Annotated in this window: 39 protein-coding genes (1 of these 39 running past the window's edge); 27 read left to right on the top strand and 12 right to left on the bottom strand. The window is 58.0% G+C overall.

From position 1 onward, the window contains the following. The 4 genes from tnpC to uvrA all read right to left on the bottom strand — a co-directional run. Positions 1-914: IS66 family transposase (gene tnpC, locus B9Q17_RS12975; RefSeq protein WP_154707622.1), on the bottom strand; the 914-nt coding region annotated here is incomplete at its 3' end. A gap of 75 nt (positions 915-989) precedes the next feature. After that, positions 990-1,325 carry an IS66 family insertion sequence element accessory protein TnpB gene (gene tnpB, locus B9Q17_RS12970; RefSeq protein ID WP_022990718.1) on the bottom strand — a complete coding sequence of 112 codons (336 nt, stop codon included), beginning with the start codon at positions 1,323-1,325 and terminating at the stop codon, positions 990-992. Next, positions 1,322-1,696, bottom strand: coding sequence for an IS66-like element accessory protein TnpA (gene tnpA, locus B9Q17_RS12965; RefSeq protein WP_094624791.1), 375 nt, complete (start codon positions 1,694-1,696; stop codon positions 1,322-1,324). The genes tnpB and tnpA overlap by 4 nt, the downstream gene beginning before the upstream one ends. A 319-nt stretch (positions 1,697-2,015) precedes the next feature. Then, positions 2,016-4,835 carry an excinuclease ABC subunit UvrA gene (gene uvrA / locus B9Q17_RS12960; protein WP_094625531.1) on the bottom strand — a complete coding sequence of 940 codons (2,820 nt, stop codon included), beginning with the start codon at positions 4,833-4,835 and terminating at the stop codon, positions 2,016-2,018. A gap of 202 nt (positions 4,836-5,037) precedes the next feature. Here uvrA and B9Q17_RS12955 point away from each other — a divergent pair, with 202 nt between their 5' ends. From B9Q17_RS12955 to B9Q17_RS12865, 19 genes are all read left to right on the top strand, one after another. Next, positions 5,038-6,408 carry an MFS transporter gene (locus B9Q17_RS12955; protein ID WP_094625530.1) on the top strand — a complete coding sequence of 457 codons (1,371 nt, stop codon included), beginning with the start codon at positions 5,038-5,040 and terminating at the stop codon, positions 6,406-6,408. A 57-nt stretch (positions 6,409-6,465) separates the two neighbouring features. Further along, complete coding sequence (ssb, locus tag B9Q17_RS12950) at positions 6,466-7,008, top strand: single-stranded DNA-binding protein (protein WP_022989938.1); 543 nt, start codon at positions 6,466-6,468, stop codon at positions 7,006-7,008. 198 nt (positions 7,009-7,206) lie between these two features. Beyond that, positions 7,207-8,136, top strand: coding sequence for a type IV pilus biogenesis protein PilM (locus tag B9Q17_RS12945; RefSeq protein ID WP_094625529.1), 930 nt, complete (start codon positions 7,207-7,209; stop codon positions 8,134-8,136). Then, positions 8,133-8,750 (top strand): PilN domain-containing protein, encoded by a 618-nt coding sequence (locus B9Q17_RS12940; protein ID WP_094625528.1) that lies wholly within the window; start codon positions 8,133-8,135, stop codon positions 8,748-8,750. Before B9Q17_RS12945 ends, B9Q17_RS12940 begins: the two co-directional genes overlap by 4 nt. Next, entirely contained in the window at positions 8,743-9,426 is a 684-nt protein-coding gene (locus B9Q17_RS12935; protein WP_094625527.1) for a coiled-coil domain-containing protein, read from the top strand. The genes B9Q17_RS12940 and B9Q17_RS12935 overlap by 8 nt, the downstream gene beginning before the upstream one ends. Position 9,427: 1 nt before the next feature. Further along, positions 9,428-9,754: a hypothetical protein gene (locus B9Q17_RS12930; RefSeq protein ID WP_058341466.1), complete on the top strand. Its 327-nt coding sequence runs from the start codon at positions 9,428-9,430 to the stop codon at positions 9,752-9,754. 17 nt (positions 9,755-9,771) lie between these two features. Then, a complete protein-coding gene (mshL, locus tag B9Q17_RS12925; protein ID WP_094625526.1) occupies positions 9,772-11,472 on the top strand; it encodes a pilus (MSHA type) biogenesis protein MshL in 1,701 nt (566 codons plus the stop codon). After that, positions 11,472-12,311 (top strand): ExeA family protein, encoded by an 840-nt coding sequence (locus tag B9Q17_RS12920; RefSeq protein WP_058341468.1) that lies wholly within the window; start codon positions 11,472-11,474, stop codon positions 12,309-12,311. Before mshL ends, B9Q17_RS12920 begins: the two co-directional genes overlap by 1 nt. After that, entirely contained in the window at positions 12,308-13,387 is a 1,080-nt protein-coding gene (locus tag B9Q17_RS12915; RefSeq protein ID WP_094625525.1) for an MSHA biogenesis protein MshN, read from the top strand. The genes B9Q17_RS12920 and B9Q17_RS12915 overlap by 4 nt, the downstream gene beginning before the upstream one ends. Then, positions 13,384-15,102: a GspE/PulE family protein gene (locus tag B9Q17_RS12910; protein WP_094625524.1), complete on the top strand. Its 1,719-nt coding sequence runs from the start codon at positions 13,384-13,386 to the stop codon at positions 15,100-15,102. Before B9Q17_RS12915 ends, B9Q17_RS12910 begins: the two co-directional genes overlap by 4 nt. Then, positions 15,102-16,331 (top strand): type II secretion system F family protein, encoded by a 1,230-nt coding sequence (locus B9Q17_RS12905; protein WP_094625523.1) that lies wholly within the window; start codon positions 15,102-15,104, stop codon positions 16,329-16,331. The genes B9Q17_RS12910 and B9Q17_RS12905 overlap by 1 nt, the downstream gene beginning before the upstream one ends. A gap of 3 nt (positions 16,332-16,334) precedes the next feature. Continuing rightward, a complete protein-coding gene (locus B9Q17_RS12900) occupies positions 16,335-16,868 on the top strand; it encodes a hypothetical protein (protein ID WP_094625522.1) in 534 nt (177 codons plus the stop codon). Positions 16,869-16,931: 63 nt separating this feature from the next. Next, positions 16,932-17,453, top strand: a complete 522-nt coding sequence (locus B9Q17_RS12895; RefSeq protein WP_094625521.1) for a prepilin-type N-terminal cleavage/methylation domain-containing protein — start codon at positions 16,932-16,934, stop codon at positions 17,451-17,453. A 25-nt stretch (positions 17,454-17,478) separates the two neighbouring features. Beyond that, the gene (locus B9Q17_RS18495) at positions 17,479-17,967 is read left to right on the top strand and encodes a type II secretion system protein (protein WP_094625520.1); all 489 of its coding nucleotides are present in this window, start codon (positions 17,479-17,481) and stop codon (positions 17,965-17,967) included. A 45-nt stretch (positions 17,968-18,012) separates the two neighbouring features. After that, positions 18,013-18,477, top strand: coding sequence for a prepilin-type N-terminal cleavage/methylation domain-containing protein (locus B9Q17_RS12885; protein WP_279627996.1), 465 nt, complete (start codon positions 18,013-18,015; stop codon positions 18,475-18,477). Next, the gene (locus B9Q17_RS12880; protein ID WP_094625518.1) at positions 18,474-19,007 is read left to right on the top strand and encodes a type IV pilus modification PilV family protein; all 534 of its coding nucleotides are present in this window, start codon (positions 18,474-18,476) and stop codon (positions 19,005-19,007) included. Before B9Q17_RS12885 ends, B9Q17_RS12880 begins: the two co-directional genes overlap by 4 nt. Further along, positions 19,007-19,780 carry a type II secretion system protein gene (locus tag B9Q17_RS12875; RefSeq protein WP_094625517.1) on the top strand — a complete coding sequence of 258 codons (774 nt, stop codon included), beginning with the start codon at positions 19,007-19,009 and terminating at the stop codon, positions 19,778-19,780. Before B9Q17_RS12880 ends, B9Q17_RS12875 begins: the two co-directional genes overlap by 1 nt. Then, a complete protein-coding gene (locus tag B9Q17_RS12870; protein ID WP_094625516.1) occupies positions 19,770-20,186 on the top strand; it encodes a hypothetical protein in 417 nt (138 codons plus the stop codon). Before B9Q17_RS12875 ends, B9Q17_RS12870 begins: the two co-directional genes overlap by 11 nt. Next, positions 20,186-23,161: a DUF6701 domain-containing protein gene (locus B9Q17_RS12865; protein WP_094625515.1), complete on the top strand. Its 2,976-nt coding sequence runs from the start codon at positions 20,186-20,188 to the stop codon at positions 23,159-23,161. Before B9Q17_RS12870 ends, B9Q17_RS12865 begins: the two co-directional genes overlap by 1 nt. Before the next feature lie 24 nt (positions 23,162-23,185). Here B9Q17_RS12865 and glnG read toward each other — a convergent pair whose 3' ends face one another. The 4 genes from glnG to glnA form a co-directional block, all read right to left on the bottom strand. Continuing rightward, positions 23,186-24,619 carry a nitrogen regulation protein NR(I) gene (gene glnG, locus B9Q17_RS12860; protein WP_094625514.1) on the bottom strand — a complete coding sequence of 478 codons (1,434 nt, stop codon included), beginning with the start codon at positions 24,617-24,619 and terminating at the stop codon, positions 23,186-23,188. Continuing rightward, on the bottom strand, positions 24,616-25,716 hold the full coding sequence (gene glnL / locus B9Q17_RS12855) for a nitrogen regulation protein NR(II) (RefSeq protein ID WP_425268623.1): 1,101 nt from the start codon (positions 25,714-25,716) through the stop codon (positions 24,616-24,618). The genes glnG and glnL overlap by 4 nt, the downstream gene beginning before the upstream one ends. Positions 25,717-25,977: 261 nt before the next feature. After that, positions 25,978-26,505 (bottom strand): DUF4124 domain-containing protein, encoded by a 528-nt coding sequence (locus tag B9Q17_RS12845; protein WP_022989934.1) that lies wholly within the window; start codon positions 26,503-26,505, stop codon positions 25,978-25,980. A 177-nt stretch (positions 26,506-26,682) separates the two neighbouring features. Further along, the gene (glnA, locus tag B9Q17_RS12840) at positions 26,683-28,086 is read right to left on the bottom strand and encodes a glutamate--ammonia ligase (RefSeq protein ID WP_022989933.1); all 1,404 of its coding nucleotides are present in this window, start codon (positions 28,084-28,086) and stop codon (positions 26,683-26,685) included. 392 nt (positions 28,087-28,478) lie between these two features. On the opposite strand from glnA, the gene typA reads away from it, so the two are divergent. The 5 genes from typA to B9Q17_RS12815 all read left to right on the top strand — a co-directional run bounded on the left by typA (position 28,479) and on the right by B9Q17_RS12815 (position 34,496). Further along, positions 28,479-30,290: a translational GTPase TypA gene (gene typA, locus B9Q17_RS12835; protein ID WP_094625513.1), complete on the top strand. Its 1,812-nt coding sequence runs from the start codon at positions 28,479-28,481 to the stop codon at positions 30,288-30,290. A 154-nt stretch (positions 30,291-30,444) separates the two neighbouring features. Then, entirely contained in the window at positions 30,445-31,407 is a 963-nt protein-coding gene (gene pip / locus B9Q17_RS12830) for a prolyl aminopeptidase (RefSeq protein ID WP_094625512.1), read from the top strand. Positions 31,408-31,515: 108 nt separating this feature from the next. Next, positions 31,516-31,971, top strand: a complete 456-nt coding sequence (gene dtd / locus B9Q17_RS12825) for a D-aminoacyl-tRNA deacylase (RefSeq protein WP_094625511.1) — start codon at positions 31,516-31,518, stop codon at positions 31,969-31,971. Between the two features lie 487 nt (positions 31,972-32,458). Further along, positions 32,459-33,535 (top strand): porin, encoded by a 1,077-nt coding sequence (locus B9Q17_RS12820; protein WP_094625510.1) that lies wholly within the window; start codon positions 32,459-32,461, stop codon positions 33,533-33,535. A 100-nt stretch (positions 33,536-33,635) separates the two neighbouring features. Then, a complete protein-coding gene (locus B9Q17_RS12815; protein ID WP_094625509.1) occupies positions 33,636-34,496 on the top strand; it encodes a CYTH domain-containing protein in 861 nt (286 codons plus the stop codon). Between the two features lie 5 nt (positions 34,497-34,501). Here the strand turns inward: B9Q17_RS12815 and B9Q17_RS12810 are convergent, their stop codons facing one another. Next, positions 34,502-35,686: a potassium channel family protein gene (locus tag B9Q17_RS12810; protein ID WP_094625508.1), complete on the bottom strand. Its 1,185-nt coding sequence runs from the start codon at positions 35,684-35,686 to the stop codon at positions 34,502-34,504. A gap of 80 nt (positions 35,687-35,766) precedes the next feature. On the opposite strand from B9Q17_RS12810, the gene glnE reads away from it, so the two are divergent. From glnE to B9Q17_RS12795, 3 genes are all read left to right on the top strand, one after another. Beyond that, positions 35,767-38,592 (top strand): bifunctional [glutamate--ammonia ligase]-adenylyl-L-tyrosine phosphorylase/[glutamate--ammonia-ligase] adenylyltransferase, encoded by a 2,826-nt coding sequence (gene glnE, locus B9Q17_RS12805; protein WP_094625507.1) that lies wholly within the window; start codon positions 35,767-35,769, stop codon positions 38,590-38,592. Between the two features lie 80 nt (positions 38,593-38,672). After that, on the top strand, positions 38,673-39,596 hold the full coding sequence (locus B9Q17_RS12800) for a branched-chain amino acid transaminase (protein WP_094625506.1): 924 nt from the start codon (positions 38,673-38,675) through the stop codon (positions 39,594-39,596). A 75-nt stretch (positions 39,597-39,671) separates the two neighbouring features. Further along, positions 39,672-40,415 carry a 3-deoxy-D-manno-octulosonic acid kinase gene (locus B9Q17_RS12795; protein ID WP_244177389.1) on the top strand — a complete coding sequence of 248 codons (744 nt, stop codon included), beginning with the start codon at positions 39,672-39,674 and terminating at the stop codon, positions 40,413-40,415. Here B9Q17_RS12795 and B9Q17_RS12790 read toward each other — a convergent pair. The 3 genes in view from B9Q17_RS12790 to B9Q17_RS12780 are tightly spaced (each overlapping or abutting the next) and all read right to left on the bottom strand, a layout consistent with a single transcriptional unit that may run on beyond the window. After that, positions 40,405-41,511, bottom strand: a complete 1,107-nt coding sequence (locus B9Q17_RS12790; RefSeq protein ID WP_094625505.1) for a glycosyltransferase family 4 protein — start codon at positions 41,509-41,511, stop codon at positions 40,405-40,407. The two genes, B9Q17_RS12795 and B9Q17_RS12790, sit on opposite strands and share 11 nt — an antisense overlap. Beyond that, positions 41,508-42,755 carry an O-antigen ligase family protein gene (locus B9Q17_RS12785; RefSeq protein WP_094625504.1) on the bottom strand — a complete coding sequence of 416 codons (1,248 nt, stop codon included), beginning with the start codon at positions 42,753-42,755 and terminating at the stop codon, positions 41,508-41,510. The genes B9Q17_RS12790 and B9Q17_RS12785 overlap by 4 nt, the downstream gene beginning before the upstream one ends. After that, a protein-coding gene (locus tag B9Q17_RS12780; RefSeq protein ID WP_232901511.1) for a WavE lipopolysaccharide synthesis family protein crosses the window boundary here: on the bottom strand, positions 42,752-42,876 show its 3' portion. 883 nt of this gene lie beyond the right edge of the window; only the last 125 of its 1,008 coding nucleotides appear in the window; its start codon lies beyond the right edge, outside the window; it ends in the stop codon at positions 42,752-42,754. Before B9Q17_RS12780 ends, B9Q17_RS12785 begins: the two co-directional genes overlap by 4 nt.

Below are 42,876 nucleotides of genomic sequence, written 5' to 3'. Positions count from 1 at the left end.
CGGGCGTGTTCACCCGCCCGGCTTGGGGCGAAGTCGTAAACGGTGGCTTTCAGGTCCGAGAACGGTGTGGTGCAGTAAGCCCAGACGTAGGCCTTGTGGGTTTTCTTCTTACCCGGAGCCAACATGCTGACCGGCGTTTCATCGGCGTGCAGAACGTTGTGTTCCAGCAAGGCGTTTCTCAACGCATCTGCCAGGGGCTGCAACTGCACACCGCAGGCACCGACCCATTCGGCGAGTGTTGAACGGGGTATTTCCAGGCCGGCACGGCCGAAGATGCGTTCCTGACGGTACAGTGGCAGGTGGTCCGCGTACTTGGCCACCAACACCTGAGCCAGCAGGCCGGCGGTGGGGATGCCCTTGTCGATCACCTGCGGTGGTACCGGTGCCTGGACCAAGGTCTCGCACTGGTTGCAGGCCCACTTGCCCCGGATGTGGCGCTCCACCGTGAACTCGCCCGGGACGTAATCCAGCTTCTCGCTGATGTCTTCGCCAATACGCTTGAGCTGGCAGCCACACTGGCACCGGGTATTGTCCGGTTCGTGGTGGATCAGGGTACGGGGCAGCTCCGGTGGCAGCGGGGTGCGCTTGGGCTTCTGCTTGGGTCGAGCGGCCTTCTGCTCCTCAGTCATCGCCTGGTCCAGCTCGGCTTCGATGGCGGCCAGGTCGCTGTCGATCAGCTCGTCCAGGAGCTTGCCCTGAACGGCATCGAGTTGCTCACTGCGGCGGGCGAACTTGTGACGTTTGAGGACGGCGACTTCGTGGGTCAGCTTCTCGATGATGGCATTGCGGCGCACCAACTCCCGCTCCTTCCGGCCCAAGGCTTGATCCTTGGCGTCCAGAGAGTCCATCAGTTCCGTCGCCAGAGCGCGGAGCTGATCGGCTGAGAGTTGGTTGATATCGGGGCGCTGAGTCATGCCGCCTAGTATGCCAAGTCCCTGTTCGGCAGGCGATTCGCGGTTCTGGCTATAGCGGCATCACAGCACTTGTGATTACAGGATGCAGATGACGCCCTCCGCGCCAATGCGCTGCCAGGGCAGGCCCTGAACCAAGGCAGACAACTGTTCCTCGGTCAGGCGCAGTTGGTCACCGCGCCAGGTTTCGCCCCAGTGGAATTTACCCCGGTTCAGCCGGCGGGCGCACAACCAGATGCCCAGGCCATCATGGATCAGCACCTTCATCCGATTGCCTCGCTTGTTGGCGAACAGGTAGGCGCAATGGGGTTTAGCCGAACCGAATACCTGAATAACCCGCGCCAGGGCCTTGTCGGGTCCGGCCCGCATATCCAGCGGTTCGGTGGCCAGCCAGATCTCATCAATGCGGATCATCCCAACAGATCCCGAAGCAAAGCCGCACACTGATGGGCTTGCTCCGCAGGCCACTCCACCACAACCGCACCACCGGCGCGGGGAATCTTGATGCGGATGGTGCTACATTGATTCGAGACTGACAGGGTGTCCGGCACAGGCGCTACGGCTGGCAGACGGACCGGAACGAATCCAGGTGCTTCCGGAGTTTTAGCCGCCCTTCGCGCTTCGCTCATCCAGCGCCGGACCATGTTGGCGTTGAGACCGTTATCCAGCGAAATCCGGGAAACAGACGCCCCGGGCTTCAGACATTCGGCGACGATACGAGCCTTCAGCTCTTTGGAGTAACGACGACGTTTTTGGTAGGGCTTGGTTACGCTTATGTTGGTCATGTTAAGTGTCCACTTAAAAATAAGTGGACACTATCCTGACGGCCGCAGCGCCTGGCTCAAGATGGGTTTACCGGACGGTTACGTATCGGGGGCTGGTCAGGGTGGTGTGGGTGAATTTTCTTTGGAAAAACAACTCGCTTCGCTCAGACATCTTTTTCCGGCAGAAAATTCACCCACACCACCCTGACCGTCCGGTCTTCCGGGGCATACCTTTTGTAAAACAGAGGCCTTATTTTTTAGTGTCCTTTCGTGGTTTTCGTGGCAAAAACGTCCTTGTCTTTATTTTTCGGTGTCTTTCAGTGGATTCCGTGGCTAAAAGTCATTCCAGCATAGGCTTCAAATAACGCCCGGTATGCGACGCCGGATTGTCCGCCACCTCCTCCGGAGTTCCCTCGGCAATAATCTGCCCGCCACCTGAACCACCCTCCGGGCCCAGATCTACAATCCAGTCCGCCGTTTTAATCACATCCAGGTTGTGCTCGATCACCACAATGGTGTTGCCATGGTCGCGCAACCGTTCCAGTACGGTCAGCAACTGCTGGATGTCGTAGAAATGCAGGCCGGTAGTCGGTTCATCCAGTATGTACAGGGTTTTACCGGTATCGCGCTTGGACAGTTCCTTGGCCAGTTTTACCCGCTGGGCTTCGCCGCCGGACAATGTGACGGCGCTTTGGCCGAGGCGGATGTACGACAAGCCCACGTCGATCAGGGTTTGCAGTTTTCGGGCGATGAAAGGCACGGCGTCGAAGAATTCGCGGCCTTCTTCAACGGTCATTTCCAGCACTTCGTTGATGTTTTTGCCTTTGTAGCGTACTTCGAGGGTTTCTCGGTTGTAGCGTTTGCCTTTGCAGATGTCGCAGGGCACGTACACGTCGGGCAGGAAGTGCATCTCTACCTTAATTACGCCATCGCCCTGACAGGCTTCGCAACGGCCGCCTTTGACGTTGAAGGAGAACCGGCCGGGTTTGTAGCCTCGGGACCGGGCCTCCTGGGTGCCGGCGAAGAGTTCACGGATGGGGGTGAACAGGCCGGTGTAGGTGGCCGGGTTGGATCTGGGGGTTCGGCCGATGGGGCTCTGGTCTATGTCGATGACCTTGTCCAGGTGGTCCAGGCCCTTGAGGTTTTTGTAGGGGGCGTGGCTCAGGCTGGTGGCTTTGTTCAGCTTGGCTGCCGCCACCGGATAAAGGGTGGCGTTGATCAGGGTGGATTTGCCGGAGCCGGATACACCGGTGATGCAGGTCATCACGCCCAGTGGCAGGTTCAGGGTGACGTTCTGCAGGTTGTTTCCGGAGGCGCCGGATAGCACCAGTTTTTTGCCGTTGCCTTTATTTCGGGCTTTGGGAACGGCAATTTCCTTTTCGCCACTGAGATACTGGCCGGTCATGGACGCCGGGTTGGCGATGATCTCGGCCGGGGTACCGCGGGCGACGATTTCGCCGCCGTGTACGCCGGCGCCCGGGCCGATGTCGATCACGTAGTCGGCGGCGCGGATGGCGTCTTCGTCGTGCTCCACCACGATCACGGTGTTGCCCAGGTCCCGCAGGTGGGTGAGGGTGGCCAGCAGGCGATCATTGTCCCGCTGGTGCAGGCCTATGGATGGCTCATCGAGAATGTACATGACGCCCACCAGGCCCGCGCCGATCTGGCTGGCTAACCGGATGCGTTGGGCTTCACCGCCGGACAGTGTGTCGGCGCTGCGTTCCAGGGTTAGGTATTCCAGCCCGACGTTAACCAGGAATTGCAGGCGTTCGCGCACTTCCTTGAGGATTTTCTCGGCGATTTCGCCTTTGCGGCCGGGCAGGGCCAGTTCGCTCACGTAGCGATGGGCGTCGCCGACAGGCAGCCGGGTGATTTCCGGCAGGGTACGCTCTTCGATAAACACATGGCGGGCGCTGCGGCGCAAGCGTGAGCCGCCGCAATCCTTACAGGGCTGGGTGCTGAGGTTGCGGGCGAGTTCTTCGCGCATGCTCTGGGAGTCAGTTTCCCGGTAGCGGCGTTCCAGGTTGGGCAGTATGCCCTCGAACGGGTGTGCCTTTTCCATGATATGGCCGCGGGAATTTACATACCGGAAGGTGATGTCTTCATCGCCGGAACCATACAGCAGGGCCTGCTGGAAGTTTTCCGGCAGCTCTTCCCAGGGTGTTTCCAGGTCAACGCCGTAGTGCTCCGCCACGCTGGTGAGCATCTGGAAATAGTACACGGCGCGGCGGTCCCAGCCTTTGATGGCGCCGGAGGCCAGGGTGGCTTCCGGGCTCTGGATAACCTTTTCGGCGTCGAAAAACTGGCGCACGCCCAGGCCGTCACATGTGGGGCAGGCGCCGGCCGGGTTGTTGAAAGAAAACAGCTTGGGTTCCAGTTCGCTCAGGGCGTAGCCGCATTGGGTACAGGCGTAGCGGGCTGAGAAGGTGTGTTCCTCGCCTTCGCCGGTCATGGGGGCAACCAGGGCAATGCCGTCGGCAAGCTCCAGAGCGGTTTCAAAGCTCTCGGCAAGCCGCTGCTCCAGGCCTTCCTTCACCTTGAACCGGTCGACCACCACATCAATCTGGTGTTTGCGCTTTTTATCCAGCGCCGGTACATCGTCGATATCGTAAACGGTACCGTCGACCCGCAAGCGAATGAAGCCCTGGCTGCGCATGGTGTCGATCACCTGCAGGTGTTCGCCTTTACGATCCCGGATGACCGGGGCCAGGATCATCAGTTTGCTGCCTTCCGGCATGGCCATCACCTGGTCGACCATCTGGCTTACGGTCTGGGCTTCCAGCGGCTGGCCGTGGTCCGGGCAGCGGGGTTCGCCGGCGCGGGCGAACAGCAGGCGCAGGTAGTCGTATATCTCGGTAATGGTACCCACAGTAGAACGCGGGTTGTGGGAGGTGGATTTCTGCTCGATGGAAATGGCCGGGGAAAGGCCTTCGATGTGGTCCACATCGGGTTTTTCCATCATCGACAGGAACTGGCGGGCATAGGTGGACAACGATTCCACGTACCGGCGCTGGCCTTCGGCATACAGCGTATCGAACGCCAGGGAAGATTTACCGGAACCGGAAAGGCCTGTGATGACAATCAGCTTGTCCCGCGGCATATCCAGGTCGATGTTCTTCAGGTTGTGGGTGCGTGCACCCTTGATCTGGATATGGTCCATAACACCTCGCTTGGGTAAAAACGTCGATTATATCGTTTTCGGGTGGCGCCGGCTAAACCGTGTACAGACGCGCCTGGCCACTCTCAGCCGCCGTTAGCCACCCCGTTGTGAGTAGTCCCGTCTGCATAGCGCTTCTGGTACAATGCGCCGCTCGCAGTGACAGGCTGCGCCTATACATTCAACCAGTCCGGCACGGGTTAGCATGAACGCGCTTGAAAAACGCTCAGTAGTAGCTCTGGCATCGGTATACGCCATGCGTATGCTGGGCCTGTTCATGGTAATGCCGGTCTTCGTTTTGCTGGGCAGCGACCTCGAAGGCGCTACGCCCGCGCTGATCGGTTTCGCAATTGGTGCCTACGGCCTGAGTCAGGCACTGCTGCAGATTCCGTTCGGCTTGCTGTCAGACCGGGTTGGCCGCAAGCGGATGATCTACATCGGCCTGGTTCTGTTCGCAGCCGGTAGTGTGCTGGCTGGCGCTACCGATTCCATATACGTAGTTATTGCCGGGCGGATTCTTCAGGGCGCCGGCGCGATTGCCAGCGTGCTGATGGCGTTGCTCAGTGATCTCACCCGGGAGGAGCAGCGCACCAAGGCCATGGCCACCGTGGGCATTTCCATTGGCCTGTCGTTTTCGGTCTCCCTGGTTGTGGGCCCGCTGCTGGGAGCTGCCTGGGGGCTGTCCGGGATTTTCTATACCACCGCGGTACTGGCGGTTCTGGCGTTGGTGGTGGTTGCCCGGGTTGTGCCCACACCGCACCAGCACAAGGTCAGTGCCGACACCCATCCGGCCCGGGAAATGGTCAGCCGTGTCCTGGCGGATGGCCGGCTGCTGCGGCTCGATTTCGGCATTTTCATCCTGCATTTTGTACTGACCGCACTGTTCCTGGTGTTCCCCACCATGTTGCAGGATCAGCTGGGGCTGAAGGCCAGTTCCCACTGGTGGTTCTACCTCAGCGTTATGATTACCTCGTTCTTCGCCATGGTGCCGTTCATCATCGTTGGCGAGAAGAAGCGTAAAATGAAGCCGGTGCTGTGCGGTGCCATCGCCTTGCTGGCGCTGGCGGCCGCGTCGATGACCGGTGTCGGCCAGAGCCTGTGGCTGGCGTGGGCTGTGCTATTCTTCTTCTTTATGGCGTTCAATCTGCTGGAAGCCAGCTTGCCGTCGCTGATCAGCAAAGAAGCCCCGGCTGCGGCCAAGGGCACCGCCATGGGCGTGTATTCCACTTCCCAGTTCTTCGGCGCGTTTCTGGGCGGTGCACTGGGTGGCTGGCTGTTGCAGACCGCTGGCCTGGAAGGTGTGCTCTGGCTGATGGCCGCAGCGCTGGTGGTATGGTTGCTGGTGGCTTTAACCATGCCTGCACCGGGTTACACCACCAGTTTTGTGGTACAGCTGAAAAACGCCGTGAGTATCAGTTTTGACGAGATCGACCAGAACCTGCGAAAACTGCCGGGCGTGGAAGACGTGGTGATCGTGGAAGAGGCCGCCATGGCTTACCTGAAGGTAGACCGTCAGCATTTTCGGGAAGAGCAGCTTGCGCACTTTGAATTTGTGCGGCAGGGTAGCACTACTTAAAACACAGGATGCCTGCATGGAACGCAGGCGTTCAGCAAAAGAGACCAGGAGCATACAATGGCACGAGGCGTAAACAAGGTAATTCTTATCGGTAATCTGGGCCAGGATCCGGATACCCGTTACACCCCGAACGGCAACGCGGTGGTAAACCTCAACCTGGCGACCGATGAAAGCTACAAGGATCGTCAATCCGGCCAGCTGGTACCGAAAACCGAGTGGCACCGGGTGGTGTTGTTCGGCAAGGTGGCTGAAGTGGCAGGGCAGTACCTGCGCAAAGGTTCCAAGGTGTATATCGAAGGGCGCCTGCAAACCCGCAAATGGCAGGGGCAGGATGGCCAGGACCGTTACACCACCGAGATCGTGGTGGATATCAACGGCCAGATGCAGATGCTCGACAGCCGTGGTGGCGAAGGCGGCATGAACCAGGGCGCGCCCCAGGGCCGGCCCCAGCAAGCGGCCAGCTACAACAACCCGCCCCCGCAACAGCAGCAGGGTGGCCAGGGTAACCAGGGTGGCGGATACAGCAACCAGCCGCCCCAGCAGCAGGGCGGCGGCATGCCGGAGCCGATTGACGACTTCGATGACGATATCCCCTTCTGATCCAGATCAAAGGCCCGTGCTCTGCGCGGGCTTTTTTGTTACCAACTTGCAAAATTTCCGTGAAATCTTCCGCAAACCGTGGAGTTAGCTTCAACTTCTCATCTATCATGTAAGGCTATGTAAAATTCGCCGAATTTTTGAACATTCAGGCCTGTTGCCTGCACTTGGCAATCCTCCGATTTCGACACCAGGGAATTCATGATCCTGACCTCTGTGGTTCATTCACTGACAAGGCTGTTCCGGCCCGGAACATCAGCGGGCAGAGTGTGCCTGGAAATCCGGGCCGACGGCATTGCCTGGGCCAGCGCTCCGGGTTTGTCTGGCCAGAAGGCCGGCTTTGCCGAGTGCATGCCGGCCCAGCGCAGTGCGACTCTGGCCGGGCTGGTCTCTGAACAGGGCTGGCGCAAAGTGCCGGTTACCCTGGTGTTGCCCATGGACCAGTACCAGGTGTTTCAGGTGGACCGCCCGGAAGGGGTGGACGATACCGAACTGGCGGATGCCCTGAAGTGGAAGCTGAAAGACTTTCTGGACTTCAGCCCGTCAGACGCGGTTTCAGACGTCTTCGAATTTCCGGAAGATGCGTCCCGTGGTCGCCGGCCCCTGGTGAACCTGGTGGCGGCCCGTAAATCCCTGGTGCAGGAGCTGATCAACTTGGTGAATGATGCCGGGATGGAGCTTGAGCGTATCGACATCGCCGAGCTGGCCCTGCGCAACTTTGCGGCCGCGCTGGATTCTGCCGGCCGGGGCGTTACCCTGGTGCACCTTCGTAACCGGTACGGCCAGATGGTGATCTGCCGGGGCGAAACCCTGTATCTGTCCCGCCGTCTTGAGCTGTCCTACGATGACTTGCAGGACGCTGGCCGGCAGGACGGCGCCGTGGAGTCCCTGGCGCTGGAAATCCAGCGTTCACTGGATTACTTCGAAAGCCAGCTGGGGCAGGTGCCACCCTCCGGCATCCGGTTGGTGGCGAAGGATGCGGTGTTGCCCTTGTCGTCCATGCTCGCATCATCCCTGGGCTCTGCGGTAGAAACGCCCGACTGGACAGAGTTCGCCATGAGCACCGACCTGGACAGCCGTTGCCTGCTGGCCTGGAGTGCCGGCCTGCCATCCGGGAGAAGCGGTACATGAAGCAACAGGTCAACCTTTATGTGCCGGAACTCCGGCCGGTCCGGCAGCGCCTGAGCGCTGGCACCTGCGTGGTACTTGTGGTGCTGGTTGCGGTTTTGGTACTGGCCGCCATGGCCTACGGCAACTGGCAGAACCGGCAGCTGGCCGGTCAGGCGGATGCCATCGAACGGCAAACAACTCAATTGCAGCAGGCGGTGGAAACCTTGTCGGCGCAGGTTGAACAGCAGCGGCCAGACCCGGAACTGGAGCTGGCGCTGGAACGGGTGACCGATACCATCTCACGCCGGCAGCGTTTGCTCGAGCGGGTGGAGGGGCTGACTGGCAATCACCAGGCGGGTTTCTCGGGCCGTATGGCCGCCCTGGCGCGCCAGATTCCGGAGAACCTGTGGCTTACCGGCATCACGCTGGAGTCCTCTCCTGCGTCGTTGAAGCTGGAAGGCCGCACACGTGCGCCGGAGCTGGTGCCCGGTTACCTGGAACAGTTGGGTAACGAACCGGTATTTGCCGGCGAAACCTTCCGGCATTTCCAGCTGAGCCGCCCGGACGAAGAAGAGAATACTGGCTGGGTGGAGTTCCGCATGGCCACAGAACATAACGGAGGCGCCAGTGAGTAAGCTCTCCGAACAGTTGGCTGCGGGCGCAGCCTGGTACAACGAACGCCCGGTTCGCGAACGGGGGCTGATTGCGGTAACCCTGTGCGTACTGGTGCTGGTGCTTGGCTGGGAGCTGTTTGTGGCTCCGGTAGAAGCGCAGAAGCAGCAGCTGAACAATCGTATCCAGACCCTCTCTGCTAACCGGGACAACCTGCTCAGCCAGCAGCAAACCCTCAGCAGTCAACTGGAGCGTGACCCGTCCGCAGAACTGCGGGAGCGCCTGGCCGCCCGGCAAAACCGCCTTGAGCGACTGGACCAGCAGATTACCGAAACCACCGGCCAGCTGATTGCGCCCCGGGATATGGTGGCATTGCTGCGGAACATGCTGGCAGCCCAGCAGGGGCTGACGCTGGAATCCCTGAGCCTGCTGGCGCCGCAGCCGGTATACGGGGAGCAGGGCGCTGCGCCAGGTGACGGCGAGGCCAGGGCGCCTGAGCCTTTGCTGTATGCCCACGATGTGGAACTGACAATCTCAGGCGGCTACCTGAACGTATTGAACTACCTTGAGCGGCTGGAGTCTATGGACGACCGCATCGGCTGGCTGCAGCTGATTTATGACGCCGGCAGCTGGCCCAAGGGTGAGGCCCGTATCCGGGTAAGAACCCTGAGCCTGGAAGCCGCCTGGCTGGGAGTGTGAGATGAGATCAGCAATTTTCGGGCTGGCGATGGTGCTGGCCCTGTTTGCAAGTGCCGGGGCCCATGCCCTGCAAGACCCGACCCGGCCCCCCGATGCCCGCCCGGCGTCGGTACAGAACGTAGCGCCAAGGGATATCGAGCTGGGCTCTATCCTGCTTGGCAGCCAGCGTCGTGTGGCGGTGATTAACGGCGTAGCCCTGCGGGAAGGTGATGACCACGATGGTATCCGGGTTCGCCGGATTCACCGCGACAAGGTAGAAGTAACCGACAGGGGCCAGCCCAGAGTGCTGTATCCGCCAACGCTGCCGCAGGTGCGGATAACCCAATGACAGGCAACCGGATGACAATGACCACGATCAGACCCATAGCTGCAGCCATGCTGGCGCTTACGCTGGCCGCCTGCAGCAATAACCCGCTGATGCGCACGTCCGCCGCCACCTCTACCGAAGTGGCCGGCGAGATTGACAGCACACTGGCCCGGGCCGAACAGCAAGGTGCGGGTGCTGGCCAGGTTGGCACTGCGCCGGGCGCATTGCCCGCCGACATCAGCAGCCAGCTGCTGCCACCCCTGAGCAGCAGCCAGCAGCAGGACGAACGCTTTGATGTAGACGCATCCGGCATTCCCGCCGCCAGTTTCTTTGCGGCGCTGGTGGAGGGCACCCGCTACAACGTAGTGGTTCATCCCGGTGTTACCGCAAGCATCAGCCTGCGTTTGGGTGATGTCACCGTGCCGGAAGTGATGGACATTGCCGCAGACCTCTACGGCCTGGACATTACCCGCAATGGCCGCCTGTTCCGGGTAGCGGCGGATGAAGTCCAGACCCGCCTGTTCCCGATCGACTACCTGCATTTCAAGCGCAAGGGCGGCTCGGAAACCCGGGTCAGCTCCGGCCAGGTCAGCAGTGCCCGCAGCAATAACGACAGCGGCTCCAGTGACAACAGCAGTTCCGGCGAAACCCGTAACCTGGTGGGCACCACCATTTCCACCCAGACCGAATCCGACTTCTGGCAGGATATCCAGAATGCGCTGGCCATGATCGTTGGCCGGGACGGTGGCCAGGTGGTGGTAAACCCCGGTGCCGGCCTGGTGATGGTGCGCGCCGGCTCTGAAGACCTGCGCATGGTGGAAGACTATCTGCGCCGCACGGAGTTGATTATGCAGCGCCAGGTGGTGCTGGAGGCCAAGATTCTTGAGGTTGGCCTGAACGAGGGTTACCAGCAGGGTATCAACTGGTCTGACATTCAGAGCGCGTCTTCTGTGACCGCGAGCGATGGCTTGCCGGCAGAGTTCACCTTTGAAAGCGTAGCAGGCCAGGCCATACGCACGACTGATATCGGTGGCCTGTTTTCTGCCACCATCCGTGAGGGTAGTTTCAACGCGGTTATCGAACTGCTGGGCCAGCAGGGCAACGTGCAAATCCTGTCCAGCCCCCGCATTTCCACCATCAACAACCAGAAAGCCGTGATCAAGGTCGGTACCGACGAGTTCTTCGTGACCGACATTGATTTCGACGACAACAACTCGGCCGTTACCGCCACCGACAGCACTTCCACCTCGGTGGAACTGACGCCGTTCTTCTCCGGTATCTCCCTGGACGTTACCCCGCAGATCTCTGAAGACGGCGCCATTACCCTGCATGTACACCCGTCGGTCAGCGAAGTGGCGGACCAGGAAAAAATCATCACCATTGGTGAGCGGGATGTCACCCTGCCGCTGGCCCGCAGTACCGTGCGGGAAACCGATAGCGTCATACGCGCCGAGAGTGGCCAGATTGTCGTGATCGGCGGCCTGATCCAGAGCTCCAGCGAAGACGACAACGCTGCCGTGCCTTTCTTCAGTGAAATCCCGCTGCTAGGCGAGCTGTTCAAACAGCGCCGGTTTGAATCCCGCAAGAGCGAGCTGGTGATCCTGCTGCGCCCGGTGGTGGCCAACGCCAGCCAGATGCAGGCGGATGTGAGGGCCAGCCGGGAACGCATGAACGTGCTGCGGGAGTTGCTGGAATCGTCTGAATCTGTGAAGCCGCAACCCGAGGGTGCTCCGCGCTGATGTACCAGAGCCATTTCGGACTGCAGGAAGCACCGTTTGCATTGACGCCCAACACCCGCTATTTCCTGCGGGCGCCCAGCCATTCCGAAGCTCTGGAGTTGCTGCTGGTGGCCCTGCGGGAGCGCGAGGGCTTTATCAAAGTGACCGGCGAAGTGGGTACCGGCAAAACCCTCCTGTGCCGCCTGTTGCTGAACGAACTGGATAAAGACGCCTGCACCGCCTACGTGCCCAATCCGGGCCTGCCCCCGGAAACCCTGTACGAAGCGGTGGCGGAAGAGCTGGGCGTGGATGTCAGCCGGTGCGCCAATATGCACCAGGTCCTGAAAGCCCTGAACCAGCGCCTGATTGAACTGGCGATGGAACAACGGCCGGCGGTATTGGTGATTGATGAAGCCCAGGCCATGCCTGAGGCCACCATTGAAGCCCTGCGCCTGCTGACCAACCTGGAAACCGAAAGTACCCGGCTGCTGCAGGTGGTACTGTTCGGTCAGCCGGAACTGGATACCATGCTGGCCAAAGACAGCCTGCGCCAGCTGCGCCAGCGCATCACCTTCCAGACCCGCCTGCAACCCCTGAGCCGTGACGCCGTTGGCCAGTACCTGCGCCACCGTCTGGCCCAGGCCGGCCATAACGGTGCAGACCTATTCACCGCCGGCGCGTTGAAAGTACTTTGGCGGGCCTCTGGCGGCATTCCTCGGCTGGTGAACATCCTCGCCCATAAAGCCCTGCTGGCAGCCTGGGGACAAGGTGACCGGCAGGTTGCCCGCAAACACGTATTGCAGGCGGTTCGGGACACCGAAAGTGCCCGTGCCGTGGGCTGGCTGGGGGGCTGGTTATGAGCCTTCTGAACGACGCCCTGCGCCAGGCCGAACAGCGCCAGAACAAACCGCAGGTATCTGCGGCCTACACCGGCCAGCCTGTAGAGGCTACAAGCGGCTCCAGGGCCGTGCCGGTGTTGATTGTGCTTCTGGTGCTGGCATTGCTGGCGGCCGGCGTAGCCTGGTGGCTGCTTGCCAAAAACACCGCTGAGCCAGCGGTTGAAGCCACTGAAACGGTGGCGCAAATCGAGCCGGTGCAGCCGCAGCCGGTCCAACCGGCAGAGCCGGAGCCGGTTGCCGCTCCTGAGCCGGCGGCAACAATCGACGAGCCTGTAACCGTAGAAGCGTCTAAACCGGAGCCTGCGCTGAAGATTGCCGAGGCCCCGAAACAGCCGGAACCGGTAGCCGCCGCTCCGGCACCGCAGGCAGAACCCCAACCGGAGGTTCGGCCAGAGCCACAACAAGAGGTCGAAGTTGCAGCTGAAAAGCCGGCCCCGGTCGCTCAGGTAAAACAGTCCCGGGAAACCCCGCAAGCCATCGACCTGCGCACCAGCCGTGAGCTGCAACGGCTGCTGGCCAGTGGCGACAACGTGGCCGCAGAAAACATGCTCACAAGGGTGACGGAAAGCCAGCCGGCGCCCAACAGCCGGGAAATCTTCGCCCGGGAAATGCTGGTGCAGGGTATGGCTGGCCGAGCGCTGGAATGGTTGCCGCAAAGTTTGGCAGGCGAATACGCAGGCCTGCGCCTGCTGCGGGCAAGGGCCTTGCTGGAGCAGGGGAACCTGGATACAGCCGTGGCCACTCTGCAAAGCCGTGTACCACCGGTTGCCGACGGCATTGAATACCGGGTGACGTTAGCCACCTTGTTACAGCAAGCGGGCGAGGCGGAAGAGTCTGCCGGCCACTGGTCTGAACTGATTGCCTACGACGACAGCCGTGGCGCCTGGTGGCTGGGCCTGGCCATTGCACTGGAAACCGGCGGCCGCACCCGCAGTGCGGTGCAGGCCTATGCACAGGCGGCAACCTTGCCGGGCCTGTCGCCCTCGCTGGCGGACTACGCCCGGCAGCGACTGAATGCATTACAGGCGGGATCATGAGTACGGAACCGAAAAAGAAAATCCGGATCGGTGACCTGCTGGTCCAGAACGAGGTGATTACCGAAGAACAGCTGTCGGTGGCCCTGCGTGAGCAGAAAAGCACCGGCCGAAAGCTCGGCCGTACCCTGATCGAGCTGGGTTACCTGGACGAAGACACCCTGCTGAACATCCTGTCGCGCCAGCTGAACGTGCCCTTTGTGCAACTGCGCCACTATCAGTTTAACGGCGAGCTCGTTAAACGCCTGCCGGAAGCCATGGCCCGCCGGTTCCGCGCCATTGTGCTGGCGGAACAGAGTGGCGAACTGTTGGTAGGCATGGCCGACCCGCTGGATATCTTCGCCTACGACGAACTGGTGCGCGTACTGAAACAGCCGGTACGCCAGGCCGTGGTGCGCGAAAGCGAACTGCTGAACACCCTGGACCTGGTATACCGCCGTACCGATGAAATCGCCTCCCTGGCCGAAGAGCTTGAAGACGAGCTGGGTGACGACGCCTTCGACCTCGCCGCGCTTTCAGCCGAATCCGAAAGCGCCGATGCACCGGTGGTTAAACTCCTGCGCACCCTGTTTGAAGACGCGGTACAGGCCCGAAGCTCCGATATCCACATCGAGCCGGATGAAACCGTGGTGCGCATTCGCCAGCGCATTGACGGCGTGTTGCAGGAACAGGTGATGAAAGAAAAGCGCGTAAACGCCGCGCTGGTACTGCGCCTGAAACTGATGGCCGGCCTGAATATCTCCGAAAAACGCCTGCCCCAGGATGGCCGCTTCAACGTGCGGGTAAAAGGCCGCAGCATTGATGTGCGGGTATCCACCATGCCGGTGCAGTACGGCGAATCGGTGGTGATGCGTTTGCTGGACCAGAGCGAAGGCCTGCTGAACCTGGAAAGCACCGGCATGCCGCCCAAGCTGCTGGAACGCTTCCGCAAACTGATCAAAAAGCCCCACGGCCTGGTGCTGGTAACCGGCCCTACCGGTAGCGGTAAGACCACCACCCTGTACGGTGCCCTGAGCGAACTGAACAACGCGGAAGTGAAAATCATCACCGCCGAAGACCCGGTGGAATATCGCCTGCCGCGCATTACCCAGGTGCAGGTAAACCCGAAAATCAGCCTGGAATTCTCCAGCATCCTGCGCTCTGCCCTGCGCCAGGACCCGGACATCATCCTGGTTGGCGAAATGCGAGACCAGGAAACCGCCGAGATCGGCCTGCGCGCTGCCATGACCGGCCACCTTGTGCTGTCCACCCTGCACACCAACGATTCCATCAGCAGCGCCATGCGCCTGATCGACATGGGTGCCGAACCCTTCCTGGTAGCCAGCTCCCTGCTGGGCGTGGTGGCCCAGCGGCTGGTGCGCCGGGTGTGCGACAACTGCAAGGAAACCTACGAACCCAGCCAGCAGGAACAGATCTGGCTGCAGTCGTTCGACCTGGACCCGCTGGATATGGAAGCTGGCTTCGTAAAAGGCCGTGGCTGCTACCAGTGCAGCAACACCGGTTACCGGGGCCGGGTGGGCGTCTATGAAATGCTCGAAATGGACGAAGACATGCTCGACGCCCTGCGCCGTAGGGATGTCAGCGACTTCACCAGGGCCGCCCGCCGCAGCCCGCTGTTCCGGCCACTGGGCCAGTGTGCCATGGACTACGCCTTGCAGGGCGTAACTTCCTTGCAGGAAGTTGCCCGGGTAGCGGCAACCAGTGAGGTAACCAGCTGATGCAGTTCAGTTACCGGGGCAAAGACAGCCGTGGCGCTGTCCAGCAGGGTTTGCTCACCGCCGCCAGTGCCGAGGCCGCGGCCAGCGAACTCATGCGCCGCGGTATTACCCCGCTGGCTATCCGGGAACAGCAGGAAAAGAAGGGCGCATCCCTTGGCAAACTGAACCTGAACATCTTTGCCGACAAGGTCACCCTGGATGAACTGATCGTGTTCTGTCGGCAAATGCACGCACTCACCAAGGCCGGCATTCCGTTAATCCGTACCCTGCGCGGGCTGGCGGAAACCACCCGCTCACCGGCCTTGGCAGAGGTGCTGGAAGATGTGTGCAACCGGCTGGAAGGCGGCACCACCATGGCCACCGCCATGCAGGCCCATCCGGAGGTTTTCTCTGACCTGTTCGTGGCCATGATTCACGTAGGCGAAAACACCGGCCTGCTGGACGATGCCTTCAAGCGCCTGTCGGAAATCCTGGAACTGGAGCGGGACACCAAGCGCCGGGTAAAACAGGCCCTGCGTTATCCCATCTTTGTGATCGTGGCCCTGCTGGCGGCCCTGATGGTGGTGAACTTCCTGGTGATTCCCAAGTTTGCCAACGTGTTTGAACGCATGGGGGCAGACCTGCCGCTGCTCACCCAGGTTCTGGTGGGCACATCCAACTTCCTGCTGAACTACTGGTACGTGATGCTGTTTGCCACAGCGGCCACCGCCGTCTTGCTGCGCCAGTGGGTGCAAACAGAAAAAGGCCGGCTGGTGTGGGACCGATACAAACTGAAATTACCGGTGATCGGCCCGCTGCTGCAGCTGATTACCCTGAGCCGCTTCGCCCGCAACTTCGCCACCATGCTGCGGGCCGGCATGCCGGTAACCAGCGCCCTGAGTGTGGTGGCCGACGCCACCGACAACGCCTGGCTGGCCAGCCACTTCAAAGACATGCGCCAGGGCATTGAGCGGGGCGACAGCCTGCTGCGCACCGCCCGCAGCAGCGGTATGTTCAACCCGCTGATTCTGCAGATGATTGCGGTAGGCGAAGAAACCGGTTCGGTAGACGACATGCTCAACAACGTGGCCGATTTCTACGACGAAGACGTGGACTACGGCCTGAAGCGGCTGGCGGAATCCATTGAGCCGATATTGATTGTGGTGATGGGCGTATTGGTACTTATTCTGGCGCTCGGCGTATTCCTGCCAATATGGGATTTGGGGTCCGCCGCCATGGGGCGGGGGTAAGCCTTGGCAGGCCCGGCCGGCCGGACAGCGGCAGACAACCACCGCCGCTTCCGGGCACTGGTTGCCTTCGGCGTATTAGCCATCGCCATGTGGTTTTTGCTGGACGCCATAGAACAAACCCAGTACCGGGCCGAACAGCAAAGCGCCCGGCTGATGCTGAACCAGGTGCGCAGTGCCCTGGTAGTGCGCGGCGCCGAAGCCATACTGACCCGGGGTGAAACCCTGGAACACTTGGCCGGCTTGAACCCGCTGCCCCTGCTGGATTTTGGCAGAGGGGCGGAAGTTGAAACGAGTTGCAACGAACTGGCCCTGGACAAACGGGGCTGGTGCTTCAACCCGCAGCAGCAATGGCTGGTTTACCAACCCGGCCAGCCCCTGCTGCTGGAAGGTCGCCGAAGGGAGCCCGGCGCACCGTTTATATGGCAGGTACAGGTGGACTACGCCGTACCGGCCACTCAGGGAAATAACAAAAACAAGCGGGCTACTGGCCTGAAACTGATGGAAATTGACGACCATCAAGTAAGCGTAAGTCAGTAGGGAATGGTCAAACGGAGACATGAGACAATTACTAATAAGCTTTAACACTCTGAGGAGAATTAAATGAGCGCTAAGCAACGGAACAAAGGTTTTACCCTGATTGAACTGGTGGTGGTGATCGCCATCCTGGCTATTCTGGCAGCGTTTGCGTTGCCGCGGTTTGCGCAGCTTTCGGAAGAGGCGCATGTGTCTAGCGTAAAAGCCACAGCTGGCGCAATGGCTGCGGGTGTGGCCTTGGCAAAGGCTCAGTGGGTGGCTAATGGTTTGTCTGGTGAGCAAGATGATGTGCAGGGCTTCGGTAACGACAACATTGATGTAAGTGAAGATGGCTGGCCGGTTTCTATTTCCGGCGCAAATAACCCAGCAAACATCACCGCTGCTATGTGCGTAGGTCTTTGGGAAGAGCTGATGCAGTCTAACGCACCTACCGTATCGGCCGGCGGAACAGACACTGATTACTCTGCGGCAGCTACAGCGACTGAGTGTACCTATACCTATCTGCTGGATGGCCTGCAAAGCCCCAACCAGAAACAGATTGTATACAACGCCAGCACCGGCGAAGTAACGACCATCAACGTGAATTAATAGACTGAACTAAAGGAGATAATCCATGAGAAACATGATTCCGAACAGAAAAGAAAAAGGTTTCACCCTGATCGAGCTGGTGATGGTGATCGTGATTCTGGGCATTCTGGCGGCGTTTGCTTTGCCGCGGTTTGCGGATTTGGGTGGGGATGCGAGAAAAGCCGTAGTTGAAGGTGCTCACGGAGCCGTAAAGTCTGCACTTGGAATCACGCACTCAGCGTGGTTGGCGAAGGGTGGAAGTGGTGACACCGTCCAAGTTGAAGGAGCGACGATTAACTTGGCTTATGGTTATCCGGTAGCAAATAGCAAAGCAACGGACGAAAGCCTGACAGACATCGGAATCGCTGAGGCAGCTCAGTTGAGTGGCGATGATTTTAATTTTACCGCAGGCACAAACAGCGTAACTGTTTCTGTAGCTGGATCTGATTGCCGCTTCACATATAGCGAAGCTACTACTGCAAACAGTCCTGCAAGTGTAACCGCAGTCGACTGTACTGCTCCTGCAACTCCGTAATCAGCAGAGAAATAGGTTAAGTCAAGCCTAGGGAGGTGGGTAGCTCTGAGATCATCTGGCTTTACTCTGGTTGAGTTGGTTATGGTCATAATTTTGATCGGTGTTCTCTCAGCGCTTGGAGTTGGCATAGTTGCAAGAACCTCCGCCTTCTCCCCCCTGCTGGCCACCCAGCAACTTGCCTCCGCCACACTGCTTGCCCAACAGGCAGCGCTGGCGGGCAATTCTGCGAATACTGTAGCCATCAGCCGGGATACCAGAAATTTCCGTTTCTCGGCTGCTGGCTCCAGCTTTTCCATCCGCCATGAAGGCGCAAACATGAGTTACCGGCCTGTGAGTCAAACTACAGCGTTTCCTGTAACCAGTACGAATACCCAGATTGCCTTTGACCGGATGGGGCGCATTGCCGCACCCGTTAGCGGTCAGGACATCGAATTTAGAATCTCCGGCGACAGCAACTTCACCTTGTGCCTGAGTTCCCTTGGTGCCGTGTACCAGGGGGCATGCCAATGAGGCAGCCATGCCTCGGCAAATCTCGCCAGCAGGGCGCCACCCTGGTGGAACTGGTCATGACCATCGTCATCATCGGCGTCGCCATCGCCGGTGTAGTCGGTGCCTTTTCCCTGATCACCGGCCGCAGCGCCGACCCGCTGAACCAGACCCGCGCCGTAGCGCTGGCTCAGTTGTATATGGATGAAATTCTCGCCCGCAATTACGACGAATCCAGCAAGGTTGGCGGTGGGAAAGTCGATGCCACAGATTTCGATTGCGCATTCCTCGGCGCAGAAAGTGCTGAAACCACCCGCGACGATTACGATGATGTCGACGACTACCACGCCATCACCAACGCGATTCCCGAGGATGGCGAAGGCAATCCGCTGCCCGGCTACGATAATTTCCGGATTTCCATCACCGTATCCTGCGCGGGCGATGACATATCAGAAATGTCACTCGCCAATTCCGACGCCAAACGCATCGACATCACCATCACCGATCCCTCCAACGCCACCTACCTGTTCAGCGCCTATCGGGGGAACTTCTGATGCGCAGGCAGCATGGTTTCACCTTGGTCGAGTTGGTGATGGTTATCGTGCTGCTGGGCATCGTGGCCACCATTTCCGTGCAGTTTGTTTCGCTGTCGACTCGTGGGGCGCTGGATGTGGGGGCTCGACAGCAACGGGCCTTGCAGGCGGTGGTAGTCAGTGAACAGATTTCCCGGGAGTTGCGTAATGCATTCCCAAACTCCATCCGAATTTCCGGCAATTGCCTGGAGTGGATTCCGGTAGAAGCGGCCACTACCTACATCCGCCTTGGCGGGCCGGACTTTGACCGGATTCCGGTCGTACCGTTTGCGGAGGCGCCTGAAACCGGCAATCGGGTGATCGTTTATGGCTATGGTGGCAGCCCTGATGATCTTTATACCGTTGGTTCCGGCCGCGGCCCATTAAGTTCTCCGATCCAAAGTATTGATGACAGCGTGTCGCCTCCGGAGATTGTGCTGGAATCAGACCACCGCTTTAACGGCCAGTCCCCGGAACGCCGCCTGTATGTGGTAGGTGAGCCAATCAGCCTGTGCCAGGCCGGCAGTTTCCTGCGCCGTTACAGTAATTACGGTTTCAATACCAGCCAGTCTATACCGCCTGCCGGCACAGGCGCAGTGCTGGCCGCAAACCTGACCGGCCCAGTGGAATTCGATTACAGCCCCGGCACTCTGGAGCGAGGCGCTATACTGCGTTTCGCTTTCACTCTGAAAGACCCCGCCGGCGATGAAATCACCCCGGTCAGCCAGGAGGTGCAGATTCGCAATGTCCCCTGAGCGCACTATCCAAAAACAGGCCGGCGCTGGCCTGCCTATTGCAATCTTTATCATCACTGTACTTGCGTTGCTGGTATACGGCATGGCGCAGCTTCAGGAAAGTTCCGGCAAATCCGTCAGCTTGCAGATTCAGTCCCAGCGGGCGTTTTTTGCGGCGGAAAGTGGGGCGCAGTTGGCGGTGGCCGAGATTCTGGAAGCAGGTGACTGCTCTGGGGTGCCGGCAGAGATAGATTTTGGTCAGGGTGCCTTGCTCCAATGCAAAGCAATTCTTGAGTGCTCAGCTAGTGACCTTTTTCCCCTGACGGGTACCGGTGGTGGCCGGGTATTCACCCTGACCAGCACGGGTGAGTGTGGTGCGAGGGTTAACGAGGTTGCACGGCGTAATGTTGAGGTTAGGGTGAGATAATGCGTTACGCCAAGATTTTTCTGTTGCTTTTGTCGGTGGCGTTTAGTCCTCAGAGTTTAGCCGTGGTTTGCACCAACGTCTTTCAGGCTAATGATGGTGAGAACGCTGGCTTGACCGGGGGTGATGAGCAGTTAGACCTTTCTGGCGTGCCCTGGTCTTCGACTGGAGATTTGCCAGATGGACCATTAGGTTCCGGGGACTACTACGTCGGGGATGGAAGCTACGATCCGATTGTGCTGCTCCCGGAGGCAAAAGTCAGGATTTTTGTAGATGGGGATCTGACACTAGGTAATAACGCAAGAATTAATGCCAACGGAGATGCTTCGAAGCTGCTTATTGTGGTTCGAGGGGATATTGACGTCGGTAACGGAGCCATTATTTCCGGACTTCTATATGCAACCGGAGATATCGATATTGGGCAAGGACAAGGAGGAGGATCGTTACCTGATATTACCGGGGGCTTGGCTGCGGCAGGAGAAATAGATCTTCCTAGAAGGGCCCAAGTCGCTGTCGATTATACCGGTATAGATGATGGCTTGTTGACAGAGCTTTGCGTTTTCCCTGTTGAGCTCAGAGCAAATGGGATCAGGGGGCCAGTAGTAGAGGTTCAAGTTGGTGAAGAGGTTGAAGTCACTGCTATTGCGGAACAATGCCCTATTGCGGCCAGCCCTCCGTTCAGTGATCGCTGGGTTGACCGCTGGTACCTGAATGACCAAGTTATAGGTGGTTACCGTGGCGACCTATCACCCTGTGAGCGAGCTCCAGTGTTTTTAGATTCCAGAGAGTTTCAATCTGAAGGTGATTATATTTACCGATATGAGACTGAGTACTGCGACAGTTTTTTTTGTTTTGGGGATCGGGAGCCATTTGAAATCGCGGAGCTTATAGTCAGGGTTGTTGCGGCTGATGCAGCAATCGACCATTACGAGATTAAACATGATGGTGTGGCTCTAACCTGCCAACCGGAAACTATAGAAATCCGGGCTTGTGCCAATAGTACCTGCACGGAGTTGGTACCTGATATTTCTGCGGTTTCGCTCGCCCCTTCGAGTGGTTGGATAGGAGGGAACACAGTAGCCCTTGAGGCTGGAAAGGGCTCTGCAACTATTCAGATAACTGACTTTGAAGGTGAGGTTTTCTCTGCATTTTTAGGGGTGACTGGCTCAACCCCTTCTGTTCAGCCGCAACCCGAGACGTTGTGCAAGGTAGGCGGCTCCCTTTCTGCTGAGAATTGTGAGTTGCTTTTCTTCAAATCAGGGCTCGCCTTCGATGTGCCGCCACTCATTTCCCACCGCCCATCTGGGCCCTTTCAATTGCGTGCAGTTCGCCAGGACGATGACACTCAAGCGTGTGTATCTGCATTTGAAGGTAGTGTGGAAAAAGTTGTCCGTTTTTCTTCGGCATACTTAGACCCGAATGGTGATAATAGGACTAATAAACGGCCTGTTAGTGTAAACGGTAAAGAGGTCAGCCTTGATAGTAATTCTCCGACAGGTCTCACTTTATCCTTTGATGATCAGGGTGTTGCTGAGATTGATGTCAGCTATCTTGATGCTGGGGAGGTTCAGCTGTCAGCTTTGTACCTTGGTTCTGAGGCTACAGGTGATGACGGTCTGGTCATGCCGGGTGTGGATAGCTTTGTCGCTGTACCTGCAGGGTTCTGCGTGACCTCAGCCGGCGATTGCTCCGCAGGTGATTCTTCATGCCCACCTTTTCGCAAGGCTGGTGAGTCGTTTGACCTCAGTATTCAGGCCGTAGGATGGCAAAGTGATGCCGACAGCGATTTCTGCATCGGTAACCCGACCACGCCCAATTTCATGCTTCCCGATATTCCGCTGCAGCTGGAGTTGGTTGAGCCGAACGAGGTGGGTGCTGTACCGGGCACATTGCCAGAGGGAGCTGAGTCCTATGTTCACAGTCGATCATCCGATGCAACAGAAGTGGTTAGCCTGAGTCAGTCCGAAGTAGGCGTGTTTCGATTCAGAACAGCTCCGGAGCCTGGGGCTTACCTGGAGCGAGACCTTCCACCGGCCGTTAGCCAGCCCATTGGCCGCTTTTATCCGGACCGCTTCAGGGTGACCGTAGAAGACGGTGAGCTTGGCGGAGAGTGTGAGCCGGACGCCTTTGTTTATACCGGTCAGGAATTTGGCTGGAAGCTGGCGGCCTCTGCACTAATAGAGCCCTTGTCCATTCAGGGAGAGGTGACCAAGAACTACACCTTCGACGGCTTCCGAAGCTTGTTTGAAGATGACATCACAAGATCCGGTCCTGAAGAGTTGGTTGCACTCAACAACGATGATGAGCCGATGAAGCTTGGCTCTGACATGAAGGGGGCTGCCTTGACAGTGTCTAGTCCGGGCCAGCTTGAGTACCGCTATCACTCCGAAGACAAGTTCTGGTTCGAGAAAACCCCGGCTGCCAGAAGGGCGCCTTTTTATCCTAAGGTTCAATTTGCCTTGTCAGATATTGAAGACGGTGATGGTGTGAGAAGCGAGTTGCCTCGCAACGATATTCGGCCGGAAATGCCCGCTGAGGTACGTTATGGCCGGCTGGTGATGGAGAATGTCTATGGCCCGGAGAATCTCGAGCCCCCGGCCGTTCTCCGAATGCCTTTTGAAGTCGAGGTTTTTGATGGGGACCGGTTTGATCGGCACAGTGATGACAGTTGTAATAGCTGGAACGCAGATGGCGTTAATGTCGTTGAAGCACCGGCTCGTCATACACTCAAACCGGACTCTGGTACTTTTGTGGACGGCAAGGGCGAGCCATTGAGCATCAGCCCTACAGGGGAGCGAGGAACCGACGTATTGGAGTGGAGCGTGAGTACTTGGCTACAAGACTTCTGGGGTCGTGAACCAGAAAACCCCGGTGAGCCTGCAGAAGGTGAACTCCAAAACCCCCGCGCCACCGCCACCTTCGGCGTCTACCGGGGCAACGACCGCATCATCTACTGGCGCGAAGTCCCCGCCAACTGATCTTCGCCGAAGGCCGGAAGAGGTTTACTCCTCCTCCCCCTCCGGATGGTCCATCCCCAACTCGTTAATTTTCCGCGTCAGCGTATTCCGCCCCCAGCCCAGCAGTACCGAGGCGTCCCGGCGGCGGCCGCCGGTGTGTTTCAGGGCGGCTTCGATCATGATTTTCTCAAACTCCGGCACGGCAGTGTCCAGGATGGCTTTCTTGCCCCGTTTCAGTTCCAGTTCGGCCCAGTTTTTCAGGCCTTCCTGCCAGGTCTGGCCTGTGCCGGTGTTGTCGGCTTCGGCCTGGTGTAGCAGTTCCGGGGGCAGGTCGTCTACGTGGATTTCCCGGCCGCTGGCCATGACGGTCAGCCAGCGGCAGGTGTTTTCCAGTTGGCGCACGTTGCCGGGCCAGGGCAGGGTGGTCAGGTATTCTTCCGCATCTGGCCGCAGGATTTTTGCTTCTACCGCCAGTTCCTTGGCGGCCCGCTTCAGGAAGTGCTGCATCAGCTTGGGGATGTCTTCCCGGCGTTCGGCCAGTTTGGGCAGGTGTACGCGGATTACATTCAGGCGGTGGAATAAATCCTCCCGGAAGCTGCCTGCTTGTACCAGTTTTTCCAGGTCCTGGTGTGTGGCGGCGATGATGCGCACATCCACTTTGATGGGGGTGGTGCCGCCTACCCGGTAGAACTCGCCATCGGCCAGTACTCGCAGCAGTCGGGTCTGGGTGTCGGCGGGCATGTCGCCGATTTCGTCCAGAAACAGGGTGCCGCCGTTGGCCTGCTCAAAGCGGCCCTGGCGGGTGGCGCCGGCGCCGGTGAAGGCGCCTTTTTCGTGGCCGAAGAGTTCCGATTCAATCAGGTCTTTTGGGATGGCGGCCATGTTCAGGGCGATGAACGGGTTGTGGGCCCGGGGGCTGTGGTTGTGCAGGGCCTGGGCCACCAGTTCTTTACCGGTGCCACTCTCGCCGTTGATCAGTACGGTAATGTTGGAGTTGGAGAGCCGGCCGATGGCGCGAAACACTTCCTGCATGGCGGGCGCTTCACCGATGATTTCCAGGTTTTTCTGAACCGACTCCATCTGGGGTTCCGCCGCGGCCTTTTTCTCGTGGCTGTGGGCGATGGCCCGCTTAACCAGGGCCACGGCTTCATCCACATCAAAGGGTTTGGGCAGGTATTCGAAGGCGCCGGTCTGGTAGCTGGTCACCGCGCTGTCCAGGTCGGAGTGGGCGGTCATGATGATAACGGGCAGGTCCGGGTGCTTTTTCACGATCCGGGACAGCAGGGTAATGCCGTCTACGCCGGGCATGCGGATGTCGCTGATGATGGCATCTGGCTGTTCGTGCTCCAGGCGCATCATGATGCTTTCACCGCTGTCGAATACGCGGGGGTGCAGGCCGGCCTGGGTAAGGGCACGGTCCAGTACCCAGCGGATGCTTTTGTCGTCGTCTATGATCCAGACGTTTCCCGTTCGGCTCATTGGTTGTCCTCCAGAGGCAGGAAGATGATGAAGTCGGTTCTTCCCGGTTCACTCTCGCATTCCACCAGCCCGCGATGCTGGCCGATGATGCTTTGGGTAATGGAAAGCCCCAGGCCCGTGCCGGATGCCCGGCCACTGATCATGGGGTAGAAAATGTTTTGCAGCAGTTCCGGCGGAATGCCCGGGCCGTTGTCGATAATGTCTACCCGGCACACCAGGCGATGGCGACGGTGGCCGATGGTGAACTGGCGCAGGGCCCGGGTGCGGAAGGTGATGGTGGGCATGTCGCCGCTGTGGCTGTCCACCTGGTTTTCGAAGGCGGCTTCCATGGCGTTGCGGGCGATGTTCAGGAAGGCCTGGATCAGCTGTTCCTTGTCGCCGGTGAATTCCGGAATGCTGGGGTCGTAATCCCGCTTCAGGCGCACCCGGCCCTTGCTTTCGGCTTCAATCAGGGTGCGTACCCGTTCCAGTACTTCGTGGATGTTGGTACTGGCCATCTGCAGGGCCTTGTTGGGGCCCAGCATGCGGTCCACCAGGCTGCGCAGGCGGTCGGCTTCGTTGATGATTACCTGGGTGTATTCGCGCTGGTCTTCGCTGTTGAGTTCCCTGTCCAGCAGTTGTGCCGCGCCCCGGATGCCTCCCAGCGGGTTCTTGATTTCATGGGCCATGCCGCGCACCAGGATGCGGGTGGTTTCCTGCTGGGAGATGATGTCTTCTTCCCGGCTGATGCGCAGCATCCGGTCTTTCGGCTGGATTTCGATCACCAGCTCGGTCGGGTCTACGCTGACCGGGGTTACCGAATAGTCTACGGTGAAGCGTGAGCCTGTCAGCAGGGCGAACTCGGCCTCGCGGCGGGTGTAGGACTGGCCGTTGTTGAGGGCTGCGTACAGGGTCTTCAGGGCGTCGCTGGAGTCGATCAGCAGGTCGCCCAGGGGCAGGCCCCGGGTGCGGGTCAGGCTGGTTTCGAACAGGTTCTCGGCCGCCGGGTTCAGGTAACGGATAGTGAGGTCTTCGCCCAGCACCAGAAGGGAGGTGCTCAGGCTGTCCAGAATGCTTTTGTATTTACTGTCCGGGGCGGCGGGCGGCTGCGACATCATGCTCGGCTTCCGTTTTCGTTTCATGCGTGTACCCCGGTTTTGCAAAATCCGAACCAGTTTTGCTGGCTCGCAGAAAAAAATGGGCAACGGCCGGGCGCGGGCTGGCCTGTGGGGCATGGCGGTGCTGTGGCTTGGTGCAGATGGTGCGGGAAAGGCTACAGGCAGCCGGCGATTTGCCCCTTCGCTGCCCAGAGTATGGCGTTAATGTGGTGCGCATGCACTAAATTGGTGCAACTGATTCCGGGTGCTACCGCTGATGTGTTATCGGCGCAGAACAGACGGGCGATGAACGGTAAAGCTGATACCGGGGCCAGTTTTCACCTGAACGCCCTGGTCGTCCACGATATGCACTCCCGCCTGGTGAGTGCCGCGATCAATGTTGTTCACGGTTACCGAGCCGGAGGAGCTCTGGCCTACGGGCTGGCCGTCGAGGGTGATTTCGTATTTGTGGCCACGCTGCAGGCCGGGGGTGCTGCGCACTTCAAAGGTGACGTCGCCACTGCCGCTGTGGAAGGCCTGGTCGTTTTGCGGGTGCACAAAAGTGAGGCTGTCGTAGTTGGCGCCTTCCTTCTGGACTTCTTGCCGCAGCTGGTCGGTTTCCCGCACCACTTCCGGTTTGGGCAGGGTGATGGTGGTCACCGGTTTTACTTTTACGGTTTCGCTGCCCTGCATCGGCTCGTCTGAGAAGGTGACGTTGCCCTGGGCATCCACATGCCGGTACACCTCTGCGTGGGCGCCGGCGGCGGCCAGTAAACAGAATCCGGTTACAAGGGCGAGAGGTGTTTTCATAATAAAGGCCTGCTTTGATCAACTGCCTCGATTATCGGCGCCGTTGGCGGGGTTTTCAACGGCTGGCGGGCTTGCTTGGGTTACATATCGTTAAGGGCCTCACAAAGCCAGCCATAAAAAAGCCCCGCACCGGGCGGGGCTAGCTGTTACCGAACCGCACCAAATTGGTGCGGCGGCTTAGCAGGAGTAATACAGTTCGAATTCAACCGGGTGAGTGGTCATGTTGATACGCTCAACTTCGCCACGCTTCAGGTCGATGTAGCCGGCAATCATGTCTTCGGTGAACACGCCGCCGCGGGTCAGGAACTCGTGGTCTTCTGCCAGGCAATCGAGCGCCTCCTGCAGGGTAGTGGCTACCTGCGGGATGTTCATGGCTTCTTCCTTCGGCAGGTCGTACAAGTCCTTGTCCATGGCATCGCCAGGGTGGATCTTGTTCTGGATGCCGTCCAGGCCGGCCATCATCAGGGCGGCGAAGGCCAGGTACGGGTTGGCTGCCGGGTCCGGGAAGCGCACTTCGATACGGCGCGCCTTCGGGCTGCTTACGTACGGAATCCGGATGGAAGCGGAACGGTTACGGGCAGAGTAGGCCAGCATGACCGGGGCTTCAAAGCCGGGTACCAGACGCTTGTAGCTGTTGGTGGCCGGGTTGGTGAAGGCGTTGATGGCCTTGGAGTGCTTGATGATGCCGCCGATGTAGTACAGGGCCATTTCGCTCAGGCCGGCATAGCTGTCACCTGCGAACAGGTTTTTGCCGTCTTTGTTCAGGGACATGTGCACGTGCATGCCGGAACCGTTGTCACCCACGACCGGCTTGGGCATGAAGGTGGCGGTTTTGCCGTAGGCGTGGGCTACGTTGTGCACGCAGTACTTCAGAATCTGAACTTCGTCTGCCTTGCGGGTCAGGGTGTTCGGGCCAACGCCGATTTCACACTGGCCGGCTGTGCCCACTTCGTGGTGGTGCACTTCGATGGTCAGGCCCATGCTTTCCATAGCCGCACACATAGCGCCACGCAGGTCGTGCAGGCTGTCTACCGGCGGAACCGGGAAGTAGCCGCCTTTTACGCCCGGGCGGTGGCCGATGTTGTTGCGGTCGAAGTCTTCGCCGGATACCCAGGCGGCTTCTTCGGAGTGCAGGGAGTACATGGAGCCCTGCATGTCGGTCTTCCACTTCACGGAGTCAAAGATGAAGAACTCGGGCTCCGGGCCAAACAGGGCGCCGTCGGCAATGCCGGTGGACTTCAGGTATTCCTCTGCGCGCTGGGCAACGGAGCGGGGGTCGCGCTCGTAACCCTGCATGGTTGTCGGCTCTACAATGTTGCAGGTGATGTTAATGGTGGTTTCTTCGGTGAACGGATCCAGCACGGCGGTATCGTCAACCGGCATCAGGATCATGTCGGACTCGTTGATGCCTTTCCAACCAGAAATAGAAGAGCCGTCGAACATCTTGCCGTCAGCGAAGAAGTCTTCGTCTACTTCAGTGGCAGGCAGTGTAACGTGCTGTTCTTTACCGCGGCTGTCGGTGAAGCGCAGGTCAACCCATTTGACTTCGTGTTCTTTGATCAAATCAATCGTCTTGGACATTGTGCATGCTCCGTAGTGATTTCGTGTTCGTTGTGCCGGATCGTTCTGTGTGCTGAGGCCCGATCTCTTGCAGGTGAAGGCAGCTTACCAGAAGCCTTTGGCCCTTACCTTTCAATTACGGCTACTCCTCACTAAGCAAGTGCCTTGCCAGTTTTGTGTAACTGCGCCACAACAGCGCAGTGGCAAGGCTTTGGTGCGTTGTGTGTGCAAAAGTGTACGGCGGCCGGCCCGGAAATGCACCAGAATAGCGCACCACTTTGGTGCGAAAACCGGTGGATTGCCTGATATCAGTGCGCCGGAAGGGTTGGTTACATATTAGGCACTATTCTTCATATTATCGACATGGACTTTTCGATATACTGCGCGCCGCTAATTTCTGCAGGATACCCGTTGTGATTGATAAGCTTAGAAACGTCGCCATCATTGCCCACGTCGACCACGGTAAAACCACCCTGGTTGACCAGTTGCTGCGCCAGTCTGGCACCCTGGACCGTAAAGAGCTCGAAAACGAGCGCGTTATGGACTCCAACGACCAGGAAAAAGAGCGTGGCATTACCATTCTGGCAAAAAACACCGCGCTGAAATGGAAGGACTACGATATCAACATCGTAGACACCCCGGGCCACGCTGACTTCGGTGGCGAAGTTGAGCGGGTAATGAGCATGGTAGACAGTGTGCTGCTGGTGGTGGATTCCATCGACGGCCCCATGCCGCAAACCCGCTTTGTTACCCAGAAAGCTTTCGCAGCGGGCCTGCGCCCGATTGTGGTCGTGAACAAGATCGACCGCCCGGGTGCGCGCCCGGACTGGGTTGTAGACCAGGTCTTTGACCTGTTCGATAACCTGGGTGCCACCGACGAGCAGCTGGACTTCCCGATTGTTTACGCCAGCGCCCTGAACGGCATTGCCGGTATGGACCATGAAGACCTCCAGGACAATATGGACGCCGTGTTCCAGGCGATTGTTGACCACGTACCGGCACCTGCCGTTGACCTGGACGGCCCGTTTCAGATGCAGATCTCCCAGCTGGACTACAACAGCTTCCTGGGTGTAATCGGTATCGGCCGTATCATGCGCGGTAAAGTGAAAACCAACACGCCGGTGGTGGCTCTCGGTGCCGACGGCAAGAAGCGCAACGGCCGTATTCTGAAAATCATGGGCCACTCCGGCCTGCAGCGTGTGGAAGTTGAAGAAGCCCAGGCCGGCGACATTGTGTGCGTAAGCGGCCTGGACCAGCTGTTCATTTCCGACACCCTGTGTGATCCCTCTACCGTAGAAGCCCTGCCGGCGCTGACCGTTGACGAGCCCACCGTATCCATGACCTTCCAGGTAAACGATTCACCGTTTGCCGGTAAAGAAGGCAAGTACGTGACCAGCCGTAACATCAAAGAGCGCCTGGAAAAAGAGCTGCTGCACAACGTGGCACTTCGTGTTGAAGAGGGCGATTCAGCGGATAAGTTCAAGGTGTCTGGCCGTGGTGAGCTGCACCTGTCGGTTCTGATCGAGAACATGCGTCGCGAAAACTTCGAGCTGGCCGTAGGCCGCCCGGAAGTGGTGGTCAAGGAAGTAAACGGCCAGAAGGAAGAGCCGTACGAAAACGTGATCATCGACATCGAAGAGCAGCACCAGGGCGCGATCATGGAGCAGATGGGTCTGCGTAAGGGTGACATGACCAACATGATCCCGGACGGCAAGGGCCGAATCCGCCTGGAATACACCATTCCTGCCCGAGGCCTGATCGGTTTCCGGAACACCTTCCTGACCATGACCTCCGGTACCGGCATCCTGACCTCCACCTTCAGCCACTACGGCCCGGTGAAGATGGGTGACGTAACCAGCCGCCAGAACGGCGTTATCGTTTCCATGGCGACCGGTACTGCGCTGACCTACTCCCTGGAAACCCTGCAGAGCCGGGGCAAGCTGTTCCTCGACCCGGGCCAGGAAATCTACGAAGGCCAGCTGTGTGGTATCCATAGCCGCGACAACGACCTGGTGGTTAACCCCACCAAGGGCAAGAAGCTGGACAACATGCGTGCCTCCGGTAAAGACGAAGTGATCGGCCTGGTGCCGCCCATCAAGTTCACCCTGGAGCAGGCGCTGGAGTTCATCGACGACGACGAGCTGGTAGAAGTCACGCCCAAGTCGATCCGTCTGCGCAAGAAGCTTCTGACCGAGAACGAGCGTAAGCGCGCGGGTAAGAAGTAACGGGCTTTTTTGCCACGGAAGAACACGGAAGACACGGAAAAATAGAAACGAAGTTTTCCGTGTTTTTCCGTGGATTCCGTGGCAAAGCTATCCTTTATTTATCATCCCCATCCAACTCAGCTAGACTGCCGTTATCCCTGAAACGGAGTTCGTCATGCTGAACCTCTACCCCGATATTGAACCCTACGCCCGCCATCGCCTTGTGGTGGACGAACCCCATGAGTTGTACCTGGAAGAATCCGGCAATCCGGATGGCATTCCTGTGCTTGTGGTTCACGGCGGGCCGGGTGGTGGGTGTGAGGATTACCATCGGCGGTTTTTCGATGCCGAGCGCTTCCGGATTATCCTGATGGACCAGCGCGGCGCTGGCCGTTCCACGCCTTTAGCGGAGCTGGAAGGCAACAGCACCGACAAGCTGGTTAAGGATATGGAAACCATTCGCCAGTTTCTGGGCATTGACCGCTGGTTGCTGTTTGGTGGCAGTTGGGGCTCCACGCTCAGCCTGGTATATGCCGAAACCTACCCGGAGCGGGTTCTCGGGCTGGTGTTGCGGGGTATCTTTCTGTGCCGGCCGCGAGATATTCAGTGGTTCTACCAGGAAGGCGCGAGCCGGGTGTTTCCGGATTACTGGCAGGATTTTCTGGCTCCGATTCCCGAAGCCGAACGCGGTGATATGGTGACGGCCTACTATCGCCGGCTCACCAGCGCCAATGAACTGGAGCAGATTCAGGCGGCAAAAGCCTGGTCGATCTGGGAAGGCCGTTGCGCGACCCTGCATCCGAACCCCAAGGTGGTGGAGCATTTCGGCCACCCCCATGTGGCCATCGCCCTGGCGCGTATTGAGTGCCATTACTTCATGAACAACGCCTTTCTGGAACCGGATCAGATTGTGCGGGACGCGGGCCGGTTGGCGGATATCCCCGGGGTAATTGTGCACGGCCGTTACGACATGGTGTGCCCGCTGGATAATGCCCTGGCCCTGCACCGGGCCTGGCCGGAAGCCGAGTTGCATATTATCCGGGATGCCGGCCATTCCGCGTCCGAGCCGGCTATTGTGGATGCGCTGTTGCGGGGCGTAGAAGAGGTAGTGGCGAAAAGCCTGCCAGGTGCCGGTTGAGCATAGACTTATTATTGGCCTTCAAGGGCTTGCGGCCCCGCCGAGGGCCCTATACACTCTTGCGCGTTGCTGATTTTTAACCCTGTGCTCATCTTGCCAAGGGATGGAATGAAAGGACTGATCCAGCGCGTTTCCGAAGCCAGTGTAACGGTGAATGGGGAAAAGATTTCCGCCATCGGGCCGGGGCTTTTGCTATTGCTGGGTGTGGAAAAGGACGACACACAAAATGAGGCCAGGGACTTGTGCCGAAAGATCCTCTCTTACCGGGTATTCCCCGACGAGCAGGGCCGGATGAACGTGAACGTTCAGGACTCCGGTGGATCCCTGCTGATTGTTCCCCAGTTCACACTTGCCGCCGATACCGGCTCCGGTACCCGCCCGGGGTTCTCGCTGGCGGCTGCGCCGGATATGGCCAATTCCCTGTATCAGAATTTTGTGGCCCGGGCCCGTGCTGAGCTTGGGGAGAGTCGTGTTGGGGAAGGGCGGTTCGGTGCAGACATGAAAGTGGCCCTGGTAAATGACGGCCCTGTCACGTTCATGCTGGAAACCGGCAAAAAGGGTTAGTGCACAGAAATGTGACAGAGTTGTATCTGGCGCCTCACAAAAGGGCGGTAGATAAGGTAATGTTTGAGCCGGTTTGTGGTTTTGCTAGCTCGGACTGCGTTAGTTGATTGTTCTGGAAGCGGTTTTTGGGTTCTGGCCCTGATTTTGGTAGATAAAACCGGAATCTGTGGTCAAGCCATTGAGGAATAAAGAACTTTGCTTCCTGACCAAAAAAGGCTAAAAATTAGCCCGTGAAAATTTGCAAAAATGCAAACATTGTATTAAAACAGGTTCATCACCCTGAACTTTAACAAAGTTCTGTAAGTGGTTGAGAACTAAGGTTCGGGGCTTTCCCGGCCAGATAAAAAGAAGAAATGTCGGCCCTCTGTTGGAAATAAATGGGGGTTGATCGGGGTTCCGGTAAAGCCGGCATTTGCTGGATTTGCCAGTAAAAATCGGGGCTTACACCCGTCGAAAACCTGAGTTAACTCAAAAAGGAAGACGCAACATGAAAAAAACTATTCTTGCTTCTGCTATTGCAGCCGCAACCTTCTCTGGCGCTGCTCTGGCCCAGGAAAGCAACCTGCCGACCGTTTACGGTAACATTCAGTATGCTCTGACATACAACGATGTCGAGAACGAAGCTGGACAAAAGTTCAACGGCCTTGAGCATTTTGACAATGGCACCACACTTGGTGTTGCTCATGAGCATGAAATTGCTCCTGGCATCAAAGGCTTCCTGAAGCTCGAGCTGGAAGGCATCAACGCCGACGATAAGAGCAAGAGCAGCGGTATCGACGGTCTTGACGAGGCCTACATCGGGGTTCAGGGCGACAACTTCGGTAAAGTTTGGGTTGGTTCTGACGACTCTCTGTACGAGCGCAATATTGTCATCATTGGCAACTTCCACGAAGTTGGCTCTGATATCTTTGGTAACTATGACACCGGTGAAGGCGATCTGATTCAGTATGAATCTCCGTCGTTTGGTGGCCTGACTCTGGGTGCGGCCGTTCAGGTCAACGGGGATTCTGACACCAAGTCTTCGGATACGTTTGAAGGTCGAGTGCCTGCTCTCGATGAAAATGGTAACGTCATTCCTGGAGAATTTGTTACGGTTGCAGAAGATCGTAGTTCTGGAGATAAGTCATTCCCGTACCAGCTTGCCGCAACTTATGAAGTTGATGCTCTGAAGCTTGCTTTCGCGATGGACTCTAATGATGGTTCTGCTGGAGACAACGAGAATAGCTATGGCCTGTCTGCCACTTACGGTATGGATGATCTGACTCTGATTGGTGAGTATCAGACTCGCAAAGACGATTCCGACATCTTTGGTGTAATGGGTGTATATACTCTGGGTGCAAACCAGTTTGCCCTGGCTTACCAGATGGAAGATGATGACGTGACTGGTGATAAGAACGACACCATCACCATTCAGGCTCTGCATAACCTGTCCAGCAACATGTACGTGTATGTTGAAGGCTATATTTCCAGCGCTGATGCCGATAAAGATTACGAAGTTGGTTCATTTGCCGCCGAAGGCGACGAGCGCTCCACTCTGGCGCTTGGTGCTGTTTACTACTTCTGATCAGCTAACCAGCTAATCCAGTAGTACCAAAAAGCCGGTGACTCAGGTCACCGGCTTTTGTATTTTAGGGCTGCCCATTTTTATCGGAGAACCGAAGCCCATGGCCACAGAACTCGAAATCAAGCTCACCCTGTCTGAGGCTGTCCAAGCCAAAGCCCTTGAGTGGTTGCTGGCCAGGCCGGAAGCGAGTGACGGCCGGCGCAAAACCCTTATCAACCGCTATTACGACACCCCGGACGCCGCCCTTAACCGTGCTAAGGCCGCCTTGCGGGTGAGGCAGGCAGGTGACCGGTTTATCCAGACCCTGAAAACCAAGGGCGAGTTTGTAGATGGTGCTCATCGGCGTGAAGAGTGGGAGTGGGAACTGTCTGGTCCGGATCTGGATTTATCGCTGCTGGAGCAAACGCCCCTGCATGGCCAGGTCGACCTGTCAGCCCTTGCGCTGGCGTTCGAAACCAACTTCCAGCGGCAGGTGGTGATGCTGGAATCTGGCAGCAGTGTTATCGAAGTGGCTGTGGATTCTGGTGAAATTCTCGGCGGCGGCCGTTCGCTGCCGTTGCACGAGGTGGAGTTCGAGCTGAAAGCCGGCGAACCGGGCGAGTTGATGCGTTGGGCGAAGGCGCTTGCCTGCGAAGTTCCGGTGTTCCTCAACCTGGTCAGCAAGGCCGAGCAGGGATATTTCCTTGCGGGTATTTACCGGCCTGAGATTCTCGTTTGCAGTGAGCCCTTATCGGTAACGAAGCTGCTGCATACGCTGAGCGTAAGCTGGCTGACCGGTGAGCCGGTCAAGCTGCCCCCAAGCGCTTTAAGTGCGATCACTAAAGCGGCCAGCGCAGCCGGATTTGATAAGGAGTGGCAAGAGCTCAGTCATTCACTTCAGTCCGGCATTGCAGCTGCTGACCTGATTCGAAAATTCCCGCAACTTGGCCGGTTGCAGTTAGCACTGGCCCTTGTCGGCTAGCCGGTTCAGGAACCGCTTTCTTTTTCAGCGGCAGCCTCTGCCGCGGCCTTTTGCTCATTCTGTTCGTGCATGGATCGCCACTGGGCTAAAAAGTCCCGGTAGCGATCCAGTGCTTCTTCCACCACGGAAACTTCCGGTGTGTCCGTTGAGCGCACCAATACGATCAGCCCTTTTCCTTCCACTTCTTTGTTGGTTTCCGGATGGCAGATCACCTCGTTGTCGTGGTCGATATAAGCCAGTGCGGTGCCAATGCCGTGGCGAACCAGGGCGCTGACGATGTCAGCCCAGGTCAGGTCGTCCAGTTCCAGGTCGTAGCGGTGGGGGTGGTCACGCTCGTAGTTGAACATATCTTCCAGCACTTTCTCTGAACCTGGCGCCACCACGGCGCGCACCATGATTTCCGGGTAGGTTCGAACCGGCCGTATGATGGTTCTCACCCCCAGGGCCTTGAAGCGATCCCGGTTGGCATCACTCACGCATTCCACGGTGGTTTTGCCGCCAAGGTTGGACTCTGCCAGCCGGTGCGCGATATCGAAGGTCAGGCTGTCGGAGAAAGGATCGGACTCGTCGGCTGCGAGCACGATCACGTGCCTGGCACTACCGGCGTGGACGGATTTCAGCGCTTCCGGATCATTGCCTGCACCGTGGAAGTGCACCATGCCGCAATCCCGAAGCTCTGCCGGCAGGCCTCCGGGAAACTGTCGGGTCAGAAGCATGATCGGCACTGTGTGGTACTCTGGTATCGACCGAATCTGCGTGGCGAAGCGCATGAAGTATTGTTCGCCACCGGTGCGTGGGGTGTTGATGATTAAGATGTGGTCTTTCATGTTGTAAATCCAGCGTCCGGAGAGGATTCGTTCACGGCGGTAGAACCGGTATTCAATATAGTCGCTGACAATCAGTGTGAGCAGGGTGATGGCAGTTACAAACATCAGCACCACGGTACTGATGCGACCGATGGCGGTTACCGGCGCGTAGTCACCATAGCCTACGGTGACCAGTGTGGTCATTGTGAGCCACACAGCTTCGAAAAAACTCAAAGGCTCTACAGCCCAGAGGATCAGGATCTGCGAGGAAACCAGAGCTCCCAGTGTCAGGAATAGCCGGCTGATGCGTTGGCGGATCAGCCCTCCCATTGGGAGGTGTGGCTGCGAGTGTTCCGGGTTCAGCGGGCGACGATTGCGCATCATGGAGTGGGGCTGCCTGTTCAGTCCGTGGCAAGTTCGTTATACAGTACCGGAAATATATCAGAGAGACAGGGGTTTGCGTTATGTCTGAGCCTATGGGGTCGTTACCAGCGGAGCTGTCACAGGCGGATGTTGCCGAGGCCTGCGCCCGCAGTGTGTTTCTGGCCCAGACGCTGGAACGTTATCCGGAGCAGGTTCAGGCTGCCGTTAAGGCTCGCCCGCTGACCGAGCCGACTACAGAAGCGTGGCTGAAACAGCGCTGGGGCGATTTCCTGGCTACCGTTGATGCCGAACCGACGCTGCATGCCGCCCTTCGCCAGTACCGCCGGGAAGTCCAGTTCCGCATTATCTGGCGCGACCTGATGAACTGGGCAGACCTGAACGAAACCATGCTGGCCACCAGCGCCTTTGCTGATGTGGCCATTGATGGCGCTCTCAGCTGGCTTTATGAAAAGGTCTGTGAGGAGTTCGGTACCCCCATGGGTTGCGACCCGGTGACCGGTGCCCATGTGCCCCAGAAAATGGTGGTGCTGGGTATGGGCAAGCTGGGCGGGCGGGAGCTGAACGTTTCCTCGGATATCGACCTGATCTTTGCCTTTCCCTCCAAGGGGGAAACCGAAGGTGGCCGCCGGGCCCTGGATAACCAGCAGTTCTTCATCCGCCTTGGCCAGCGCCTGATACAGGCGCTGGACCAGATTACGGCGGATGGTTTTGTGTTCCGGGTGGACATGCGCCTGCGGCCCTACGGCCAGAGCGGTGCCCTGGCGCTGAGTTTCGCAGCACTGGAAACCTACTACCAGGACCAGGGTCGGGACTGGGAGCGCTACGCCATGGTCAAGGCCCGGGTGGTGGCCGGCGACCAGCGGGCAGGGCAGGTATTGATGGAAAGCCTGAGGCCCTTTGTTTATCGAAAATACATTGATTTCAGCGCCTTCGAATCCCTGCGCACCATGAAAGACATGATCAGCCGGGAAGTTCGCCGCAAGGGGTTGGAGAACAACATCAAGCTGGGCAGCGGCGGTATCCGCGAGATCGAGTTTGTGGTCCAGGCGTTTCAGCTGATCCGTGGCGGGCGTGACCGGGAGCTGCAACAGCGGGAATTGCTGAACATCCTCAAGGAACTGGAAGAGCTGGAACTGCTGCCGTCTTCTGTTGTGAAGGAATTGCGCGAGGCCTATGTGTTCCTGCGCAACCTGGAGCACGCCCTGCAGGGGATGGAAGACAAGCAGACCCAGGTTCTGCCGGACGACGAACTTTCCCAGACCCGGGTTGCCCGCATTATGGAGTTTGATGACTGGGCCGCCTTCCAGCAGGCGCTGGATGAGCATCGCAATCGCGTTGCCCGGCACTTCGCCAACATCATCGCGACCGAGGACGAGGAAGGCGATTCCGAAAACGGCGTTGATGACGGCTGTTACGAGCTCTGGCTGGCAGAAATGGAAGAGCCCGCCGCTATAGAGTGGCTGGAGGAAAAGGGCTTCGAAAACCCGGAAGACAGTTACAAGCGCCTGGCGAGCCTGCGGGACAGCCGAACCGTGCAGACCCTGCAAACCCAGGGCCGCAAACGCCTGAACCAGTTCATGCCGTTATTGCTGAACGCGTTGATGGATGTTGAGAATGCGTCGGAAACCCTCGACCGGGTATTGCAGCTGGTAGAGGCCATTTTGCGTCGCACCGCCTACATGGTGCTGCTGGTGGAAAACCCCGGCGCGCTTACGCAGCTGGTGCGCCTGTGTAGCGACAGCCCCTGGATTGCCCGCCTGCTGGCTGAAACGCCGCTGCTGCTGGACGAACTGCTGAATGCCGAGAGCCTGTACAGCCCGCCTGCCAAGGAAGAACTGCAGGATGACCTGCGCCAGCAGATGCTACGCATTCCCTACGAAGACCTGGAAGAACAGATGGAGGCGTTGCGTTACTTCAAGAAGGCCCATGTGCTGCGAGTAGCCGCGTCTGAGCTCAAGGGCACCTTGCCCCTGATGAAGGTGAGTGATTACCTGACCTGGATTGCCGAGGTGGTGCTGGACCATGTGGTGGATGTGGCCTTCTCCAACCTGGTCAGCCGCCACGGTTATCCGCGGCGGGCAGATGGTTCGGCGTGTGACACAGACTTCGCCATCATCGGCTACGGCAAGCTCGGCGGTATCGAACTCGGTTACACCTCGGACCTCGACTTGGTGTTTGTACACCAGGCCGATCCGCAACTGGCCACCGATGGTGACAAGCCCATCGACAACGCGGTGTTCTACACCCGCCTGGGCCAGCGCATTGTGCACATTCTCAGCACTCAGACGCCCTCCGGCCAGCTTTATGAAGTGGATATGCGCCTGCGGCCGTCCGGTAACTCCGGCCTGCTGGTCAGCACCTTGCAGGCGTTTGAGAAATATCAGCAGAACGATGCCTGGACCTGGGAGCATCAGGCCCTGGCCCGGGCCCGTGGCGTTGCCGGCTGCCCGGATACCCTTCAAGCCTTCGAGGGTATCCGTCACCAGATTCTGTGTACGCCAAGGGAGAAAGCTGCCCTGCGCCAGCAGGTGGTGGAGATGCGGGAGAAAATGCGCAGTAGCCTCGGCACGCCGGAAATCCGGCGGGACGAAGTGTTTCACATCAAACACGATGCCGGCGGTATTGTGGATATCGAATTCATGATGCAGTACCTGATGCTCGCCTGGAGTGCCGAGCACCCGGAGCTGACCCAGTGGAGCGACAATATTCGCCAGATGGAAGAGCTGGGCCGTGCCGGTGTATTGCCGGTGGAGGACACAGAGAAGTTGCGGGAGGTATACATTACCTTGCGTTCGACCATTCACCGCCGGGCGCTGCAAAACCTGAATAGCCAGGTGGAGGGCAGCGCATTTCAGGAAGAGCGTGACTACATCCAAAGTATGTGGAAAAAAGTCATGCTTGAGTAGCAAGCTAAATTTATTTCTGTCCGGCTTTCCTGCTAGAATGCTGGATCCCCGAAAACTGCTTATTCAGGAGCACTGTAGAAATGTCGATGGCTGATCGCGATGGCCTTATCTGGCTGGATGGTGAAATGGTTCCCTGGCGGGAAGCCAAAACCCATGTACTCACTCACACCCTGCATTACGGCCTTGGCTGCTTTGAAGGCGTGCGTGCGTACAACACCGCGAACGGCCCGGCAATTTTCCGGCTGAAAGAACACACCGACCGGTTGTTCAACTCCGCCCACATCCTGAACATGAAAATGCCGTTCAGCAAAGACGTGATCAACGAAGCCCAGCGTGCTGCGGTTCGTGAGAACAACCTGGACGAAGCCTACCTGCGCCCCATGGTATTCCTGGGCTCCGAAGGCATGGGCCTGCGCGCCGACAACCTGCAGGTGCACGTAATGGTTGCCGCCTGGAGCTGGCCGTCTTACATGTCGCCAGAAGCTAAGGAGCTGGGCATCAAGGTGCGCACCTCCTCTTACACCCGCCACCACGTGAACATCACCATGTGCAAGGCGAAGGCCAACGGCAACTACATCAACTCCATGCTGGCCCTGAACGAAGCCATTTCCGGCGGCGCTGAAGAAGCCCTGCTGCTGGACAACGAAGGTTACGTTGCAGAAGGCTCCGGTGAGAACATCTTCATCGTGCGCAACGGTGAGCTGCACACCCCGGAACTGACCTCCTGCCTGGCCGGCATCACCCGCGCCACCATCATCGATTTCGCCAAGGACCTTGGCCTGGTGGTGAAAGAACGCCGCATCACCCGCGACGAAGTGTACATCGCTGAAGAAGCCTTCTTCACCGGCACCGCCGCTGAAGTTCTGCCGATCCGTGAACTGGACGGCCGCCAGATTGGTGAGGGCAAGCGTGGGCCGATTACCGAGAAGCTGCAGGGTATGTACTTTGATGCGGTGAAGGGGAAGCTTGCTGCGCATCAGGAGTGGCTGACGGCAGTTCGCTAACCCGGAAATCGTGTTCGATCAGTGTAGAAGCCGCCCCAAGTTTCCCGTGGGGCGGCTTTTTTATTAGAGTTGTTGGTGAATGGCCTTGTGAGAGGTTCGGTGGTGGGCTCAGATACGGAAGTACACATAAGTCGCGATGGCATCAACGCACTGGTGGTGCCTGAGTGGGCAGAGCAGTTCGACCCTGATTGGTTTGACCCTGATTATTGGGGTGAGCGCGCGGTACCGGTTTCTTCGGGGGGGCGTGGGAGCGCCTGGTTTATTGAGCGCAGCCCGGAACATTGGGTGCTTCGCCATTACCGTCGGGGAGGATTGGTCGGAAAGCTGATACGTGATCGGTACCTATACGCAGGCGAGGTGCGCGTGCGCGCGTTCGTTGAATTCCGACTGTTAGTCCAGCTCCGTGTTTTGGGGCTGCCTGTTCCTAAGCCCGTGGCTGTTGTGTACCAGCGCAAGGGGGTACTTTACTCCTCGGCCATTATCATCGAACGCTTGCAAGGTGTTCGCCCATTAGGGGATGTTGCTCTGTCCCTGGACGCAACCCGTTGGCGCGAAATTGGGCAAGTGATTCGTCAATTCCATGATGCGGGTGTGTATCACGCGGATTTGAACTGTTTCAACATCCTGGTCGGAGAGACTTCAACCCACCTGATAGACTTTGATAAAGGTGAGCTGCGCTCCCGAACCCCTTATCGGACTTCCTGGAAAGGTAATACGTTAGATCGGTTGAAGCGTTCCCTGAATAAGGCTTATGGCGAAGAGCTGGAGCGTGAATGGCAGTTTTTCCTTGAGGGGTACAACGCCTCCACTAACGTTTGATGAGAGAGCTCAATAGATCCGCCATAGCCTGTTTTTGGTTTACCATTGAATACTGTTGGGCAAGACTTGCCGCCGCCTGACTAGCTCGCTTTCCTGCGTCAGGGTCTGTCAGCATGTTCTGCGCGGCTTTACCCCACTCCTCCAGGTTGTAGCCACTGATTACCTCTGGCACTGAGTGATCCTGCATCAACTCAGCGACGCCGACGTTGTCACTTGCGATTGTAGGCACTCCACAGGCCAGCCCCTCCAGAACTACACGGCCATATTCTTCCAGTAAGGCGGGGAATATGTGCAAATCCAAGGCATGAAACAGTTCGTGGACGTTTGGTACCGGGTCGATAAATCGAATCCGGGACTGCAGGCCGTTTACTGATATCTGGTCGGCAAAACGAGTACTGTTGGATTTCCCCACGACAAGGAATTCAATCGGAAAGGATGTGTTTGCTGCAAGAAATCCGGCGACCTCCAGAAAGAAACGAACGTTTCGTTTGGTAAAGTCTCCGGAGGTGATCAGTCCAACAACCTTGGATGTTTCAGGGAGCTGCAGTTCTCGGCGAGCTTTACACCGGAGTGCTTCTTTGTCAGACACGTTGAACAGACTGGTGTCAACGCCCTGATAGAAAACTCGTAGTTTGTCGTTGGGCACTGAATATCGCTGCTGGAAATCATCGGCCATAAGCTTGGAGTTGGTGATGAGCGCCCGATAATCTCCTGCCGAGATGACGGAGTCATGGAATGCTGCAACATCAAGTTCAGGTGTGCCGCATGTTTCTTCATGCAATCTGACACAGTTGTGCATCACCAGGATGTCATTGCTGTGGCTGTCACCATGACTGAAAAAGAGGTCGTAGGGGTTTGCTCTCAGCCAGTGTTGTACACGCTTATCAAACCAGGTTCGGCGATAGGCCCCTTTGATTGGCCATCGCATGATGCGAACAAAATCCGCTCCACACTCATCCAGGATTTCTCGGTTATACCGTTCAGCTATGATCGTAGTTTCATAGCCCAGGGCCTTGAGGTACTTGCAGTGCTCGATAACGTTCCGAACCGCACCCGTGTGTCTTTGGATTTGCCTGATAGCGATGACGGCTCTCAATGTAGACTCTTCCTGTTAGTGTTACAGATGAACCAGGCTGCGACAGAATAATATAATCCAAAGTTCTGAAGAATTCTCCTCTGATCAAACAGAGTGATGGTAAGTCCAAACAAGATGAACGATAGAAAAATCACAGCCAGCGTAACACGCAGAATATGGTGGTTCAGATGGCTGCCAGGGCGAGGTGTGGCCAAGTAGAACAAGGGAAGGGTCAGCATCAAAAGTAGAAGAAACAGACCTATCAGGCCGTGAGAGGCAAGCTGATACAGGTATTGATTGTGTGGCTCGGAAGAGAAATCTGACATGAGTGGTTTTAGTTGCCCTTCGGAAATCCGGGTCAGGATTTCCGTTCGGTATCCCGAGAAACCTGAGCCAATAAAAGGGGCCTCGGTGACAACGTTCAGCGCGGCATCCCACATGAGTAGGCGCATTCCCATGGAGGTATACATCTGACCTTCTGAGAACTTATCAATCTCATTCAGGGTTAACTCGTATCGTTCGGATATTGGGTCAACAAATTTGACTGAGACGATGGCAACCGAAGCGACGAGAGCGAGTGTAATGACAAAGTAACGGATTTGGTTTCGGGTAACACTGAACCAGAATCCAATGGCGAGAAGTGCCAGAAACAAAGCAACCAGGCCGCCCCGGGATCCGGACTCCATAAAGGCTATCAGTGCGCCAACACTTCCCATCGCGGCTATCACATACCAGTGACGCTTGCTCTGGGTGAGTAATCCTCCAACGCAGAGTATCAAGGTAATAAGGGCGATATTGCCAAAATGGATGGCATGAACCAGTCCGTCTAACCTGCCCTCGCCGTCGTGCACAATCCAATACGCCAGAAACACCAGACCGCTCAGCGAAAAACTCAGTAACAGATCCTTTGCCCGGAACCGCGCGTGAAACAGGAGTGCGATGACAGGAATGCTGATCAAGAGCAGGGCGTGTCGCTCCACACGGGATTTTGCGAAATCGCTGGGATCAACGAGCCAGTAAATAATGATTGACCACATAAAGAAGAGAAAAGGTGCGGCAACGAATAGCAGGGCCTTTGGTTCAAAGCAAAGTCTCCTGCGAACGTTGGCGCTGATCGCAAATGAGACGATTCCGGCGAGCCCCAAAAGATACCAAAGGGCACTGCCGTACCCATCAACGATGACGCTGAGTGCAGGGAAGGTGCCAATGACGATAAGCAGTAAATATTTGAGGGCGGATGCCAGGCCATGTTGTGCTGGGGTCATTTGATGCCGCCTGACTCACTGCTGCGTCTGTTTTTGTAGAGCTTGACGATGGTCTCCAGCTTGACAGGATGCACATGGACCAAGCGTTTCAGAAACAGGTTTGCCTTCACTGAAGCCGGTG

Origin of the sequence: Marinobacter vinifirmus (assembly GCF_002258215.1) — a bacterium.
Classification (GTDB): Bacteria; Pseudomonadota; Gammaproteobacteria; order Pseudomonadales; family Oleiphilaceae; genus Marinobacter; species Marinobacter vinifirmus.
This window is presented reverse-complemented; position numbering and strand designations above follow the sequence as displayed.

Excerpts from the sequence above, each read along its gene's own strand:
- B9Q17_RS12920 (WP_058341468.1), top strand. The coding sequence starts at position 11,472 with ATGTACCAGAGCCATTTCGGACTGCAGGAAGCACCGTTTGCATTGACG.
- B9Q17_RS12815 (WP_094625509.1), top strand. The coding sequence starts at position 33,636 with ATGGCCACAGAACTCGAAATCAAGCTCACCCTGTCTGAGGCTGTCCAA.
- ssb (WP_022989938.1), top strand. The coding sequence starts at position 6,466 with ATGGCACGAGGCGTAAACAAGGTAATTCTTATCGGTAATCTGGGCCAG.
- B9Q17_RS12880 (WP_094625518.1), top strand. The coding sequence starts at position 18,474 with ATGAGGCAGCCATGCCTCGGCAAATCTCGCCAGCAGGGCGCCACCCTG.
- pip (WP_094625512.1), top strand. The coding sequence starts at position 30,445 with ATGCTGAACCTCTACCCCGATATTGAACCCTACGCCCGCCATCGCCTT.
- B9Q17_RS12945 (WP_094625529.1), top strand. The coding sequence starts at position 7,207 with ATGATCCTGACCTCTGTGGTTCATTCACTGACAAGGCTGTTCCGGCCC.
- B9Q17_RS12800 (WP_094625506.1), top strand. The coding sequence starts at position 38,673 with ATGTCGATGGCTGATCGCGATGGCCTTATCTGGCTGGATGGTGAAATG.
- mshL (WP_094625526.1), top strand. The coding sequence starts at position 9,772 with ATGACCACGATCAGACCCATAGCTGCAGCCATGCTGGCGCTTACGCTG.
- B9Q17_RS12820 (WP_094625510.1), top strand. The coding sequence starts at position 32,459 with ATGAAAAAAACTATTCTTGCTTCTGCTATTGCAGCCGCAACCTTCTCT.
- B9Q17_RS12875 (WP_094625517.1), top strand. The coding sequence starts at position 19,007 with ATGCGCAGGCAGCATGGTTTCACCTTGGTCGAGTTGGTGATGGTTATC.
- tnpB (WP_022990718.1), bottom strand. The coding sequence starts at position 1,325 with ATGATCCGCATTGATGAGATCTGGCTGGCCACCGAACCGCTGGATATG.
- dtd (WP_094625511.1), top strand. The coding sequence starts at position 31,516 with ATGAAAGGACTGATCCAGCGCGTTTCCGAAGCCAGTGTAACGGTGAAT.
- glnA (WP_022989933.1), bottom strand. The coding sequence starts at position 28,086 with ATGTCCAAGACGATTGATTTGATCAAAGAACACGAAGTCAAATGGGTT.
- B9Q17_RS12955 (WP_094625530.1), top strand. The coding sequence starts at position 5,038 with ATGAACGCGCTTGAAAAACGCTCAGTAGTAGCTCTGGCATCGGTATAC.
- B9Q17_RS12865 (WP_094625515.1), top strand. The coding sequence starts at position 20,186 with ATGCGTTACGCCAAGATTTTTCTGTTGCTTTTGTCGGTGGCGTTTAGT.
- tnpA (WP_094624791.1), bottom strand. The coding sequence starts at position 1,696 with ATGACCAACATAAGCGTAACCAAGCCCTACCAAAAACGTCGTCGTTAC.
- B9Q17_RS12930 (WP_058341466.1), top strand. The coding sequence starts at position 9,428 with ATGAGATCAGCAATTTTCGGGCTGGCGATGGTGCTGGCCCTGTTTGCA.
- B9Q17_RS18495 (WP_094625520.1), top strand. The coding sequence starts at position 17,479 with ATGAGAAACATGATTCCGAACAGAAAAGAAAAAGGTTTCACCCTGATC.
- glnE (WP_094625507.1), top strand. The coding sequence starts at position 35,767 with ATGTCTGAGCCTATGGGGTCGTTACCAGCGGAGCTGTCACAGGCGGAT.
- B9Q17_RS12915 (WP_094625525.1), top strand. The coding sequence starts at position 12,308 with ATGAGCCTTCTGAACGACGCCCTGCGCCAGGCCGAACAGCGCCAGAAC.
- B9Q17_RS12845 (WP_022989934.1), bottom strand. The coding sequence starts at position 26,505 with ATGAAAACACCTCTCGCCCTTGTAACCGGATTCTGTTTACTGGCCGCC.
- uvrA (WP_094625531.1), bottom strand. The coding sequence starts at position 4,835 with ATGGACCATATCCAGATCAAGGGTGCACGCACCCACAACCTGAAGAAC.
- B9Q17_RS12905 (WP_094625523.1), top strand. The coding sequence starts at position 15,102 with ATGCAGTTCAGTTACCGGGGCAAAGACAGCCGTGGCGCTGTCCAGCAG.
- B9Q17_RS12895 (WP_094625521.1), top strand. The coding sequence starts at position 16,932 with ATGAGCGCTAAGCAACGGAACAAAGGTTTTACCCTGATTGAACTGGTG.
- B9Q17_RS12785 (WP_094625504.1), bottom strand. The coding sequence starts at position 42,755 with ATGACCCCAGCACAACATGGCCTGGCATCCGCCCTCAAATATTTACTG.
- glnG (WP_094625514.1), bottom strand. The coding sequence starts at position 24,619 with ATGAGCCGAACGGGAAACGTCTGGATCATAGACGACGACAAAAGCATC.
- B9Q17_RS12940 (WP_094625528.1), top strand. The coding sequence starts at position 8,133 with ATGAAGCAACAGGTCAACCTTTATGTGCCGGAACTCCGGCCGGTCCGG.
- B9Q17_RS12870 (WP_094625516.1), top strand. The coding sequence starts at position 19,770 with ATGTCCCCTGAGCGCACTATCCAAAAACAGGCCGGCGCTGGCCTGCCT.
- B9Q17_RS12910 (WP_094625524.1), top strand. The coding sequence starts at position 13,384 with ATGAGTACGGAACCGAAAAAGAAAATCCGGATCGGTGACCTGCTGGTC.
- B9Q17_RS12810 (WP_094625508.1), bottom strand. The coding sequence starts at position 35,686 with ATGATGCGCAATCGTCGCCCGCTGAACCCGGAACACTCGCAGCCACAC.
- glnL (WP_425268623.1), bottom strand. The coding sequence starts at position 25,716 with ATGATGTCGCAGCCGCCCGCCGCCCCGGACAGTAAATACAAAAGCATT.